Annotated in this window: 44 protein-coding genes and 7 tRNA genes; 16 read left to right on the forward strand and 35 right to left on the reverse strand. The window is 72.1% G+C overall.

Annotated features, from left to right (window positions below; translation table 11 throughout):
* Window positions 1–72: 72 nt before the first annotated feature.
* The 7 genes from AB0K36_RS28205 to pgsA form a co-directional block, all read right to left on the reverse strand.
* Entirely contained in the window at window positions 73–825 is a 753-nt protein-coding gene (locus AB0K36_RS28205; RefSeq protein ID WP_189473591.1) for a YebC/PmpR family DNA-binding transcriptional regulator, read from the reverse strand.
* Window positions 826–887: 62 nt separating this feature from the next.
* Entirely contained in the window at window positions 888–1,478 is a 591-nt protein-coding gene (gene pdxT, locus AB0K36_RS28210) for a pyridoxal 5'-phosphate synthase glutaminase subunit PdxT (RefSeq protein WP_364599727.1), read from the reverse strand.
* Complete coding sequence (gene pdxS / locus AB0K36_RS28215; protein ID WP_005319758.1) at window positions 1,478–2,395, reverse strand: pyridoxal 5'-phosphate synthase lyase subunit PdxS; 918 nt, start codon at window positions 2,393–2,395, stop codon at window positions 1,478–1,480. Before pdxS ends, pdxT begins: the two co-directional genes overlap by 1 nt.
* Window positions 2,396–2,499: 104 nt before the next feature.
* On the reverse strand, window positions 2,500–2,994 hold the full coding sequence (locus AB0K36_RS28220; RefSeq protein WP_364599780.1) for a hypothetical protein: 495 nt from the start codon (window positions 2,992–2,994) through the stop codon (window positions 2,500–2,502).
* Between the two features lie 1,085 nt (window positions 2,995–4,079).
* Window positions 4,080–5,243 carry a glycosyltransferase family 4 protein gene (locus tag AB0K36_RS28225; protein ID WP_364599729.1) on the reverse strand — a complete coding sequence of 388 codons (1,164 nt, stop codon included), beginning with the start codon at window positions 5,241–5,243 and terminating at the stop codon, window positions 4,080–4,082.
* Window positions 5,240–6,136, reverse strand: coding sequence for a phosphatidylinositol mannoside acyltransferase (locus tag AB0K36_RS28230; RefSeq protein ID WP_364599731.1), 897 nt, complete (start codon window positions 6,134–6,136; stop codon window positions 5,240–5,242). The genes AB0K36_RS28225 and AB0K36_RS28230 overlap by 4 nt, the downstream gene beginning before the upstream one ends.
* A gap of 2 nt (window positions 6,137–6,138) precedes the next feature.
* Window positions 6,139–6,801, reverse strand: coding sequence for a phosphatidylinositol phosphate synthase (pgsA, locus tag AB0K36_RS28235; protein WP_364599733.1), 663 nt, complete (start codon window positions 6,799–6,801; stop codon window positions 6,139–6,141).
* Between the two features lie 277 nt (window positions 6,802–7,078).
* Between pgsA and AB0K36_RS28240 the strand changes: the two genes are divergently transcribed.
* Together AB0K36_RS28240 and AB0K36_RS28245 are read left to right on the forward strand one after the other, a co-directional pair.
* Window positions 7,079–9,286, forward strand: a complete 2,208-nt coding sequence (locus AB0K36_RS28240) for an elongation factor G-like protein EF-G2 (RefSeq protein ID WP_364599782.1) — start codon at window positions 7,079–7,081, stop codon at window positions 9,284–9,286.
* Window positions 9,287–9,489: 203 nt separating this feature from the next.
* Window positions 9,490–11,145: an AbeC-like domain-containing protein gene (locus AB0K36_RS28245; protein ID WP_364599734.1), complete on the forward strand. Its 1,656-nt coding sequence runs from the start codon at window positions 9,490–9,492 to the stop codon at window positions 11,143–11,145.
* A gap of 3 nt (window positions 11,146–11,148) precedes the next feature.
* Here AB0K36_RS28245 and AB0K36_RS28250 read toward each other — a convergent pair whose 3' ends face one another.
* The 4 genes from AB0K36_RS28250 to AB0K36_RS28265 form a co-directional block, all read right to left on the reverse strand.
* Window positions 11,149–11,712 carry an HIT family protein gene (locus AB0K36_RS28250; protein WP_364599735.1) on the reverse strand — a complete coding sequence of 188 codons (564 nt, stop codon included), beginning with the start codon at window positions 11,710–11,712 and terminating at the stop codon, window positions 11,149–11,151.
* Between the two features lie 66 nt (window positions 11,713–11,778).
* On the reverse strand, window positions 11,779–13,752 hold the full coding sequence (thrS, locus tag AB0K36_RS28255) for a threonine--tRNA ligase (protein WP_364599736.1): 1,974 nt from the start codon (window positions 13,750–13,752) through the stop codon (window positions 11,779–11,781).
* A 93-nt stretch (window positions 13,753–13,845) separates the two neighbouring features.
* Window positions 13,846–15,090: a hypothetical protein gene (locus tag AB0K36_RS28260; protein ID WP_364599738.1), complete on the reverse strand. Its 1,245-nt coding sequence runs from the start codon at window positions 15,088–15,090 to the stop codon at window positions 13,846–13,848.
* A complete protein-coding gene (locus AB0K36_RS28265) occupies window positions 15,090–15,680 on the reverse strand; it encodes a DUF4365 domain-containing protein (RefSeq protein ID WP_364599740.1) in 591 nt (196 codons plus the stop codon). Before AB0K36_RS28265 ends, AB0K36_RS28260 begins: the two co-directional genes overlap by 1 nt.
* Window positions 15,681–15,801: 121 nt before the next feature.
* Here AB0K36_RS28265 and AB0K36_RS28270 point away from each other — a divergent pair, with 121 nt between their 5' ends.
* Entirely contained in the window at window positions 15,802–16,527 is a 726-nt protein-coding gene (locus AB0K36_RS28270) for a 3'-5' exonuclease (protein ID WP_189473582.1), read from the forward strand.
* 50 nt (window positions 16,528–16,577) lie between these two features.
* On the opposite strand, the gene AB0K36_RS28275 is transcribed toward AB0K36_RS28270, so the two are convergent.
* A tRNA-Val gene (locus AB0K36_RS28275) sits at window positions 16,578–16,649 on the reverse strand.
* Window positions 16,650–16,688: 39 nt separating this feature from the next.
* Window positions 16,689–17,135, reverse strand: coding sequence for an SRPBCC family protein (locus AB0K36_RS28280; RefSeq protein WP_364599784.1), 447 nt, complete (start codon window positions 17,133–17,135; stop codon window positions 16,689–16,691).
* Between the two features lie 93 nt (window positions 17,136–17,228).
* On the opposite strand from AB0K36_RS28280, the gene AB0K36_RS28285 reads away from it, so the two are divergent.
* Window positions 17,229–19,730 carry an SCO7613 C-terminal domain-containing membrane protein gene (locus AB0K36_RS28285; RefSeq protein ID WP_364599742.1) on the forward strand — a complete coding sequence of 834 codons (2,502 nt, stop codon included), beginning with the start codon at window positions 17,229–17,231 and terminating at the stop codon, window positions 19,728–19,730.
* Window positions 19,731–19,789: 59 nt separating this feature from the next.
* Here AB0K36_RS28285 and AB0K36_RS28290 read toward each other — a convergent pair.
* Together AB0K36_RS28290 and AB0K36_RS28295 are read right to left on the reverse strand one after the other, a co-directional pair.
* Window positions 19,790–19,861: transfer RNA gene (locus tag AB0K36_RS28290), tRNA-Val, on the reverse strand.
* A 54-nt stretch (window positions 19,862–19,915) separates the two neighbouring features.
* Entirely contained in the window at window positions 19,916–20,404 is a 489-nt protein-coding gene (locus AB0K36_RS28295; protein WP_364599744.1) for a TIGR02611 family protein, read from the reverse strand.
* Between the two features lie 190 nt (window positions 20,405–20,594).
* Between AB0K36_RS28295 and AB0K36_RS28300 the strand changes: the two genes are divergently transcribed.
* Window positions 20,595–21,008 carry an SsgA family sporulation/cell division regulator gene (locus AB0K36_RS28300; RefSeq protein WP_003959770.1) on the forward strand — a complete coding sequence of 138 codons (414 nt, stop codon included), beginning with the start codon at window positions 20,595–20,597 and terminating at the stop codon, window positions 21,006–21,008.
* 202 nt (window positions 21,009–21,210) lie between these two features.
* A complete protein-coding gene (locus AB0K36_RS28305; RefSeq protein ID WP_364599746.1) occupies window positions 21,211–21,768 on the forward strand; it encodes a CGNR zinc finger domain-containing protein in 558 nt (185 codons plus the stop codon).
* A 27-nt stretch (window positions 21,769–21,795) separates the two neighbouring features.
* On the opposite strand, the gene AB0K36_RS28310 is transcribed toward AB0K36_RS28305, so the two are convergent.
* Both AB0K36_RS28310 and AB0K36_RS28315 read right to left on the reverse strand, forming a co-directional pair.
* Window positions 21,796–21,948, reverse strand: a complete 153-nt coding sequence (locus tag AB0K36_RS28310) for a hypothetical protein (protein WP_005319706.1) — start codon at window positions 21,946–21,948, stop codon at window positions 21,796–21,798.
* 722 nt (window positions 21,949–22,670) lie between these two features.
* Window positions 22,671–23,120 carry a hypothetical protein gene (locus tag AB0K36_RS28315; RefSeq protein ID WP_364599748.1) on the reverse strand — a complete coding sequence of 150 codons (450 nt, stop codon included), beginning with the start codon at window positions 23,118–23,120 and terminating at the stop codon, window positions 22,671–22,673.
* A 176-nt stretch (window positions 23,121–23,296) separates the two neighbouring features.
* Here AB0K36_RS28315 and AB0K36_RS28320 point away from each other — a divergent pair, with 176 nt between their 5' ends.
* A complete protein-coding gene (locus tag AB0K36_RS28320) occupies window positions 23,297–23,809 on the forward strand; it encodes a DsbA family protein (protein WP_364599750.1) in 513 nt (170 codons plus the stop codon).
* Between the two features lie 15 nt (window positions 23,810–23,824).
* On the opposite strand, the gene AB0K36_RS28325 is transcribed toward AB0K36_RS28320, so the two are convergent.
* From AB0K36_RS28325 to AB0K36_RS28335, 3 genes are all read right to left on the reverse strand, one after another.
* Window positions 23,825–24,664 carry a GNAT family N-acetyltransferase gene (locus AB0K36_RS28325; protein WP_364599752.1) on the reverse strand — a complete coding sequence of 280 codons (840 nt, stop codon included), beginning with the start codon at window positions 24,662–24,664 and terminating at the stop codon, window positions 23,825–23,827.
* Between the two features lie 62 nt (window positions 24,665–24,726).
* Window positions 24,727–25,557 (reverse strand): aminotransferase class IV, encoded by an 831-nt coding sequence (locus AB0K36_RS28330; protein ID WP_364599754.1) that lies wholly within the window; start codon window positions 25,555–25,557, stop codon window positions 24,727–24,729.
* Window positions 25,554–26,603: a chorismate-binding protein gene (locus tag AB0K36_RS28335; protein ID WP_364599756.1), complete on the reverse strand. Its 1,050-nt coding sequence runs from the start codon at window positions 26,601–26,603 to the stop codon at window positions 25,554–25,556. The genes AB0K36_RS28330 and AB0K36_RS28335 overlap by 4 nt, the downstream gene beginning before the upstream one ends.
* A gap of 256 nt (window positions 26,604–26,859) precedes the next feature.
* Between AB0K36_RS28335 and AB0K36_RS28340 the strand changes: the two genes are divergently transcribed.
* The 5 genes from AB0K36_RS28340 to AB0K36_RS28360 all read left to right on the forward strand — a co-directional run bounded on the left by AB0K36_RS28340 (window position 26,860) and on the right by AB0K36_RS28360 (window position 27,310).
* Window positions 26,860–26,932: transfer RNA gene (locus AB0K36_RS28340), tRNA-Gly, on the forward strand.
* Between the two features lie 39 nt (window positions 26,933–26,971).
* Window positions 26,972–27,045 (forward strand) — tRNA-Cys (locus tag AB0K36_RS28345).
* Between the two features lies 1 nt (window position 27,046).
* Window positions 27,047–27,118: transfer RNA gene (locus tag AB0K36_RS28350), tRNA-Val, on the forward strand.
* A gap of 20 nt (window positions 27,119–27,138) precedes the next feature.
* Window positions 27,139–27,210, forward strand: a tRNA-Val gene (locus tag AB0K36_RS28355).
* A gap of 28 nt (window positions 27,211–27,238) precedes the next feature.
* Window positions 27,239–27,310 (forward strand) — tRNA-Val (locus AB0K36_RS28360).
* Window positions 27,311–27,458: 148 nt separating this feature from the next.
* Here the strand turns inward: AB0K36_RS28360 and AB0K36_RS28365 are convergent.
* From AB0K36_RS28365 to AB0K36_RS28380, 4 genes are all read right to left on the reverse strand, one after another.
* Window positions 27,459–27,749: a TFIIB-type zinc ribbon-containing protein gene (locus tag AB0K36_RS28365; protein ID WP_159693781.1), complete on the reverse strand. Its 291-nt coding sequence runs from the start codon at window positions 27,747–27,749 to the stop codon at window positions 27,459–27,461.
* Window positions 27,750–27,847: 98 nt separating this feature from the next.
* Window positions 27,848–28,819, reverse strand: coding sequence for a phosphotransferase family protein (locus AB0K36_RS28370; protein WP_364599786.1), 972 nt, complete (start codon window positions 28,817–28,819; stop codon window positions 27,848–27,850).
* A 367-nt stretch (window positions 28,820–29,186) separates the two neighbouring features.
* Window positions 29,187–29,390 (reverse strand): hypothetical protein, encoded by a 204-nt coding sequence (locus AB0K36_RS28375; RefSeq protein WP_189475062.1) that lies wholly within the window; start codon window positions 29,388–29,390, stop codon window positions 29,187–29,189.
* Window positions 29,391–29,612: 222 nt separating this feature from the next.
* Window positions 29,613–29,843, reverse strand: a complete 231-nt coding sequence (locus AB0K36_RS28380; protein ID WP_189475064.1) for a DUF8836 family protein — start codon at window positions 29,841–29,843, stop codon at window positions 29,613–29,615.
* 232 nt (window positions 29,844–30,075) lie between these two features.
* Between AB0K36_RS28380 and AB0K36_RS28385 the strand changes: the two genes are divergently transcribed.
* Complete coding sequence (locus AB0K36_RS28385) at window positions 30,076–31,245, forward strand: serine/threonine-protein kinase (protein ID WP_364599758.1); 1,170 nt, start codon at window positions 30,076–30,078, stop codon at window positions 31,243–31,245.
* Window positions 31,246–31,264: 19 nt separating this feature from the next.
* Here AB0K36_RS28385 and AB0K36_RS28390 read toward each other — a convergent pair whose 3' ends face one another.
* From AB0K36_RS28390 to AB0K36_RS28425, 8 genes are all read right to left on the reverse strand, one after another.
* On the reverse strand, window positions 31,265–32,083 hold the full coding sequence (locus tag AB0K36_RS28390; RefSeq protein WP_364599760.1) for a TrmH family RNA methyltransferase: 819 nt from the start codon (window positions 32,081–32,083) through the stop codon (window positions 31,265–31,267).
* Between the two features lie 64 nt (window positions 32,084–32,147).
* On the reverse strand, window positions 32,148–33,380 hold the full coding sequence (cobA, locus tag AB0K36_RS28395; protein ID WP_364599762.1) for a uroporphyrinogen-III C-methyltransferase: 1,233 nt from the start codon (window positions 33,378–33,380) through the stop codon (window positions 32,148–32,150).
* Window positions 33,381–33,597: 217 nt separating this feature from the next.
* On the reverse strand, window positions 33,598–37,302 hold the full coding sequence (gene cobT / locus AB0K36_RS28400; protein WP_364599764.1) for a nicotinate-nucleotide--dimethylbenzimidazole phosphoribosyltransferase: 3,705 nt from the start codon (window positions 37,300–37,302) through the stop codon (window positions 33,598–33,600).
* A 308-nt stretch (window positions 37,303–37,610) separates the two neighbouring features.
* On the reverse strand, window positions 37,611–38,864 hold the full coding sequence (gene cbiE, locus AB0K36_RS28405; protein WP_364599766.1) for a precorrin-6y C5,15-methyltransferase (decarboxylating) subunit CbiE: 1,254 nt from the start codon (window positions 38,862–38,864) through the stop codon (window positions 37,611–37,613).
* A gap of 123 nt (window positions 38,865–38,987) precedes the next feature.
* Window positions 38,988–39,695 (reverse strand): GNAT family N-acetyltransferase, encoded by a 708-nt coding sequence (locus tag AB0K36_RS28410; RefSeq protein ID WP_435877950.1) that lies wholly within the window; start codon window positions 39,693–39,695, stop codon window positions 38,988–38,990.
* 125 nt (window positions 39,696–39,820) lie between these two features.
* Window positions 39,821–40,675, reverse strand: coding sequence for a MetQ/NlpA family ABC transporter substrate-binding protein (locus AB0K36_RS28415; protein ID WP_364599768.1), 855 nt, complete (start codon window positions 40,673–40,675; stop codon window positions 39,821–39,823).
* A 78-nt stretch (window positions 40,676–40,753) separates the two neighbouring features.
* Window positions 40,754–41,425 (reverse strand): methionine ABC transporter permease, encoded by a 672-nt coding sequence (locus AB0K36_RS28420; RefSeq protein ID WP_005319667.1) that lies wholly within the window; start codon window positions 41,423–41,425, stop codon window positions 40,754–40,756.
* Window positions 41,422–42,486 (reverse strand): methionine ABC transporter ATP-binding protein, encoded by a 1,065-nt coding sequence (locus tag AB0K36_RS28425; RefSeq protein ID WP_364599770.1) that lies wholly within the window; start codon window positions 42,484–42,486, stop codon window positions 41,422–41,424. Before AB0K36_RS28425 ends, AB0K36_RS28420 begins: the two co-directional genes overlap by 4 nt.
* Window positions 42,487–43,120: 634 nt before the next feature.
* On the opposite strand from AB0K36_RS28425, the gene AB0K36_RS28430 reads away from it, so the two are divergent.
* Window positions 43,121–43,480, forward strand: coding sequence for a hypothetical protein (locus tag AB0K36_RS28430; RefSeq protein ID WP_189475087.1), 360 nt, complete (start codon window positions 43,121–43,123; stop codon window positions 43,478–43,480).
* 2 nt (window positions 43,481–43,482) lie between these two features.
* Complete coding sequence (locus tag AB0K36_RS28435) at window positions 43,483–43,899, forward strand: hypothetical protein (protein ID WP_364599772.1); 417 nt, start codon at window positions 43,483–43,485, stop codon at window positions 43,897–43,899.
* Between the two features lie 36 nt (window positions 43,900–43,935).
* On the opposite strand, the gene AB0K36_RS28440 is transcribed toward AB0K36_RS28435, so the two are convergent.
* From AB0K36_RS28440 to AB0K36_RS28450, 3 genes are all read right to left on the reverse strand, one after another.
* Window positions 43,936–44,439, reverse strand: a complete 504-nt coding sequence (locus AB0K36_RS28440) for a GNAT family N-acetyltransferase (RefSeq protein ID WP_364599774.1) — start codon at window positions 44,437–44,439, stop codon at window positions 43,936–43,938.
* A gap of 38 nt (window positions 44,440–44,477) precedes the next feature.
* Window positions 44,478–45,017 (reverse strand): sigma-70 RNA polymerase sigma factor region 4 domain-containing protein, encoded by a 540-nt coding sequence (locus AB0K36_RS28445; protein WP_364599776.1) that lies wholly within the window; start codon window positions 45,015–45,017, stop codon window positions 44,478–44,480.
* 162 nt (window positions 45,018–45,179) lie between these two features.
* Window positions 45,180–46,337 (reverse strand): glycerophosphodiester phosphodiesterase, encoded by a 1,158-nt coding sequence (locus AB0K36_RS28450; RefSeq protein WP_364599778.1) that lies wholly within the window; start codon window positions 46,335–46,337, stop codon window positions 45,180–45,182.
* Between the two features lie 222 nt (window positions 46,338–46,559).
* On the opposite strand from AB0K36_RS28450, the gene AB0K36_RS28455 reads away from it, so the two are divergent.
* Window positions 46,560–47,249 (forward strand): lysophospholipid acyltransferase family protein, encoded by a 690-nt coding sequence (locus tag AB0K36_RS28455; protein WP_208545507.1) that lies wholly within the window; start codon window positions 46,560–46,562, stop codon window positions 47,247–47,249.
* Window positions 47,250–47,451 lie beyond the last annotated feature (202 nt).

Raw genomic sequence — 47,451 nt, forward strand, 5'->3', positions numbered from 1 at the left:
ACCGACAGAGCACGGACGGGCCGACGGGAGCGTGTCCCGTCGGCCCGTCCGTATGCGCCGTATGACTGTGCGTCAGGCGTCGACCTTCTCCATGACCTCGTCGGAGACGTCGAAGTTGGCGAAGACGTTCTGCACGTCGTCGCTGTCCTCGAGCGCGTCGATGAGCTTGAAGATCTTCCGCGCGCCCTCTTCGTCCAGCTCGACCTGCATGGTCGGGACGAAGTTGGCCTCGGCGGAGTCGTAGTCGATGCCGTTCTCCTGGAGGGCGGTGCGGACCGCGACCAGGTCGGTGGCCTCGCTGAGCACCTCGAAGGACTCACCGAGGTCGTTGACCTCTTCCGCGCCGGCGTCGAGCACCGCTCCGAGGACGTCGTCCTCGGACAGTTCGCCCTTGGGGACGATCACGACGCCCTTGCGGTTGAACAGGTACGACACCGAGCCGGGGTCGGCCATGGAACCGCCGTTGCGGGTCATGGCGACACGGACGTCGGAGGCGGCGCGGTTGCGGTTGTCGGTGAGGCACTCGATGAGCACCGCGACACCGTTCGGGCCGTAACCCTCGTACATGATCGTCTCGTAGTCGACGCCGCCGGCCTCGAGACCGCCGCCGCGCTTGACCGCGGAGTCGATGTTCTTGTTGGGCACGGAGCTCTTCTTGGCCTTCTGGATGGCGTCGAAGAGCGTCGGGTTGCCGTCGATGTCGGCGCCGCCGGTACGGGCCGCCACCTCGATGTTCTTGATCAGCTTCGCGAAGAGCTTGCCGCGCTTGGCATCGATCACGGCCTTCTTGTGCTTCGTCGTAGCCCATTTAGAGTGGCCGGACATCTGCCTGTCTCCTTCGCGTAACCCTTTACTGAACGAACCCCAGAGATCCTACCGGGATCCCGTCAGGCGTTATCGCGCACCATGTCCACGAAAAGCGCGTGCACCCGGTGGTCGCCCGTCAGTTCGGGGTGGAAGGACGTCGCCAGCGCGTTGCCCTGGCGTACGGCGACGATGTGTCCGTCGTGCTCCGCGAGCACCTCGACCTCCGCGCCGACCGACTCGACCCAGGGGGCGCGGATGAAGACACCCTCGACCGGGTCGCCGTCCACACCCTTGAGTGCGACGGCCGCCTCGAAGGACTCGTTCTGCCGCCCGAAGGCGTTACGGCGGACGATCATGTCGATGCCGCCGAACGTCTCCTGGCCCGACCTCGGATCGAGGATCTTGTCGGCGAGCATGATCAGACCGGCGCAGGTGCCGTACACGGGCATCCCCGCCCGCAGCCGCTCGCGCAGCGGATCCATGACACCGAACAGCACGGCCAGCTTGGAGATGGTGGTGGACTCGCCGCCCGGGATCACCAGGGCGTCGATCTCCGCCAGTTCCTCGGGGCGCCGGACCGGCCTGGCCACGGCATCGGCCGCGGCCAGGGCGATCAGGTGCTCCCGTACGTCGCCCTGGAGCGCCAGGACACCGATCACGGGAGTGGTCATCACCAGCCCCGGTTGGCGTAGCGCTCGGTCTCGGGCAGGGTGTCGCAGTTGATGCCGACCATGGCCTCGCCCAGGTTGCGGGAGGCGTCCGCGATGATCTTCGGGTCGTCGTAGAAGGTGGTGGCCTTCACGATGGCCGCGGCGCGCTTGGCCGGGTCGCCCGACTTGAAGATGCCCGAGCCGACGAAGACGCCCTCGGCGCCGAGCTGGCGCATCAGCGCCGCGTCCGCGGGGGTGGCCACACCGCCGGCCGAGAACAGCACGACCGGCAGCTTGCCGAGCTCGGAGACCTCCTTGACCAGCTCGTACGGGGCGCGGAGCTCCTTGGCGGCGGCGTACAGCTCGTTGTTGTCGAAGCCGCGCAGCTTGGCGATCTCGTTCTTGATCTGGCGCAGGTGGCGGACGGCCTCCACGACGTTGCCGGTGCCGGCCTCGCCCTTGGAGCGGATCATGGCCGCGCCCTCGGCGATGCGGCGCAGGGCCTCACCGAGGTTGGTGGCGCCGCACACGAACGGCGTGGTGAACGCCCACTTGTCGCTGTGGTTGACCTCGTCGGCCGGGGTCAGCACCTCGGACTCGTCGATGTAGTCGACACCGAGCGACTGGAGGACCTGGGCCTCGACGAAGTGGCCGATACGGGACTTGGCCATGACCGGGATGGAGACCGCGTCGATGATCTCCTCGATCATGTTCGGGTCGGACATCCGGGCCACGCCACCGTCCTTGCGGATGTCGGCGGGCACGCGCTCCAGGGCCATGACGGCGACGGCGCCGGCATCCTCGGCGATCTTCGCCTGCTCGGCGTTGACCACGTCCATGATCACGCCGCCCTTGAGCTGCTCGGCCATGCCGCGCTTGACGCGAGAGGTGCCGATCGCCGAAGAGTCAGCAGTCTGCGGGAGGGGGCTGGTGGACACGGGGACCTCACTCGATGACGACGTTGCGATGCGTCACCGATGGAACATCCGCCGACCAGTCCACTGCAAGGGCCAATGGAAAGCCGGTGGATCGTTTTCGCCGGTCAGGTGGGCCGGTCCGCCAGCGCTGCGGGCGGTTCGTCGTCCATTTCGAAGGCCAGCGGGAACGGGGCGTGGCCCGCCAGCCGGAACCAGCGGACCGTCCGGTGCCGCCGCAGCGCACGCGCCGCGCGCACGGAGTCGTTGTGGAAACGACGCGCCATCGGCACGCGGCGCACCGCCTGCGCGAGCTCCCCGGCGGCTTCCTCGCCGCCCGGCACCTGACGCACCGCCTCGACCTGCTCCCGCGCGCCGAACACGGCACGCAGCGCGGCGCTCAACTCGCTCTCGGCGACCTCGCGGTGCTCCTCCTCGGCCTGACGGGCCTCGTGGGCGGCCTCGTAGAGCACGATCGACGCGGCGGGATCGAGTACGCCGGAGGTCGCGAGCTCCTGGGCGACGGAGGCCCGCCGCAGGAGTTGGGCATCGAGCGCGGCACGGGCCGCGTCGATCCGCGCGTGCAGCCGGTCGAGCCGCCCGGCGGTCCAGCTGAGGTACATGCCGACGGCGACGAGGGCCACGACGATCCAGATCAGGGTGCTCACGGGCGGCAAGGCTACCGGGCCCTCGGCGGGCGGCCGCGCGACGCCCTGCCCCGCCCCTTTCCGAACGGGGGCAAGCCCCGGGCCCCGTGGGCGCCGACGTCCCGGCGCCGCCCTCCCTGCTGGCGGAGGGACTGTGAGGGCTTCCGCCCTCGCACCCTGCGCGACCCTCCCCACACCGCTGCGCGGAGCCGCTCCCCGACCCCACCCCTTCCCGGTACCGGGCCGGCCACGGGGGCTGACGCTCCCTGTCCCCTCGCGGAGAGAGGGAGAGGTTTGGTGGGTGCTGGCGCCCGCACCCCGAACCCCTTGCGCGGCCCGGCCTTGACCCCGGCCCGGTGCCGCTGCGCGGGGCGTCTCCCCCACCCCGCCCCTTCCCAAAACCGGGGCAAGCCCCGGGCCCCACGGGGGGCTGGCGCCCCACATCCCCCTCCCGGGGAGGAGGGAGGCTCGGTGGGGGCCGGTGCCCCCACATCCCCGACGGCAGCTTCCCGCCGCGAGACGCCCGACCGGCGCCTGGCACCAGCGCTCGGACGCCACCGTCCCGGGGCCCGGGACTGCCCCCGCACGCAACCCGACGACCACCGGCCGGGACGGGCTGCACCGGACGTGAGGGGGCGGGGTCGTAGGAGGGGGTGTCCGGAAGTGAAGCGTCGCAACTCGCGCGCAGCGCGGTGAGGACAGCCATTCCGGACACCCCCTCCGGAGGCCCCGCCCCGGCACCCACCACAACGCCGGCGCCCCGCAAGGGCAACGCACCCACACCCGGGCCTCGCGTGCACCGGGCGCAACGCACCCGCACGGCACGGCCGCACCGGGCCACGCCCGCAAGGGCGGCAGCCACCACCGGCGCAGCCACGCCCCGCACGGAGCTACACACCCCACAGGCCACGCCCGCAGGGGCGCAACGCAACAGGACCGGGCCACTCCCCCAATGGCGCAACGCACCCACACCGGGCCACGCGTGCACCGGGCGCAACGCACCCGCACGGCACGGCCGCACCGGGCCACGCCCGGACCCGTGGTGCCCGGGTGTGGGGCGATCAGTCGCGGGCCGCCAGGCCGAAGCGTGCCCGGAGCCCCGTGCGTTCGTCCGTCGCCACCGATGCCGCGCCGTCCGTCACGGTCTCGTACACCGCGAGGATGTCCGCTCCGACCGTCGACCAGTCGAACCGCCGCACGTGCGCGCTGCCCCGCGCACGGAGCTCCGCCCGGCGCTCGGGGTCACGCAGCAGCGCGACCGCCGCGGCGGCCAGCGCGTCCGCGTCCTCGTTGGCGAAGAGTTGGCCGGCGGCGCCCTGGTCCAGTACCTGCGCGAACGCGTCGAGGTCGGCGGCGAGCACCGGCGCGCCCGCCGACATCGCCTCGACGAGGATGATCCCGAAGCTCTCGCCGCCGGTGTTGGGCGCCACGTACACGTCGACGCTGCGCAGCAGCCGCGCCTTGTCCTCGTCGCTGACCATGCCGAGGAACTCGACCTGGGACCGCATGGCGGCCGGCAGCGTCGCGACGGCCTCGTCCTCGTCGCCGCGTCCGGCGACCAACAGCCGTGTGTCGGGGCACTGTTCGAGGATCGCGGGGAGGGCCTTCATCAGGACCGGCAGCCCCTTGCGGGGTTCGTCGATGCGGCCGATGAAGCCGATCGTGTTCCCCTGCCATTCCTTCTTCGGCTCGGCCTTCTCGAAGAAGCCGACGTCGACGCCGTTCGGGATGACGACGGCGTCGCCGCCGAGGTGCTCGACGAGCGTCCGCCGCGCGTACTCGCTGACGGCGATGCGCGCGCTGATCTTCTCCAGCGCCGGCTGGAGGATCGGATACGCGGCGATCATGGCGCGGGAGCGCGGGTTCGAGGTGTGGAACGTGGCCACGATGGGGCCTTGGGCCGCCCAGCACGAGAGCAGCCCCAGCGAGGGCGACGCGGGCTCGTGGATGTGGATCACGTCGAAGGTGCCGTCGTGCAGCCAGCGTCGTACCCGGGCCGCGGAGAGGAACCCGAAGTTCAGCCGCGCCACGGAGCCGTTGTACGGGACGGGCACGGCCCGTCCGGCCGAGACGACGTACGGCGGCAGCGGCGTCTCGTCGTCGGCGGGGGCGAGCACGGACACGTCGTGGCCGAGCCGGATCAGATGCTCGGCGAGGTCGCGGATGTGGAACTGCACACCGCCGGGTACGTCCCACGAGTACGGGCAGACGATGCCGATCTTCACGCCCGGCGCTCCTCGAGGTCCACGAGCCACAGCCGTTGCAACATGTGCCAGTCCTCCGGGTGTTCGGCGATGCCGGTGGCGTAGGCATCGGCCAGCGCCTGTGTCATGGAGGACGTCTTCTCGGCGCGCGTACCTGTCTCGGGTACGTCGACGGGAGCGTGGACCCGCCCGTGCATGACGGGCTCCTCGCCGTACCAGAGGGTCACGGGCAGCAGCAGCGCGCCGGTCTGCTGCGCGAGCAGCGCGGGTCCGGCCGGCATGCGGGCCGTCTCGCCGAAGTACTTGACCTCGACCCCGGACGCCGACAGGTCGCGATCGGCGACCAGGCACACCAGGCCGCCGGCGCGCAGCCGGCGCGCGAGGGTGCCGAAGGCAGCGCCGCCCGAGTGCGGGAGGACCTCCATGCCGAGGCTCTCGCGGTAGGCGACGAACCTGTCGTACAGGGACTCGGGCCGCAGACGTTCGGCGACCGTGGTGAACGGCACGCCGAGGGCCCTGGTCACCCACACTCCGGCGAGGTCCCAGTTGGCCAGGTGCGGCAGTGCGAGGATCACGCCCCGGCCGGAGGCGAGGCCGTCGGTCAGGTGGTGCACGTCCTGGATCGCGACATCGCGTTCGACGCGTTCCCTGCTCCAGGTCGGCAGACGGAACGACTCCATCCAGTAGCGCATGTACGAGCGCATGCCGGCCTTGGACAGCTCCATGAGCCGCTCGGGGGTGGCGTCGGGCACGACCCTCGCGAGGTTGGACTCGAGCCGCAGCACGCCCTTGCCGCGCCGCTTCCACGCGGTGTCCGCGATGGTGCGGCCGAGGCGGGCGGCCATCGGTTCCGGCATCTTCTTGACGGCGCTCCAGCCGAGCCCGTAGAGGGCGTCCGTCAGCTTGTCCCGCATCGTCACGCCTCCGCCCCGCTTCCCTGCGCCGCTGCCGCGTCGGCCTCGGCCGACTCGCGCCGCACGGTGACGACCCGCTGCCCGAGCGTCACGAGGCTGCCCACGGCGACGATCCACAACGCGATCGGCAGCAGGATGTCGATGCCGGGGACGCCGAAGCCGTGCAGGCCCGCGAGGCCCGCCGCGACCAGTGAGATCACCAGTCGCTCCGCGCGCTCCACGAGCCCGTTGACGGCCACCGGGAGGCCGATCGATTCTCCGCGTGCCTTGGTGTACGAGACCACCTGACCGCTGGCGAGGCAGAAGATGGCAACCGCGCACAGCACGTTGTCGTCGCCGAGGCCGGCGTACCAGAGCGCGAAGCCGCCGAAGATCGCCCCGTCGGCGACCCGGTCCAGCGTCGAGTCGAGGAAGGCGCCCCACCGGCTCGAAATCCCCGCCTGGCGTGCCATGTTGCCGTCGACCAGGTCGGAGAAGACGAACAGCGTGATGACGATCGTGCCCCAGAAGAATTCTCCGCGGGGGAAGAAGACCAGTGCTCCCGCCATCACTCCGGCCGTGCCGATGAGAGTCACCGCGTCGGGGCTGACCCCACGGCGGAGCAGAAACGCGGCGAACGGTGTGAGGACACGCGTGAAGAATGCACGCGCGTACTTGTTCAGCATGGCCTTCCCGAGGGTTCGGTGGGCCGCGTGGCCCCTACGGCCACCGGCTGGCCCATCGTAGCCACGACCGTCCGGGCGCAGCGCCGCGCACCCGTCCCGGGAGGCGGCGTCCGACGTATGGACGCACAGTGACGGGAGTGGAAAGCTCGAAAGACCACCGCGGGCAACGCCGGAGCTGCCCCGGACGCCCTTCGGGACGCCTTCATGGCTCCCCCGCCGCCCGCGGCTTCCTTCCCTCGCCGTGCAATCGAGCGTGAATCGATCGGGAGGCAAGATCATGGGCGACAAGGCGCACGCACACCACCCCGGGGCCGCCGGCAGAGCAGTAACGGCCGACCGCCCCGCATCCGTACGGAATGTGGTGCTGGTCGGCCACAGCGGATCAGGCAAGACGACCCTCGTGGAGGCGCTGGCGCAGACCGCGGGAGCGGTCAACCGGGCCGGCCGGGTCGAGGACGGCACGACCGTCTCCGACCACGACGAGATCGAACACCGCCAGCAACGCTCCGTACAGCTCTCGCTCGTCCCCCTCGAATGGGGCGGGTGCAAGATCAACCTGCTGGACACCCCCGGATACGCCGACTTCGTCGGTGAGCTGCGGGCCGGTCTGCGAGCCGCGGACGCGGCCCTCTTCGTCGTCTCGGCCGCGCAGGAGGCGGACGCCGTGGCCGGCGCCACCCGCATGGTCTGGGAGGAGTGCGCCGCGGTCGGCATGCCACGCGCGATCGTCGTGACACACCTGGAGACCGCGCGCACCGGCTTCGACGAGCTCACCGCCGTCTGCGCCGGCATCTTCGGCGGCGACGACCCCGACGCCGTACTGCCGCTGTACCTGCCGCAGTACGGAACCCAGCACGCGGACGGGCACGCGCCCGTCACCGGCCTGGTCGGCCTGCTCACCCAGAAGATCTTCGACTACTCGTCCGGCGAGCGGAAGGAGAACCCGCCGGACGCCGAGCAGACGCCGATGATCGAGGAGGCCCGCGGCCGCCTGATCGAAGGGATCATCGCCGAGAGCGAGGACGAGACCCTCATGGACCGCTACCTCGGCGGCGAGGAGATCGACCTCAAGACGCTCATCGACGACCTGGAGAAGGCCGTCGCACGCGGCACCTTCCATCCGGTCCTCGCCGCCGCACCCGCCGTCAACGGTGCCAAGCAGGGCCTCGGCACCGTCGAACTGCTGGACCTGATCACCGGCGGCTTCCCCACACCCCTCGAACCCGAACCGCCGACGGTCACCACCCCCGACGGCGCACCGGGCCCGCGGATCACCTGCGATCCGAACGGCCCGCTCGTCGCCGAGGTCGTCAAGACCGCGTCCGACCCCTACGTGGGCCGGATATCGCTCGTCCGCGTCTTCTCCGGCACGCTGCGGCCCGACGACACGGTCCATGTGTCGGGGCACGGGCTCGCCGACCGGGGTCACGAGGACCACGACGTCGACGAACGCGTCGGCGCCCTGTCCGCCCCCTTCGGAAAGCAGCAGCGCCCCCTCCCCCACGCCATCGCCGGGGACATGGCCTGCGTCGCGAAACTGTCCCGCGCGGAGACCGGGGACACCCTCTCCGCCAAGGACCGGCCGCTCCTCATGGAGCCGTGGGCCATGCCCGACCCCCTGCTCCCCCTGGCCATCCAGGCCCACAGCAAGGCGGACGAGGACAAACTCTCCCACGGGCTCTCGCGCCTCGTCGCGGAGGATCCGACGATGCGGCTCGAGCAGAACCAGGACACCCACCAGGTCGTCCTGTGGTGCCTCGGCGAGGCGCACGCGGACGTCGCCCTGGAACGGCTCCGCAACCGCTACGGCGTGCAGGTCGACACCGTCCCGTACAAGGTGTCGCTCCGGGAGACGTTCAGCGACAGTTCCGCGGGCCGGGGCCGCCACGTCAAGCAGTCCGGCGGACACGGCCAGTACGCGATCTGCGAGATCGACGTCGATCCGCTGCCCCCGGGCTCCGGGATCGAGTTCGTCGACAAGGTCGTCGGCGGCGCGGTGCCGCGGCAGTTCATCCCCTCCGTGGAGAAGGGCGTACGCACCCAGGCCGCCCGCGGCGTCGCCGCCGGCTACCCCCTGGTCGACGTGCGGATCACGCTGCGCGACGGCAAGGCGCACTCCGTCGACTCCTCCGACGCCGCCTTCCAGACGGCCGGAGCCCTCGCCCTGCGCGAGGCCGCCGCCGACACCCGCATCAACCTGCTCGAACCGGTCGCCGAGCTGCAGGTCCTCGTCTCCGACGAATTCGTCGGACCGGTCATGAGCGACCTGTCCGGCCGCCGCGGCAGAGTCATCGGCACGGAACAGACCCCCGGCTCCCGCACCCTCGTACGCGCGGAGGTGCCGGAACTCGAGATCGGCCGATACGCCGTGGACCTGCGCTCCATCTCCCACGGCACCGGCCGGTTCAGCCGCCGTTACGCCCGGCACGAACCGATGCCCCAGCAGGTCGCCGACAAGGTGCGCCAACAGACGAACGGCGCCTGACGCCCCACCTGTTCGCTCCGCCGCCCGTCCCCGGCAGGCCTCGCCCGCCGAGGGGCGGGCGGACGGCCGAACGCCCCCTTAACCGAGGGCCGCACCCTCGATAGGCTGACCGCACCGACTGGGCTGCCCAGCTCAGAAGGTGTGCGGGGCACGGTAGTTGGGAACAGGCCGCAGTGCGGAAGCACGCGGCGATGGGGGCGGTAGTGGCCAACGACGTATTCGATTTCACGCCCGGGGCACAGGTCCCGCTCATGGGGGCGGCCGGACAGACCGCGGCGACGCACGCCCTCGCATCGGCCGCCTACCGGGACACGGAGCTGAAGGAGATCCTCAAGGCCAACAGCGAGTGGCACAAGTCCGAGGTGAAACCGGGAAAGATCTCGCTCTTCGAACCCAACCTCGGAGAGGCCTTCTCCCGGGCCGTCCAGCTCCGGATGCTCGGCGGCGCCCGCAAGGCCCTCATCCAGTCCTTCGGCACCGAACCCCAGTCCGTCGTCGAACACTGCCTGGCCGCCAACCGGCTGCGCCGGGAACGCGACAGCAGACTCACCGCCGTGATGGCCGTGTGCGGGCTGCTCTTCCTGCCCGGCCTCCTCCTGTGGCTGGGCGTCTTCCAGCTCCGCCGTACCCTCGCCGGCTCCCAGAACAAACGCGCGGGCGCCCTCGGCAGCCTGCTGCTGGCGGCGATCGGCATCCTCGCCGTGATCTTCCTCGTCCGGCTCCCCTTCGGCGGCTTCTGGGCGTACTACATCCGCGCGATGCTCGTCGCACCGGTCCTCGGCTGGTTCCTCGCCAAACGCATCTGCGAGGCGTCCGCCAAGGACATGCGCGCCCGCTGGGACGCCCTTCTCTCCGGCGGCGGCATCGGCGCCAAGGTGCCCGAAGCCGTACCGGGCAATCCCGGCGACGCCGCCCGTGAGCAGCTCCGCCAGGGGCTGGAGAAGCTCACCGCCGAGCAGCAGTCCAACGTCGTCTTCTACGCCGGCCCCAAGGGCATACTCGGCATGGGGACCCGGTGGGGCAGCTGGCAGATGGCGGAGGAGCTCGTCTCCCAGGACCCCGCCAAGGAGATCAACCAGTTCCGCAGCTGGGACGTCATACGGGCCATCCACGACAAGCTCAAGCTGCTGGAGCGCGGCCCGCTGAACTCGGGCGGCTTCCCGCCGCCCTCGGTCAAGCACTGGATCGTCTCCCCCGTCGGCGAGAACGCCGCCGCCGTCGCCCGGCCGGAGGGACAGGAGGTCGAGACCTTCCAGATCAAGGGCCACGAGATACAGCGCATCTGCAACCACCAGCAGTTCGGCAGCGGCAACCGCCACTACCTGGGCGTGCAGTTCACCCTCTGGGACGGCCAGCTGGTCATCACCATGATGATCACCGTCACCGTGCTCCACGAGACGCTGCGCGTCGAGGTCACCGGCCACGCGCTCGGCCCCGTGCACTCGCTGTTCACGACGAAGCCGGAGCCCAAGACGGTCACCGTCAGCAAGACCGTCCGGTTCTGGGAGACCGTGGACCGGGTCCTGCCCCTGGTGGACGCCAAGGAGGTCGTCCGCCTCGCCGTGCGGGCCCCCTTCACCTGGTACCCGCCGCTGCTCGACTTCCTCGGCGGCAAACTGGTGCTCCCCGAGCCCTTCGGCCTGCGGCACGCCTGGGCCGAGAAGCCGTGGCGCCACCGGTTCATGGCCGACGACGCGATGCGCGCCGCCGCACCCGTGCTGCGTGTGGCGCACACGGCCGCGCTGAAGGTTCTCGAGGACAACGGCGTCGACACCTCGAAGTTCGGCAACCGCGCCACCGTCGTCAGCGGCTTCGTCCAGGACCCGACACCCGGCAAGGCGGACGTCTACGACGCGTGAGCGTCAGCCCTTCGGCCAGTGCTCGGCGAGCATCCTGCGGGTGTCGCCGAGCAGCTGGGGCAGCACCTTGGTGTTGCCGATGACCGGCATGAAGTTGGTGTCGCCGCCCCAGCGCGGCACGATGTGCTGATGCAGGTGGGCGGCGATACCGGCGCCCGCCGCGGAGCCCTGGTTCAGGCCGATGTTGAACCCGTGCGCGCCGGACGCCGCGCGCAGCGCGGTCATCGCCTGCTTGGTCAGCACGGCGAGCTCGGCGGTCTCGGCGTCGTCCAGGTCCGTGTAGTCGGCGACATGACGGAACGGGACGATCATCAGGTGCCCGCCGTTGTACGGGTAGAGGTTGAGCACGGCGTAGACGCGTTCCCCGCGGGCGATGACCAGGCCGTCCTCGTCGCTCTTGGCGGGGATCGAGCAGAACGGGCAGCCGTCCCCGGAACCGGGACCCGTGGGCTTGTTCTCGCCCTGGATGTACGCCATCCGATGGGGCGTCCACAGTCGCTGGAACGCGTCAGGCGTCCCGACTCCGATCTGCTGCTCCGGCTGCTCTGTCGTCATGCGGGCCAGCATATTCGGCGCTGCACGCGGCATGCGGCGAGGGGCGGCCCCGTAAGGGACCGCCCCTCGTCGCCGGACTCAGACCTGGACGCGGCGCTCCACCACGTCGGCGATCTTCGCCAGGGCGTCCTCACGCGGGATGCCGTTCTCCTGCGAGCCGTCGCGGTAGCGGAAGGAGACCGTGCCGGCGTTCATGTCGTCGTCACCGACGATGATCATGAAGGGGACCTTGAGCTTCTGGTGGTTACGGATCTTCTTCTGCATCCGGTCCGAGGAGGAGTCCACCTCGACCCGCAGGCCCTTCTTCTTGGCGTCCGCCGCGAAGGCCTGCAGATACTCGACGTGCGCGTCGCCGATCGGGATGCCGACCGCCTGCACCGGCGCCAGCCACGGCGGCATCGCGCCCGCGTAGTGCTCCAGCAGAACGGCGAAGAACCGCTCGATCGAACCGAACAGCGCGCGGTGGATCATCACCGGACGCTGCTTGGTGCCGTCCGGGCCGGTGTACTCCAGGTCGAAGCGCTCCGGCAGGTTGAAGTCGAGCTGCACCGTCGACATCTGCCAGGTCCGGCCGATGGCGTCCTTCGCCTGGACGGAGATCTTCGGCCCGTAGAACGCGGCGCCGCCCGGGTCCGGGACCAGCGGGAGGCCCTGCTTCTCGGCCACCTGCCGCAGCGTCTCGGTGGCCTCCTCCCAGACCTCGTCGGAGCCGACGAACTTCTCCGGGTCCTTGGTGGAGAGCTCCAGGTAGAAGTCGGTCAGACCGTAGTCGCGCAGCAGGTTCAGCACGAAGGTCAGCGTCGAGTCGAGCTCGTCCGCCATCTGCTCCTTGGTGCAGTAGATGTGCGCGTCGTCCTGCGTGAAACCGCGGGCACGGGTGAGGCCGTGCACGACGCCCGACTTCTCGTACCGGTACACGGTCCCGAACTCGAAGAGGCGCAGCGGCAGTTCACGGTACGAACGCCCGCGCGCGTCGAAGATCAGGTTGTGCATCGGGCAGTTCATGGGCTTGAGGTAGTAGTCCACGCCCTCGTCGAGCTGCATGGGCGGGTACATGCCGTCGGCGTACCAGTCCAGGTGGCCCGAGGTCTCGAAGAGCTTCCCCTTGGTGGCGTGGGGGGTGTAGACGAACTCGTAGCCCTCCTCCTCGTGCCGCTTCCGGCTGTAGTCCTCCATGACCCGGCGGATGATGCCGCCCTTGGGGTGGAAGACCGCGAGGCCGGAACCGATCTGCTCCGGGACGGAGAAGAGGTCGAGCTCGTTGCCCAGCTTGCGGTGGTCGCGCTTCTCCGCCTCCGCGAGGAACTCGAGGTGCGCCTTGAGCTCTTCCTTCGACGGCCAGGCGGTGCCGTAGATGCGCTGGAGCATCGGGTTCTTCTCGCTGCCGCGCCAGTACGCGGCGGCGTTGCGCATCAGCTTGAACGCCGGGATGTTCCGGGTCGTGGGCAGGTGCGGACCACGGCAGAGGTCCTTCCAGCACAGCTCGCCGGTCTTGGCGTCCAGGTTGTCGTAGATCGTCAGCTCGCCCGCGCCGACCTCCACGTCCGCGCCGTCGTCCGAGGACGCGGAGCCCTTGAGGCCGATGAGCTCCAGCTTGTACGGCTCGTCCGCGAGCTCCTCGCGTGCCGCCTCGTCGGTGACGACACGGCGCGAGAAGCGCTGGCCGCGCTTCTGGATCTCCTGCATCTTCTTCTCGATGGCCTTGAGGTCATCGGGGTGGAAGGGCTTCTCGACGTCGAAGTCGTAGTAGAAGCCGTCCTTGACCGGCGGGCCGATGCCGAGCTTCGCCTCGGGGAAGAGCTCCTGCACGGCCTGGGCCATGACGTGCGCGGTGGAGTGGCGCAGGATGTTGAGGCCGTCCTCCGAGGAGATCTCGACGGGCTCGACCTCCTCGCCGTCCTTCGGCTCGTACGCGAGGTCCTTCAGCTCCCCGCCCACGCGGGCGGCGACGACGGTGCGCTCGGGGAAGAGGTCGGCGGCCGTAGTGCCCGTCGTCACCACGCGCTCTTCCCGCTCGGAATCGCGTTGGATGATCACACGGACGTCTGACACCGGTCTCTCCTGACTGAAGGCGGGCGCGTACCCGATTCGTATTGCGTACGCACTCGGAATCGTACCGAGCCGGAGGGACCGCTCGCGAAACGGTTATGGCGGCGTCCCCTCGCCCCCCTGCTCGCCCGCCTCCTCGAAGAAGTCCGGATTCTCCTGGAGCGACTTCATCAGCCGGTCGCGCTCCGCCTCGTCGACCGGCACGGGCGCCACCCCTGACGCGTCGCTCAGCCGGCGGAAACCGCCCCGGCTCTCCAGCCGTCCCGCCACCCGGATCGGCAGTCCCATCAGGTGGGCCTGGCCGGCCGTGCGGTAGTCGTCCTCGTCGAGCGCCACGCGCACGTGCGGAACGTCGGCGCCCGCCAGCACCCGCAGTCTTACGGTGCCGGCGCCGCGCGGTCCCGAGCGCCGCATCCGCACCACCGTGCCGGTGATCCGCACCGGCACGGACGGCTCGTCCTGGAGGTAGCGGGCACCGGCCGCGCGCAGTACGGGCAGGTCGCCCGGTGAGAACTCGACCGGTTCCATGCGGGCGGCGCAGCCCTGCGGGACCCCGGCGGCCGGTGACCATTCGACGGCGACGCGGGCCCCTTCGGAGCCGCGCACGAGCGCGATGACCGCTTCGGTGAGTTCGCGGCTCACCCCGGCACTGACCGCCGCGTCGAACGCCTCGGTGCCGCCCGTCGCCCGCTGGTAGTCGATGGCCTCCCTGGTGGCCTGCACGGCGTGGCAGAGCCGTACGGCCAGTGCCCGCCCGGAGTCGACGGGCACGAAGGCGGTCAGGGAACGGCCGCCCGGCGCCGGTCCGACGAGGACGCCGTCGAGCAGTGCCTGCGCCTGCCTGCGGTGGCGCCCGCCGTAGTAGCCGGCGCGCTCGCGGGCGGCGAGCGCGCCGGCGAGCAGCATCTGCCGGGCGGCGGAACGGAGCTGTTCCTGGACGGTCCATGAGGCGGTGCCCGAGGGGCCGCCCGCGGGGGTGTCGCGCCACCAGCGGATCTCGTCGCTGGGGACGGTGAGTCCGACGAGGACGTCCTTGGCGGAGGGCGCGGCGCTGCGGACGAGCGCGGTGATGGCCTCGCCGAGCAGGTCCTCGCAGTCGGGGAAGGCCTTGCTCTCCGGCACGAGCAGGCTGGTGCCGCCGGTCGACGGCCCGGGCGGGGTCCAGCGGGTGTAGCGGCCCGCGGCGCCACCGCGGCGGCGCCAGCCGTGCCGGTCCAGGAGCGCGCCGAGGACGACGGGGTCGACGTCCGCGGGGTCGGGTTCCGCCGCCCCGCGCCAGGGGCCCGGGGGCTCCGCGGCGCTCGGGTGGGGACGCACATGGTCGTCGAAGGGCCGGTGCATCAGGGTCTCCCTCCCGCCCCGACGCGCGTCATGATCTCGCAGAGCGCCCGGTCGTCGAAGATCCGCGAGGTCGGGATGCGCACGGTGGTCCGGTGCCTGCCGGTCACCGCGTGGCCGGCCAGGTTGGTCCAGTAGCAGCAGTGCCTCAGGTCGAGCCGGTCGTGGCTGGCCCGCAGCCATTCGTCCTGGGTCCTCGGGACGAGCATCACGACCAGGATCTTGTGCACCGAGACGGGGGTGCGGGCCAGCTTCACCAGGTGGTCGTTGTCGAGGGTGAAGGAGAACGCGGGCCCCGGCGGGTGCGGTGGGATCTGGTAGGTGCACTTGAGCTGCACCTTGATGGTCACTTCGTCGTCGACCGTGTGTCCGGCCGAACTGTGGCTGAGGTGCCAGTCGATCCCGTTGTCGGGGAACGGCTGGGAGAGCGAGCACCCCGCCGCGGCCGCGACGGCGTGCAGATAGCCCACCTGGAGCGTCTCCATGCAGGCGGTGGTGGCGAGTGCTCCGCGCAGCGGGGGCGTCCGCTGGGGCGGGGGGCACCTCCCGCTTGCGGGGGACAGCCCTCCCGGCTCGGGCTGGGCGAGCGCCATGGCAATTTCCTTCCCCGTCACCTGTGTTGTCACCGGCCTGCGTACGGTGCAAACAGCCCGGGTATCACCGATTCGGGCAGGGGTTGTCGCCATCTGCCGGGTACGTGCGAGGAGTTCGCGGATGACGCACTGGTATGACGGCCCTCTGGCCGCATTTGACACAGAGACAACCGGAGTGGACGTCGAGGAGGACCGCATCGTGTCCGCGGCGGTCGTGGTCCAGGATTCGCCCGGTGGGCGGCCACGGATCACACGCTGGCTGGTGAATCCCGGTGTGCCCGTGCCGCCGGGCGCGATCGAGGTGCACGGCCTCACCGACGACCACCTTCAGCGCAACGGCCGTTGGCCCGCGCCGGTGATGGAGGAGATAGCCAGGTCGCTGGCCGAGCAGTGCGCGGCGGGCCGGCCGCTGGTGGTGATGAACGCGCCGTTCGATCTGACGCTGCTGGACCGGGAGTTGAAGAGGCATCGGGCGTCGTCGCTGAGCCGCTACCTGGACCGTTCACCGCTGTGCGTGCTGGATCCCCGGGTGCTGGACAAGCATCTGGACCGCTACCGCAAGGGGCGGCGGACGCTCACGGACCTGTGCGCGCAGTACGAGGTGGTGCTCGACGGGGCGCACGACGCGGCGGCCGACGCGCTGGCGGCGCTGGAGGTCGTACGGGCGGTGGGGCGGCGGTTCAACGCGCGTCTGGAGCGGCTGTCGCCGGCGGAACTGCACACGCTCCAGGCGGTGTGGCACGCGGCTCAGGCCCGCGGTCTCCAGGCGTGGTTCGCCCGCAGCGGTACGCCGGAGACGGTCGATCCCGCGTGGCCGCTGCGGCCGGGGCTGGCGGCCGCGGCCTGACGGTGGAACAAGTGAGGCCGGTCCGTCGACGACGGACCGGCCTCTCCCGGTGGGCGATACTGGGTTCGAACCAGTGACCTCTTCGGTGTGAACGAAGCGCTCTCCCACTGAGCTAATCGCCCGGGAACGGACTGAACAATACAGGGCACCGCGGGCTGGGTTCAAACTCCTTCCAGGTAGGCCTCCAGGCCCCGCCTCCCGCTGCGCATCATGAACGCGTGATTGGCCCGGAACACGGGGCGGCACGGGATGGAGAGCCGTCTCATCAGGGGCCTTCGCACGACGACCTCCTGCTCGTACAGCGCGCGGGTACCCCTGCCGCCGGCCCGCACGGTCCATCGCGACCAGCCGTCGAGGTCCCCCGCCATCCCTACCTCCAGGACACCGTCCACCGGATCGCTGCGCCGCGTGCGGCCCGTGACGCGCAGGTCGTACGGAAGGAACGAGCGGAACCGGGCGGTGCCGACCCCTTCCTCGACCTCCGTCACCTCGCGCACCTGCGGCCACCACCGGGGATAGTCCTCCACCCGTGACAGCGCCTCGTAGACGTCGCCGGGCGCGGCGGGCAGGTCCCAGACGCTGCGGAAGCGGTAACGGCACCAGTCCATGGGGCCAGTCTGCGCCACCTGCCGGTCGGTACTCACCGGAAATTGAGTATCCGCACCCATGCCGCCGACTGTGGCCGGGGCCACACTTCGGCCATGGAGAACGTGCCACCACCGGCCGAGGAACTGGCGACCCTCGACCGTGAGCTGCGCCAACTGGAAGCGCGGCGCGCGCAGTTGCTGGCCCGCAGGGCCTGGCTGCTCGCCGCGCTGCGGCCCGCCGCCCCCTTCGCCGCCCCGCCGCCCGCCGGTTCCGGCCGGCCCTTCGCCGCGCCCGCCCCGGCCGAGACGTCGCCGCCCGGCGTGCAGAATCTGCTGCTGACGCTCGGCGGGCTGCTGCTGGCGATCGCGGCGATCGCGTTCACCCTCGTCAGCTGGGGCGAGATGGGCATCGGCGGCCGTTCGGCGGTGCTCGGCGCCGTGACGGTCGCCGCTCTCGGCACGCCGGTGGTCCTGCTGCGCAAGGGTCTCTCCGCCACGGCCGAGTCCGTGGGCGTGCTCGGGCTGGTGCTGACGGTGCTCGACGCGTACGCCCTGCACCGGGTTGGTCTGCCGGAGACGGACGGGCTCGGATACTCGGCCCTGGCGTCCGCGGCGCTCGCGACTGTGTGGTCGTCGTACGGCCTCGCGCTGCCCCGGCTGCGGACCCCGCTGCCGGCAGCCGTCGTGGCCGCGCAGCTCCCGCTGCCGCTCTGGGCGCTGACCGCGGACGCTGCCGCGCCGCCGATCGAGTGGGCGCTGCTGCTGACCGCCGCGCTGGACGTCGCCGTCGTGCTGTGGACGCGTCCGGCCGCCGTGAAGGTGGTCGCCTGGACGGCGGCCGCGACGACGGGCGGCGGGGCGTTGCTGACCGGCGTGCTCAGGTCGCTGACGGCGGACGATGCCGCGGCCGCCGCCGGCCCGGCGGTGCTGCTGACCGTGGCGGCGGCCGTCGCCCTCCTCGCGGCGTGGCGCACCTCCGCCGCCTGGGTCTCCGCCGTTGCGGGCCTGGCCCTGGTGGCGGGCGTCGGCGGCGTGGTCCGCACCGCGGTACCGGGTGGCTGGGCGGTGCTCGGGTACCTGCTCTGCGCGGTGGTTCTGCTGGGCGCCGTGCGGACCCCGCTGCCGCGGCGGCTCCTTCCCGGCCTCGCCGGTGCCGCGGCGGCGGTGCACGCGGCGGCGCTCCTCGCGGCGCTTCCGCTGACGGCGCTGGCGCTGGCGGGTCCGGCGACGACGCTGACCGGCATCTGGTCCGGTGGGTCCGGCCTGCCGGACCTGAACGCCACGACGACGACCTTGCTCCCGGCTCCGCTGACGCTCCTGACCGTCGCGGCGGTCCTGGCCGTCGTGGCCCGCTACCGGGACGACGCCTCCGACCGGCGCCCGGACGAGGCCGGGCAGGACTCCCCCGTCCCGCCCGCTGCCGCCGGCCCCGGCACCGCGGCCTGGCTGCCCAGGACCCCGTGGTCTCCCGCGGCGGTCCGACGCGCGCACGGCGACCGGATACGGGCGGCCGCCCGGTGCGGTGCCGTGGCGACGGCCTGGGCCGCCGCGGTCACGGTGCCGGTCGTGTCCGGCACCGGTCACTCCGCGGCCGTCGCCTGGCAGCTGATCGTCACCCTGGGGGTCCTCGCCCTCTCCACCACCGTGCGGCTCCGGGACGTCTCGGTCACCGCGCTGGTGTGCGGACTCGGCGGATCGGTGAGCGTGGCACTGCTGTCGCTCGCGACGCGGCCGGCGACCTTCGTCGTCCTCGGCGTACTCGTCGGGACCCTCGCCCTCGCGTCCCTGCGGACCAAGGGTCCGGTACAGGCGCTGCTCGCCTGCACGGCGACCTTCTACGCGGCCGTCCTCGCCGGAGCCGGCGCCGCGGCGCTCGGCCTCCCGGCCCACCACGCCGCCCTGGTGCTGCTGACCGTGCCGGCGGCCACCGCGGTGCTCGGCGCGGTGCTGCGCCGCCACCCCGCCGCACTGCCCGTGGAGATCACCGGCGCCGCTGCCGCCCTGGTCGCGCTGCCGCTCGCGTCGGGCGACGCGCCGACGCTGGCCCTGGTCCTCGCGCTGTGCGGTGTCGTCGCCGCCGGTACGGCCGTGCGGGAGGAGCGACGCCCGGTGGCCGGCCACCTGGCCGCGGTGTGCTTCGTGGCGGCCACCTGGGTCCGGCTGGCGGCCTCCGACGTGACGTCCCCGGAGGCGTACACCCTGCCCGTCACCGCCGCGGCGCTGGCCCTCGGAGTGCTGCGCCGCCGCAAGGACCCGCAGGCCTCCTCCTGGACGGCGTACGGTCCCGGCCTGGCCGCGACCCTGGTGCCGAGCCTCGTCGCCGCCTGGGGCGACGAGCACTGGCTCCGCCCGCTGCTGCTGGGGCTCGCGGCCCTGGCGGTGACCCTGGCCGGCGCCCGGCTGAAGCTGCAGGCGCTGCTCGTCCTCAGCGGCGCGGTGCTGGCCCTGGACGCGCTGCACGAGCTCGCCCCGTACGTCGCACAGGTCGTCGGAGCGCTGCCCCGCTGGCTGCCGCCCGCGCTCGTGGGCCTGCTCCTGCTCGGGGTGGGCGCGACGTACGAGCAGCGGCTACGGGACGCCCGCAGGCTGCGGGAGAGCCTGAGCCGCATGCGGTGACGGTGGGGAAACGACGGATGCCCCGGAGACCGTCAAGTCTCCGGGGCATCCGTTCCGGGTGGGCGATACTGGGTTCGAACCAGTGACCTCTTCGGTGTGAACGAAGCGCTCTCCCACTGAGCTAATCGCCCGGGCGCACGGCAAACATTACCCCATGTCAGCCGGTGCCCCGGACCACTTGGCGGTCACTCGTCGATGTTCCACGGCAGGGCGAGCCCGAACTTCCAGAGATAGATACCGCAGAGCGCCGCGATGATGACGAGACCGATCGTCGTGAGAATGATGTTGCGCCGCCGGACCTTCGGGTCGAGCGCCCGCTGGGCCGCCTCCGTGACCTTGCGCTTGGTCCAGCGCAGCACGAGCTGGGCCCAGACGAACTCGGTCGCCCAGATCGCCATGCCGCCGAAGATCACGACCCAGCCGGGTCCGGGCAGCACGAGCATGGACACACCCGCGCCGACGACGGCCAGGCCGACGATGAAGACGCCGACCTGCCAGCTCACGTGCAGTGTTCTGGATCGTTTGATGAAGTGCGGCGCCCTCGAACCGAGCGCCGGTTCCTCCTTGGCAGCCTCCGGGAGCGGCTGCGCCGCACCGTCCGTCACGTCCCCCGTGGCGGGGGCGGCCGTCGTCGCCGCGACGGCCTCGTCCCGCTCGTCACTCTGCGCGTTCATAAATCCAAACGTACCGGATTGAACTCCGTCACCGGAATGGCCGTATAACGCAAAGTAATGCACCGCCGTACGAGCGACCTGAAGGACCCCAAAACGGTCAGAGGGGTTTACAACGGCACCGTAGGTGGCATGTCGATTTCGCCGACGTGCGAATCCCCGAGCGCACACTGAGCGAAAGGCCCTGGCGCTTATGAACACCACGGTCAGCTGCGAGCTGCACCTGCGCCTCGTTGTATCGAGCGAGTCCTCACTGCCTGTACCCGCGGGCCTGCGGTATGACACGGCCGATCCCTATGCCGTGCACGCCACCTTCCACACCGGAGCCGAAGAGACGGTCGAGTGGGTCTTCGCCCGCGACCTTCTCGCCGAGGGCCTGCACCGGCCCACCGGCACGGGCGACGTACGGGTCTGGCCCTCACGCAGCCATGGCCAGGGCGTCGTCTGCATCGCGCTGAGCTCCCCGGAGGGCGAAGCCCTGCTGGAGGCCCCGGCGCGGGCCCTGGAATCGTTCCTCAAGCGGACGGACGCAGCGGTGCCGCCAGGCACCGAGCACCGGCACTTCGATCTCGACACGGAGTTGTCGCACATTCTGGCCGAGAGCTGAACCCAGTCCGGCCGGCGGAAAACCGCACGGCGCCGTCCGTCTCGGGGAGACGGCGCCGCGCGGACAACCTCATACGGAACAACACCGGCGCCGTCGTCGCGGAATCCACCGCGGCGACGGCGCCGGTGCGCTCTCGGCACGAACCGCTAGAGTCAGCGCAATTCGGCGGGCACCGGCCCGCATCCGGCCAGGGAGCGAATTCGTGCTGATCCCACACGACACCCGTATCGCCCTCGACACCGTCGTCGATCTGGTGAACACCGCACCGGAGAGCGGGCAGGACGACAGGCTGACGGACGTCGCGGCGCTGTACGACTTCGTGCGCGGCCACCAGGTCAGCGGGGTGGGGGAGCTGACCCAGCGGGACATCAAGGCCGTGCAGTCGATCCGGACGCTGTTCGCCCAGGTGTTCGCGGCGCCGGACAGCAGGACGGCCGCGGAGGTCATCAACCGCCTGGTGGCGGCGGCGGGCACGACCCCGCAGCTGACGGACCACGACGGCTACGACTGGCATGTGCACTACTTCGCACCGGGGGCGTCGGTCGCCGACCATCTCGCGGCCGACTGCGGGATGGCGCTGGCGTTCATCGTCGTCGCGGGCGAGCAGGAGCGGCTGCGGCGCTGCGAGGCGCCGGACTGCGGGCGCGCGTTCGTGGACCTGTCGCGCAACCGGTCGCGCCGCTACTGCGACAGCCGCACATGCGGCAACCGACTGCACGTCGCCGCCTACCGGGCGCGCCGCAAGGAGGCCGCGGGCTGAGCGGACCGTGGTGTGCCACCGCGTCCCTCACAGCCAGAAGAGGTCGTGCACGGCGGCCATCAGCAACAGGACGCCGATCACTCCGAGGAAGATCATCAGGGGCGGCTGGGAGAGCGCGAAAAGACATCCGCGCGGCTCCTGGGTCGGTACGGGGGCCTGGCCCCGCGAGGTATCGAGCATCTCGGGGTGATCATGGCGTAGCCCGGCCGGGGATGATCGTCCAACACGCCCTGCGGCAAAGGTGGTTCATCACATCCTGTGGCCCGGCCCGTCGGCCGAAGAAGGCACTGGACGCGGCGGCGTGGGCCGCGCGCAGCGTCGGGTGCGGGCAGCCATGGGCACGGCGGCGTCCGCCCACCGGCAGCGGTGGGCATGGGCGGCGTCGGCCGCGGACAGCCATGGCACGACGGCAACCGCCCGCGGACAGCAGTGGCGGCATCGGCCGCGGAAGGCACCGGACGGCCGCGGCATCAGCCGCGAGCACGGCGGCATCAGCCCCACCAGCGGTGGACACGGCGGCGTCCGCCCGCAGCAGCGGTGAGCACGACGGCGTCGGCTGCGGGGAGCGGTGGCGGCATCGGCCGCGGAAGGCACCGGACGGCTGCGGCATCAGCCGCGTCCAGCCGTGAGCACGGCGGCATCAGCCCCCGGCAGCGGTGGACACGGCGGCGTCGGCCGCGGGCAGCCGGGGCAGCCGGGGCAGCCGGGGCAGCCGGGGCAGCCGGGGCAGCCGGGGCAGCCGGGGCACAACGGCGTCCGGCCGCGGAAGGCACTGGGCGGCTGCGGCATCAGCCGCGTCCAGCCCGTGAGCACGGCGGCGTCCGCCACGGACAGCGGTGAGCACGGTACAGCGGGCCGGAAAGGACGGTGGGCGTGGCCCCGGCGGGGAGCCGCGAGGAGGGTCAGATGCCGTGCTTCTTGAGGATCGCCTCGATGTCGCTGAAGTCGTCGTCCCCGCGGGACGCCTTCGGTTTGGCCGACGGCGCCGGGTCCGCCGCCGGGGCGGACCGGCCGAGGGAGGGCCGGGAGGCGGCCGGTTCGGCGGCCTCGCGGCGGGCGGCCGCGGCGGCGGCCTTGCGTTCCTTGCGGGTGCCGCCCGCCCGGCGCTCCACCGCCCTGGTCGTCAGGAAGAGCAGCCAGGCGGCACCGAGGAGGCCGAAGCCGACCCAGGCGGTCAGGCTGAAGGCGGTGCCGACGGCCCACTCGACCGCCCCGGTGAGGACGAGGCCGAGCGGCAGCAGCGAGTAGGCCGCGATACGTGCCGCGGACAGGAAGCGCCTGCGGTACGCCGTGATCGCGGCGATGCCCAGGCCCGCCGCGGACACCGCGGAACAAATGGTCTCGGCAAGCATCCGGTCCTCCAGGCGTTGGCGGCTTGAGCGGTTGCGTCCCCTCCATCCTGCACCGCCCCGGCCGGTCCGGGCCACGGTGCGAGGCGGGCGTGCGCATATCTGGGGGAGATCTCCGGGACGCTCTCCTCCCCAGGTCCCGGTTGGGGCACGGGGCACAGGGCTGGGAGACTGGCCGCATGAGTGACTCCCCGACCGGCTCCCCCGCCGTCCTCGACGTGTGGTGCGAGCTCCAGTGCACCGACTGCCGCACCGCGCTGGAGGACCTGCGGGCCCTTCGCGACCGCTACGGCGACCGGCTCGAGCTGCGGCTGCGGCACTTCCCCCTCGACAAGCACAAGCACGCCTTCGCCGCCGCGCAGGCCGCCGAGGAGGCCATGGCACAGGGCAAGGCCTGGCCGTACGCGGAGGCCGTGCTGGCGCGCGCCGAGGAGCTCGCGGCCAAGGGTGAGCCGTTCCTCCTGGAGGTCGCCGGCGAACTGGGCCTGGACGTGGAGGAGTTCGACACCGCGCTCATCGACGGCCGGCACATCCTGATCGTCGACGCCGACCAGGCCGAGGGCAAGGCGATCGGGGTGACCGGTACGCCCACGTACGTCATCGGCGGCGAGCGGCTCGACGGCGGCAAGAGCCAGGAAGGGCTGCGGGCGCGTATCGAGGAGATCGCCGACCGGCTCCTGGCCGGGCAGTGACCCGGCCGGGCCCGGCTACAGGAGGCGCTTGACGAAGTTGCGGTGGGTGGTGCGGTAGCCGAGAGACTCGTAGAGCGCGAGCGCGGGACGGTTGCCCTCGAAGACGTGCAGGGCGATCAACGGCCGGCCGGCCTCCCCCGCGATGCGCTCCGCGAGCAGCATCAGGGACCTTCCGTGACCCCTGCCCCGGTAGGCCTCCGCCACCTCGACGTCGAAGACGTACGCACCGTCCTCGCCGGGGCGTACCTCGCACTCCGAGACCCAGACGTGCCCCACGGCAGTGCCCTCGGCGAGCAGGCGGTGGACGTGGGCGCCGGGGGTCGCGCGGCCCTCGGGGAGCAGGCGGGCGTGGACGGCCTCGGAGCGGGCGAGTGCCTCGTCCTCCGGTACACCGCGCGAGACCCAGTCCTGGGCGAAGTGACGTACGGCGTGCGACAGCCAGCGGCCGAACTCGTCCTCGTCCATCGGGTGGCTCTCGACGCCTTCGGGCAGCACGGGCAGCGGCCGGGACGTCTCCTTGATCATGTTGCGGCCGCGTTCGGTGTAGCCGAGCGCGGTGACCAGGCGCAGGGCGGGGCCGGCGTCGGCCGGGACGGCCACGCGGACCTCGGTGCAGTCCCAGCCGCGCAGCACTTCCTCCGCGGCGAGGGCCGCGACGGTGCCGCGGCCCCGTCTGCGGTCGGCCTCTTCGATGTGCAGCGACCTTATGGAGCCGACCGGACGGCCGCCGCCGGTGTCCGTGGCGAGTTCGACCGTCCCGACGGGCCGGCCGTTCACGCAGACGTCGTAGCCGCGGGAGGCGGCGCCGTCGGCGTCGTACTGGATCGGCCCCGTGGGCCGCAGGGTTGTGGTCATCGAGGAGTTTCTACCTGCCCCGCGACCGTCCGACACCAGGTTTTCTCCGGCTCCCGGGCCGGTTACACGGACTTCGGGTCGGGGTCGGCCGCCGCGCGCTCCTCGAAGACGCGCATCGCCTTCGTGGTCACGGGCCCCGGGGCGGTGCTGACGTCGCGGCCGTCGACGCGTGCGACCGACTGGACGTCGCGGAGCGTGGACGTCAGGAAGATCTCCTCCGCGCTGCCGAGGACGTCCATGGGCAGGTCCGTCTCCTTGGCGCCCGTCCACTCGACGGTCAGGGCGCGGGTGATGCCGGCGAGGCACCCGGAGGAGACGGGCGGGGTGTGCAGTTCGCCGTCGAGGACGACGAAGACGTTCGAGCCGGTGCCTTCGCAGAGCCGCCCGACGGTGTTCGCGAACAGGGCCTCGGAGGCGCCCTGCTGGTGGGCCCGGGCGAGCGCGATGACGTTCTCGGCGTACGAGGTGGTCTTCAGCCCGGTCAGCGCGCCGCGTTCGTTGCGGGTCCAGGGGACGGTGATCACCGATGTGGTGTCGGGACGACGGGTGGTCGAGCCGAGCGCGACGACCAGCGTCGGACCGTCGGTCCCCCGGTCGGAGCCGAGCGGGGACAGCCCGCCGGTGTAGGTGATGCGCAGCCTGCCGAGCGGCATGGGGTTCGCGGCCAGTACGGCGGCGCAGGCGTGCCCGACCTCGTCGAGGTCCGGTTCCGGCAGTCCGAGACCGTCGGCGGAGCGGGCCAGCCGTTCCAGGTGGCGGGTGAGGGCGAAGGGCTGACCATGCACCGCCTTGACGGTCTCGAAGACGCCGTCGCCGACGGTCATGCCGTGGTCGAGCACGGACACCCGGGCGTCCTCGATCTCCGAGAGCGCGCCGTTGACCCAAACCTTCATCGAGCTGTCCTTCCGATTGCCGCGTACGCGCCCGACGCTACCGCCAGCAGTCGCGATGCCTTCAGTTCCGTCTCCGCCCATTCACGTTCCGGGTCGGAGCCCCAGGTGATGCCGGCGCCGGTGCCGAACCGCAGGACGTCGGCCGCGCGGTCGATCCAGAAGGTCCGTATGCCGACGGCGAGCTGCGCGGTGCGCCGGTCGGCGTCGACCCAGCCGACACCGCCGCAGTACGGGCCGCGCGGGGCGGTCTCGAGTGCGTCGATGATCGTCAGCGCGCTGGACTTGGGGGCGCCGGTGACCGAGCCCGGCGGGAAGGTTGCGGCAAGCAGCTCGCCCCAGCCCGCTCCGGGTGCCAGCTCTCCGCGGACGGTGGAGACCAGGTGCACGAGGCCGGGGTGGGGCTCGACCGCGCAGAGCGCGGGCACGGTGACACTGCCGGTGGTGCAGACCCGGCCCAGGTCGTTGCGGACCAGATCCACGATCATGACGTTCTCCGCGTGGTCCTTCTCGAGGAGATCGTCCGCCGTCCTGCCCGTGCCCTTGATGGGGCCGGACTCGACCGTGCGTCCGTCGCGGCTCAGATACAGCTCGGGGGACGCGGTCGCGATCTCCACGCCGTGCGCGGGCAGGCGGATCGTTCCTGCGTACGGCGCCGGGTTGCCCCGCGCCAGCAGCGCGGTCAACTCGTCGACATCGGCCGCGGCCGGGTCCGGCAGCGGCGCCGACAGCACCCGGCACAGATTGGCCTGATAGACCTCACCGGCCGCGATGTGCTCGCGGATGCGCCGTACACCGGCGGTGTAGGCGGCCCGGTCCAGGGACGACGTCCACTCCTCCGCGGCCGGTCCCCGCCAGCGGCCCGGGACGGGCTCGGGAACCGGTTCACTGCGGACATCGCCGAAACGGGCGCAGGTGAGACCGCCCTCGAAGTCGGCGACGACGGCCCAGAAACCGGTGGAGTCGAGGGCTGCGGGGTCGCTTGTGACGTCCCGGAGGTCGGTGGCGACGAGGGGGCCGAAGCGGGCCAGAGGAGCGAGGTCGTGCACGTCTGTGAGTGTATGACCGGCGAGGACGGGGTGCGGACGGGCGGCCGGTGGGACGTCGGCGGGCCGCCCGGCGGGGCGGCGGTGAGCTGCCGATCGGCTGCCGTCGAGTCGCCGGTGAGCCGCAGGTGAGCCGCAGGTGAGCTGCTGCGAAGCGAACACACGGCGGCAAGCTGCACAAACGCGTTTTTGTACTGGCCCAGGAATCCGCTAGAGTTCAACACGTCGCCGGGACGCGCAAGCGGAACGGAAACGACAAGCGGACGTGGCTCAGTTGGTAGAGCATCACCTTGCCAAGGTGAGGGTCGCGAGTTCGAATCTCGTCGTCCGCTCGAGAAAGTGGGGGATCTTCCCGAACCCCCTGCACTCCGGGTGGAGTGGCCGAGAGGCGAGGCAACGGCCTGCAAAGCCGTCTACACGGGTTCAAATCCCGTCTCCACCTCCAAGGACGATTAGCTCAGCGGGAGAGCGCTTCCCTGACACGGAAGAGGTCACTGGTTCAATCCCAGTATCGTCCACTGGGTCCGCGAGGATCCGAGCGCGATTAGCTCAGCGGGAGAGCGCTTCCCTGACACGGAAGAGGTCACTGGTTCAATCCCAGTATCGCGCACGCAGTACGCAGTAACGCAGGTCACCCCGCGCGATTAGCTCAGCGGGAGAGCGCTTCCCTGACACGGAAGAGGTCACTGGTTCAATCCCAGTATCGCGCACAGCCCGGAGCCCCTGGCCGTCTCGACGGCCGGGGGCTTCGTCGTGTGCCCGCGGTCGCGGGGTGCCGGAAGGGCCGGAAGGGCCGGCCGGGCCAGTGGCCCGGCCGCCGCACCCGCCGGCACTCCGGTCGCTCAGGTCCCAGGTCGCTCAGGAAGAGAACAGCATCCGGCCGAAGCTCCGCTGACGGTGATGCCCGTGGTGACCACCATGGTGCGGCGCGCCCCACGCCGGAGCCGGGGGCGCGGCGGGGTAGGCCTGCGGGGCATGCGGCGCCGGCGGCACGGGCGGGGCCTGCTGGGTCCACTGCGACTCCAGCCGGGTCAGCGACTCCAGCTCGCCGTAGTCGAGAAATATGCCCCGGCAGCCGCTGCACTGCTCGATCTGAACACCATTGCGGTTGTACGTGTGCATCGCTGCATGGCACTTGGGACACTGCATCGTCTGGTCAGCTCCTCGCCGTTCGGTCGACGTCGCCCGGATGCATGCCCGGCGACGGTGACTTCACCCTACGACGGAGGATCGAACTCCAACTCGGGTCACAGTGTCCCGATTCGGGTACAGGCGTCCAGCACGGCCGACTCGACCTCGTCCGGTCGGCGCCCCTCCCGAGCCGCCTTCGCCAGAGCCAGCGCCGCGGTCTGCACGGTCAGCGCCCGTGCGGGCACATCCAGTTGGGGCCACGGATCACCGGCGGAGGGAACGGCGCCGCCTTCCGCGGCGGTGTACGCGCCGAGGAACCGCTGCCAGATCTCCGGCGCCAGCAGGCCGGTCGCGAACCAGGCAGCGGGACGGGCCAGGTCCCAGGCCGGGTCGCCCAGCCCCATGTCGTCCACGTCGATCAGCAACCACGGGCCGTCCGGGGCGGGGTGGCGCACGAGCTGGCCGAGGTGCAGGTCGCCGTGGCACACCGCGTCCCCGCGCGGGGAAGGCGCCTCACCCCTCGCCCAGGCCGGCAGGCGCTCCCAGGCTCGTCGTACGTCCGGCGCGGCCGGGTGGTCCGGTGCGGCCGCCTCCATGCGGGCCACGGCGGCGGCGGCCTTGGCGGGGCCGCGCATGGGTGGGAGCGGGGCCGGGCCGGTGCCGGTGCCGGCTGCTGTGGCCGGGCGGGCCGCGGTGGCCGGGCGGGCCGCGGTGCCGGTGCCGGTTGCGGTGCCGGTGCCGGTGCCGGCTGCTGTGGCCGGGGCGGCCGCGGTGGCGGTGCGCGTGCCTGAGTCCGGCAGCCGGGCCGGCGCGACGCGGTGCAGACGCGCGAGCAGGACCGCGGCCTCCTCCCAGGGCGCGGCGTCCGGGTCCGCGGGGTCGACGGGCACGCCGTAGGGCCAGGTCGTGACGGGGCGGGGGTCGTTCGGGAGCCGGCCTGCTCCCGTGCGGAGGCCGGCGGGGAGGGGAGGCAGCAGGATCCCCGCCAGCGCGGGGTGGGCCGCCAGGGCGACACGTACCTCGTGCGCCGCCCGGTCGGTGTCGGCAGCGTGGGCCTTCGCGACGGCCGCGCCGTGGCGCACGACGATGCCGTCAGGGCGGTCGGCGAGCGTCTGCGTCCCGGCGTCGTGGGCGCCGCAGGCACGGCACGAGCCGCGTGGTGCGGCCCGGTGCGCGGCGTCGCGGGCGACGGCGGCGAGGGCGCGTACGACTGAGGCGGTCACGGGTGGAGCGTATCGGGGTGCGTCGGGCCGGTCGGGACGGGCCGGGTCGGGCCGGTCGGGTCGGGCAAGGCGGGTGCGGCCCCCGGCGCGCCGTCGGGGGCGGGAATGCGCGACGGCCGGTCAGCTCCCCAGCTGACCGGCCGATCGCTGCCGTCCGCCGCACCCCCGTCCCCACGGGGTTGTTGGCCGGATGTCCCCGGCCCGGACCGCTCTTCCGGGCCCGGGGCGCCGTTCAGCGCCCCAGCATCACGCCTACGGACGACGCCTGTGTGACCACTGCGTCCCAGCCGCCGAAGACGACCACCAGCAGTGCCGCGAGGGGAAGGACCATCGCCGTCGCCACCAAGGGGTGGCGCGTGCCGGACTGGCGGCCGCCGAACGCGGCGGATGCCTTGCGTCCCTGCGTGCGGATCATCCGCGTTGCCGTGTCCGCCATGGTCCTTCTCCTGTCGTGGTTGGCAGCGGCGAGTGTCTGACCTCGGGGGACGAGTGCTGCACCCGCCGCTTGACATCAACATTAGGGAAACCGAGGGCCCCGGACGTCATGCCCTCGTACCGATTACCGGGCCTCCCGGAGGATGAGCCGTCACCCCCCGGCGTACTCCCCTGGGTGGAGAGAGGCGGCGGGGAGTTGGGGTCTTCCCGGAGGGGTCGTGCGTCACTCCGCGGCGTCGACCCGCGGGACGGGCTGCTCCACCAGGGCCAGCACCCGGGTGGCCATGAATCGGGCCGTCCGGACGACGGACCCGGATCGGGTGACTTCGCTCACTTCGACCACCCCTCTGCGCACCGCCGTCTCGACCCTGCGGCCCGCCCGGCTTGCCACCACTTCATACGTACGGGTCGTGTCTCCCGCGTCCACGACTATCTCCACGCGGTCACCCTTCATCGATCCAATCCCCCTTCTGCGACTGACCGTTGAGATCACGCACGGGTCAGGGAAGATGGATCCGCCCTTCGCTGACCACTGGTCAATTCTCCCACCTGGCACTGACAAACGATCCGGACGGGAGGGCGCGGCCTATGAGCGCACCGGCGCGGGGGTACGTAAGCTGTGCCACGTCAAAAGCGGACGACCGGGCAGCGGGGTGGGGCCTCCCCACCGTAGGTAGGGGACGGACATGGCGATGATGCGGCTCCGGCGCGAGGACCCGCGTGTCGTCGGCTCGTTCAGGCTGCACCGGCGGCTGGGCGCGGGCGGCATGGGCGTCGTCTATCTGGGGTCGGACCGCAGGGGGCAGCGCGTCGCGCTGAAGGTGATCAGGCCGGATCTCGCCGAGGACCAGGAGTTCCGTTCGCGTTTCGCGCGCGAGGTGTCGGCGGCGCGGCGTATCCGCGGGGGCTGCACGGCGCGGCTGGTCGCGGCGGACCTGGAGGCGGACCGGCCGTGGTTCGCCACCCAGTACGTACCGGGCCCGTCGCTGCACGACAAGGTGGTCGAGGAGGGTCCGCTGCGGGCCGCCGACGTGGCCGCGGTGGGTGCCGCGCTCTCCGAGGGGCTGGTGGCGGTCCACGAGGCCGGTGTGGTGCACCGTGACCTGAAGCCGTCCAACATTCTGCTGTCGCCCAAGGGGCCGCGGATCATCGACTTCGGTATCGCCTGGGCCACCGGCGCGAGCACGCTGACGCATGTGGGCACGGCCGTGGGGTCGCCCGGTTTCCTCGCGCCCGAGCAGGTGCGGGGCGCGGCGGTGACGCCCGCGACCGACGTGTTCGCGCTGGGGGCGACCCTCGCGTACGCGGCGATGGGCGACTCGCCCTTCGGGCACGGCAGTTCCGAGGTGATGCTGTACCGGGTCGTGCACGAGGAGCCGCAGTTGCACGGGGTGCACGACGCGCTTGCGCCGCTGGTCTCCGCGTGCCTCGCGAAGGACCCGGAGGAGCGGCCGAGCACGCTGCAACTGTCCATGCGGCTCAAGGAGATCGCGGCCAGGGAGGCCCAGGGCCTGCACGACGCCCGGCCGCCCGTGCAGCGGGAGCGGGTCGAGCTCAACCGGCCGACGGCGCGCTATCCGGAGCGTACGGAACGCACCGAGCGCATGGAGCGCCGTACGGGCGGGTCGTTGGCGCCCCGGCCGCAGACGCCGTCCCGTACCGGCGGCGGGTCCCGGCCCCAGCAGCCGCGCGGCACGGCCCGTACGAACGGCCGGCCGGGCACCAGGCCCGGGGTGCGGACGACCTCGACGGGCCGGCGGCCGGCCAATCCTCGGCTGCTGCGTCAGCGGATCACCGTCTTCTTCGTGGTGACGCTGATCGTGGCGCTGGGCATCGCGGCCGCCCAGAAGCTGTGACGGGTCAGGCTCTGACGGGTCAGGCTCCGGGGCGGCCGGTGGCGACCGCGTAGAACGCGACCGCGGCCGCCGCGCCCACGTTGAGCGAGTCGACGCCGTGGGACATGGGGATACGCACCCACTCGTCCGCGGCCATGAGGGCCTTGGTGGACAGCCCGTCCCCTTCGGCGCCCAGCATCAGCGCCACCCGCTCCAGGCGGTGCGGGGCCGCCTCGTCGATCGAGGTGGCCTTCTCGTCGGGGGTGAGGGCGAGCAGGCGGAAGCCCGCTTCACGGACCGCTTCGAGGCCCTTCGGCCAGGCGTCGAGTCGTGCGTACGGCACGGAGAAGACCGCTCCCATGGAGACCTTCACGGAACGGCGGTACAGCGGGTCGGCGCAGTCCGGTGAGAGCAGCACGGCGTCCATGCCGAGGGCGGCGGCGCTGCGGAAGATCGCACCGATGTTGGTGTGGTCGTTGACGGACTCCATGACGACCACCCGGCGGGCCGTGCCGAGCAGTTCCGCCGCGTCCGGCAGCGGCTTGCGCTGCATGGAGGCGAGCGCGCCGCGGTGCACGTGGTAGCCGGTGACACGTTCGGCGAGGGCCGGGTCGACCGCGTAGACGGGCGCGGGGACCTCGTCGATGACGTCGCGCATCACGTCGATCCACTTGGCGGAGAGCAGCATGGAGCGCATCTCGTAGCCGGTCTGTCTCGCCCGGCGGATGACCTTCTCGCCCTCCGCGATGAACAGGCCCTCCTCCGGTTCCCGTCGGCGGCGCAGTTCGACGTCGGTCAGGCCCGTGTAGTCCCGCAGGCGGGGGTCGTCGGGGTCGTCGATGGTGATGAGATCGGCCACAGGGTGATACTGCCTTCTTGGATGTGCGGTGCCAACGGTTCCCGCAAGGTCGGGTTACCGGCGGTTACTTGCGCGGGCCGACGGCGACGACGTCCCCGATGACGATGACGGCCGGCGGGCGCACGTCCTCGGCCCTGACCGTCTCCGCGACGGTGGCGAGGGTGGCGTCCACCCGGCGCTGTGCGGCGGTCGTTCCCTCCTGGACGAGGGCGAGCGGCGTCCCGGGGGCCTTGCCGTGCGCGATGAGGGCCTCGGCGATCGCGCCGATCTTGTCGACGCCCATGAGGATCACCAGCGTGCCGCGCAGCCGGGCGAGGGACTTCCAGTCGACGAGCGAACGCGGGTCGTCGGGCGCGACATGGCCGCTGACGACGGTGAACTCGTGGGCGACGCCCCGGTGGGTCACGGGGATGCCCGCGGCGGAGGGAACGGAGATGGAGCTGGAGATGCCGGGCACGACCGTGTACGGGATGCCGGCCTCCGCGAGCGCCTGCGCCTCCTCCATGCCGCGGCCGAAGACGTACGGGTCGCCGCCCTTGAGACGGACGACGGCCTTGCCGGCCTTCGCGTGCTCGATGAGCGCGTTGTTGATGGCCTCCTGGGCCATGAACCGCCCGTAGGGGATCTTGGCGGCGTCGATGACCTCCACGTGCGGCGGGAGTTCGTCGAGGAGGTCGCGCGGGCCGAGCCGGTCGGCGATGACGACGTCCGCCTCCGCGAGCAGCCGGCGGCCGCGGACGGTGATCAGGTCCGGGTCGCCGGGGCCGCCGCCGACGAGGGCGACGAACGGGGCGCGGCTGCGGTGGTGGGGCGCGGCGAGGGTGCCGTCGCGCAGGCCCTCGACGATCGCGTCGCGCACCGCGGCAGAGCGTCGCGGGTCACGGCCGGTCAGGACGGCGACGGTCACACCGTCGCTGCGGCCCGTCGCCGGGGTCCACGCGGTGGCGGCGTCGGCGTCGTCGCTGCGGACGCACCACGTCTTGGTGCGCTCGGCCTCCGCGGAGGCGCGGGCGTTGGCGTCGGCGTCGCCGGTGGCCACCAGGGCGTACCAGGCGTCGGCGATGTCGCCGTCCTCGTAGCGGCGGCGGGTCCAGGTGATCTCGCCGGACTCGGCCATGGCCTCCACGGACGGCGTCGCGGAAGGGGAGATCAGGGTGACATCGGCACCGGCCGCGACCAGCGCGGGAAGCCTTCGCTGGGCGACCTGCCCACCGCCGATGACGACGACGCGGCGCCCGGCGAGTCGGAGGCCGACGGGGTAGGCGGGGTGCTCGGCGTGCGGGACGTGCTCGGCCATGACGGTGCGGCTCCTCGGGCGGTGCGGTGCGGGAGTGAGGCCGCTGCGACGGTGAAGCGGCTGGTGGGAACGGGTGAGGGTCCTGGCGAACACGATACGGCCCCGGTACGGGGAGCGGGCCGGACCGTTGCGGAACGGTTGCCTCCGGCGCCTGCGGCCCCCGCGCATCCGGCCTGTTGCGGACCGGATGCGCGGAGCCGGACGCGCCGGCCCCGGACTACTTCTCCGTGACGCCTGCCGAGTCGAAGGTCGCCACCTCGTGCATCGCCCGGGCGGCGCTCTGGACCACCGGGAGCGCCAGCAGGGCGCCCGTGCCCTCGCCGAGGCGGAGGTCCAGGTCGACCAGCGGGCGCAGACCCAGCTTGTTGAGGGCGGCCACATGGCCGGGCTCCGCACTGCGGTGGCCCGCGATGCAGGCGGCCAGCGCCTCGGGTGCGACGGCGCGCGCGACCAGGGCCGCCGCGCCCGTGCTGACACCGTCGAGGATGACCGGGGTCCGCAGGGAGGCGCCGCCGAGGATCAGTCCGACGAGCGCGCAGTGCTCGAGGCCGCCGACGGCCGCCAGGACACCGATCGGGTCCGCCGGGTCGGGCTGGTGGAGCTCGAGGGCACGGCGGACGACGTCGACCTTGCGGGCGTGCATCTCGTCGTTGATGCCCGTGCCGCGCCCGGTGATCTCCGACGGGTCGGCGCCCGTGTAGACGGAGATGAGGGCCGCGGACGCGGTGGTGTTGGCGATGCCCATCTCACCGGTCAGGAGCGCCTTGTTGCCGGCGGCCACCAGGTCGCGGGCGGTCTCGATGCCGACCTCGATCGCGGAGAGGACCTCCTCGCGGGTCAGGGCGGGACCGGTGGTGAAGTCGGCGGTGCCGGGCCGCACCTTGCGGGGCAGCAGACCGGGGGTGGCCGGCAGGTCGGAGGCCACGCCGACGTCGATGACGCAGACCTCGGCGCCGACCTGGTTCGCGAAGGCGTTGCAGACCGCCCCGCCGCCGAGGAAGTTGGCCACCATCTGCCCCGTGACCTCCTGCGGCCAGGCCGTGACGCCCTGGGCGTGCACACCGTGGTCGCCGGCGAAGATCGCGACGGCAGCGGGCTCGGGGATCGGCGGCGGGCACATCCGGGAGAGGCCGGAGAGCTGCGCGGAGATGATCTCCAGCATGCCGAGGGCACCGGAGGGCTTGGTCATCCGCTTCTGGCGTTCCCATGCCTCGCCGAGCGCCTTGGCGTCGAGCGGGCGGATGTTGGTGACGGTCTCCTGCAGCAGGTCGTGCGGCTCCTCCCCGGGCAGCGCACGGCGGCCGTAGGTCTCCTCGTGCACGACCCAGGACAGGGGACGGCGCTTGGACCAGCCCGCCTGCATCAGCTCGGGCTCCTCCGGGAACTCGTCGACGTACCCCACGCAGAGGTAGGCGACGACCTCGAGGTGCTCGGGCAGGCCGAGCGTGCGCACCATCTCGCGCTCGTCGAAGAAGGAGACCCAGCCGACGCCGAGGCCCTCGGCGCGGGCCGCGAGCCACAGGTTCTCCACGGCCAGGGCGGACGAGTAGGGCGCCATCTGCGGCTGGGTGTGCCGGCCGAGGGTGTGACGGCCGCCGCGGGTGGGGTCGGCGGTGACGACGATGTTCACCGGGGTGTCGAGGATGGCCTCGATCTTCAGTTCCTTGAACTGCTTGGCCCGGCCCTTGGGCAGCGACTTGGCGTACGCCTCACGCTGACGCTGCGCCAGTTCGTGCATGGTGCGGCGGGTCTCAGCGGAGCGGATGACGACGAAGTCCCAGGGCTGGGAGTGGCCGACGCTGGGCGCGGTGTGCGCCGCTTCGAGGACCCTGAGGAGGACCTCGTGCGGGATGGGGTCGCTGCGGAAGCCGTTGCGGATGTCGCGGCGTTCGCGCATCACGCGCAGGACGGCCTCGCGTTCGGCGTCGTCGTAGCCGGGTGCGGGTGCCGTCGGGGCGGCGGGCTGCGGCTCGGGCGACTCACCCTCGTCGGGCGCCTCCGCGGCGGCCGGGGCGGCGTCGTCCGCGGCGGACCCCGCCGACGGGCCGGGGGCCGCGTTCACGTCGTCCTGCGGGGCGTCCTCGTGCGGGGCCTCGGGCTCAGGGGCGTGGGCCTGCGGAGCTTCGTCCTGCGGGACTTCGGCCTCGGGGGCTTCGGTCTGCGGGACTTCGGTCCGAGGAGCTTCGGGGGCCGGTGCGGTGGCCGCTTCTTCGGACGGGGCGGCCGGGGCGGACCCGTCGCCGGGTTCCGGTGCTTCCACGGCCGCGGTCGTGACGTCCGCCGAGGGCTCGTCCGTCTCCGCGGCGGCCTCGACGGCCTCGACGGTCTCGGACGCGACGGCCACCGGCTCGGGCTCGGGCACGACTGCGGGAGCCGGGGCCTGCGGGGCCTCCGGCGCGCCGCCCGCCGCCTCCGGAGCCGGGACCTGCGCGGTGGCCGCGGGCTCGACGGCAGGCTGTTCGGCGGCCGGCTCGGTCACGGCTTCCTGCACGGCGGCCTCGGGCGCGGCGGCCTCGGGCGCGGCGGGCTCGACGGCCTCGGGCGCGGGCTCCTGCACGACGGCCTGGTTCGCGACGTCGGCCTCGGCCTCGGGCTGCGGCTGCGGCTGCGGCTCGGCGGGCTCGGGCGCCACGGCCGGCTCCGCCTCCGCGGCGGGCTGCTGCTCGGAGTCGCCGGTCCGGGGCGCGGGCACGGTGGCTTCCGCGTTCGCCGGTTCGGCAGCCGCGTCCGACGGGACGACCGTTTCTGCGGGCGCCGCCTGCGCGGCGACGGGCGGCTGGTTCTGCGGCGGCTGCGGGTCCCACGGGGCCCCGGCCTGCGGAGGGATCTCACCGAGCTGCGGTCCGGGCAGCTCGGCGGCGGGCTCCTCACGCGGCACGTCGAGGTACTCCACGCCGGTGGCGGCGGACTGCGCCGCGGCCGGGCGGACAACCATCGGGTGCGGTGGCGTACCGGCCGGGCCGCGGTCGGCGAGCGACCGGACCACGCCGCTCGAGGTGTCGGGCACGGGCGGACCCATGTGGAGCGGCCGGCGCGCGGGCGTCGGCATGGCGGAGGTGGCGGCGGCGGGAGTCCGTACGGCGCCGAGGTCGACGGCCCCGGAATCACGGCCGCCCGCCTCGTGGGCACCGCGCTCCTGCGCAGCGGCGATCTGTTCCTGCTGTGCGGCGGGCGCCTCCTGCGCGACGGGGGCCGCGTGCCCGGCGACGGAGCCCGCCTCTGCCGCGACGGCCTCCGGACCTGCCGGCGCCACGCCGGGGACGACGGACATGGTGCCCTGCACCTGCGCCAACGGCTCCTGCGCGGCGGCTTCCTGCGCCTGCACCCCGGCCTGCGCCTGAGCCATCGCCTGTCCCTGGACCTGCTGGGGGTCGTGCGGCTGGAAGCCCTGTTCCTGCGGCTCCGGGGAACGGACCTCGTGGAACTGCGGCTCCTGCGGCGGCGTTGCGTCGGCCGCCTGGGCCGCCGGGGTCACCTCGACGAACGCCGGCGCGGGCGCCGCGGCGTTCTGCACCGCCGGCTGCTCCGCGTACGCCGCGCCGGCCGGGGCGGGCGCGGCCTGCTCGACTCCGTGCACGGCCGGGGCGGCCGCGTAGTCCTGTGCCTGGTAACCGGCGGCGGCGTAGTCCACCTGGTACTCGCCGCTGTGGTGCTGCGTCGTCGCGTCCTGGTGCGCCGTCACCGGTGCGGGCGCGGCCGCGTACTGGTCGGCGACGGGCGCCGCCTGGGCCGTGGGCGCGTGCTGATGGGAATCGCTCCACGCACCCTGTGCGCCGGGCATCAGCAGAAGGTCGTCCTCTTCCGGGCTGTTCTCGGAGGGTTCGAGGAAGGTGTACGTGCCGGGAGCGGGGACGCCCGGCTGCTCCACCATGCCTGCGTCCTCCGGCAGCCCCTCGCCCGGGATCTGGCCGGTGTCAGTCATGCGCGTACCCCTCGCCCATCGGTTGCTCCTTCGCCCTTCGCCCGGGGCGTCCGACAGCGGCACACCTGACGCCCTTGAACAAGAACGAGCGTGTGCGCCGCGCGGCACGATCGACCCACGGACCAAAGCATTGTCGCGGTCGTTCGCCACTGCGGCAGCAAGATCCGCCGCGGTTCGCTGTGGGCTGCGCCACGTCGCGCGACCCCCCGGTATCGACGTACCACATACGGGAACCAAAGTGGCTCCCTTTTCCGGACATTGACGAACGAAGCGACGAACGTCCGGCTGCGGTACAACAATCGGCCAGCCTACCCCGGACCGTCCGTCGAGGGGGGCCGGGGGCGAGGGTCGGGCTGCCTTCCGCACAGCAGGAAGACCACGCAGCGTTCCCGTTCCGACCAGTCGGACGTGTCCAGCTCGACGGACTGGAGGAGGGCGCATTCGACGCTGTATCCGCCGGCGGCGAGCGCCGCGCCGATCGCCTCCGCCTCGTCCCGGGTGGAAGCGTGGGTGACGATGCGCTGCGGCCTGCGGTCGGCGACGGCCGTGACGACCGGTACTCCCCCGCCGCCGATCCGTACGACATCGGGCTCGGGCAGCCGTTCGAGAACATGCGGCGCCCGCCCCTGCACCACCTGGAGCTGGACGCCGAGGCGCCTGGCCGCCGCCTCGGTGCGGCGGCAGGCCTCGGGGTCGTTGTCGACGGCGATCACCGCCGCGCCGAACCGCCCCGCCTCCGCGGCGAGTGCGCCGCTGCCGGAGCCGATGTCCCACACGAGGTCGCCGGTGCGGGGCCCGAGCCGGGCCAACTGTGCGGCCCGTAGTCCCGCGAACTCGCCTTCGCCGCGTGTGGGCGCCTCGGTGGTGGGCGGCAGGGCCCAGCCGCGGACGGCCGGGGGGTAGCCGGGATCCCGTCCGGCGATCCAGCCGCCGGTCCCGGTGAGGGGGGCGGGGCCGGCGGGGCCGCCGATGACGATGACGACATTGGGGTCGCGCCACATGTGGTCGGCGACCTTGTCGGAGGTGAGGACGGTGACCTGTTCGCGGTCCGTGCCCAGTTCCTCGCAGATGACGAAGGTGCGGTGGATGCCGTCGAGCAGCAGCGCGAGTTCGGCGGGGCCGGCGCCCGGGGAGGTGAGGACCGCGACCTTGGGGTACGCGCGGCACACATTGACGGCCCGGCGCAGCGTACGGCGGTGTGCGACGACGATCTGGGCGTCGTCCCACGGCATGCCGGCCCTGGCGAAGGCGGCCGCCACGGAGGAGACGGCGGGGACGACCTCCACCTCGAGGCCGTACTCGGGCGCGCGCAGGGTGCGTACGACGCCGAAGAGGCCGGGGTCGCCGTCGGCGAGGACGACGGGGCTGCCGCGGTGTCCGGCGATCCGCCGGGCGGCGAGGCCGACGCTGCCGAGGCGGATGCGCTCGGCGCCGGGCGGTACCTCGGGCAGCGCGAGATGATGGGCGGCGCCGGCGACCAGGGTGGCCGCGGAGAGGGCGGACCTGGCCGCTCGGGTGAGTGGCGAACCGTCCCAGCCGATCACCGTGACCCGGTCGGCCATCGTCGTCAGTCTCCTGGGGTTGTCGCAGGTCGGAGCAGTTCCGCGGGTACGTGTCGCACGTGAGGGTACCTGGCGGACCTGTCGGGCGGCCCTCGGGAGGGGCGTCGTTCCCGCCCGGGAGGGTCAGTTCCAGTCGGTGTAGGAGGCGTAGCCCGCCTCCGCGAGGCGGTCGGCCTCGAGGTCCTCCGGGAGGAGGCTCCAGACGATGAGGTCGGTGCGGATGTCCACCCAGGCGCCGGAGCCGTCGTCGGGCCGGGTGCGCGCTATCCAGGCGTTGCGCAGGACGCCTTCGCTGATGCAGCCGATCTTCTGCGCCACCTGCTGGGAGGCGGTGTTGTCGGCGGCGGTGCGCAGTTCCATGCGCTCGAACTTCTGGTTGCGGAACAGCCACTGGGCCACGGCGAGCACGGACTCGGTCGCGTAGCCCTCGCCGCGCGCCCAGGGAGCCGTGACGTAGGAGACCTCGGTGGAGAGGGTGCGCCAGTTGGTGTTCTGCAGGTGCACGACGCCGACGAGCCGCTGGGTGAGGAACTCGGTGACGGCGAGCACGATGCCGCGGCCTTCCGTGCGCTCCGCAGGAGCGATCCTGCGCACCCAGGCCTCGGAGTCGGCCGCCGTGTAGGGGTGGGGCACGGAGGTCCAGGCGGTGACCATCTCGTCGTTCATCATCTCGGTGTGGGCCGCGATGTCGGCGTCCTCGTAGGGGCGCAGCACCAACCGCTCCGTGCTGATGGACACGTCCGGGAAGGTGGTAGTCATGCGCAGCTCCATGCCGAAGACTGTCGTGTACGGGTCGAACCTGACGGCGTATTGGCCGTAAAGGCACAGCATGCAACATCGGGTGCGGGCCGTGCATGGCCGGGTGTCCGTACGAGGCGGCCCCGCGCACCTTGGTAGGTGCACGGGGCCGGAGTCAAGTGGCTGCTCTTGAGCGTCACTTGACGGTGCGTGGGGTCTCAGCCCTCGGCGCCGAAGGCGGCGACGACGGAACCGTCGTACTTGTCCTCGATGTACTTCTTCACCTCGGGCGAGTTGAGGAGCTTCGCGAGCTTCTGCACGCGGGCGTCGTCCTCGTTGCCCTCCTTGACGGCGAGGAAGTTGGCGTACGGGTTGCCTTCGGCCTTCTCGAGGGCCAGGGAGTCCTGGGCGGGCTTGAGGTCGGCCTCGATGGCGTAGTTGCCGTTGATGACGGCGGCGTCGACGTCGTTCAGGGCGCGGGGCAGCGTCGCCGCCTCGAGCTCCTTGAACTTCAGGCCCTTGGCGTCGGCGATGTCGGAGAGCTTGGCGTCGGTGCCGGCGCCGTCCTTGAGGGTGATCAGGCCGTTGTCGGCGAGCAGCGCCAGCGCGCGGCCTTCGTTGGTGGTGTCGTTGGGGACGGCGATCGTCTGGCCGGCCTTGATGTCCTTGAGGTCCTTGACCTTCTTGGAGTAGAGGCCGAGGGGCTCGAGGTGGACATCGACGACCGGCACGATGGTCGTCTTGTTCTTCTTGTTGAAGTCGTCCAGGTACGGCTTGTGCTGGAAGAAGTTGGCGTCGACCTGGCCCTGCTGGGTGGCGGTGTTCGGCAGGACGTAGTCCGTGAACTCCTTGACCTCGAGGGTGAGGCCTTCCTTCTTCGCCAGCTTGTCCTTCACGTAGTTCAGGATGTCGGCGTGCGGCGTCGGGGACGCCGCGACGACGAGCGCCTTGGACTCGTCGGCCTTGCCGCCGGAGTCGGCCTTGGCTCCCGGGTCGGAGGCCGTGCCGCAGGCGGTGAGGCCGAGGGCGGCGGTGGCGGCGGCGGCCGCGGTGAGCTTGATGTTCTTACGCACGAAGAGTGCCTCTTTCTGGTGGTGGAACAACGCCCGGACAAGGAGTGCGGGCTGTGTGGGGAGAAAGGTTCAGGGGGTTCAGCCCGCGGCGCGGCCCCGTCGGGCCAGCAGCCGTACGGCTCCGTCGCCGATGAGCTGGACGACGGTGACGATGGCGATGAGGATCACGACCGTGATGAGCATGAACTGCGTCTCGAAGCGCTGGAATCCATAGGTGACGGCCTTGGATCCGAGGCCTTCGCCGCCGACCGCGCCGGCCATCGCGGAGTAACCGACGAGGACGATCACGGTGGTGGTGACGGCGGAGACGAGCGAGGGCAGGGCCTGCGGGAGCAGCACCTTGCGCACGATGGTGGGAATGGAGCCGCCCATGGACTGGACCGCCTCGACGAGCCCGTGGTCGACCTCGCGGATCGCCGTCTCGACGAGGCGCGCGAAGAAGGGGATGGCGCCGACGGCGAGCGGCACGATCATCGCGGTGGGGCCGATGAAGGTGCCGACGACGAGGGTGGTGAAGGGGATCAGGGCGATCAGCAGGATGATGAACGGCAGCGAGCGGCCGATGTTCACGATCACGCCGACGACCTTGTTCACCGGGGTGTTCTGCAGCAGTCCGCCCTTGTCGGTGAGGACGAGGAGCACGCCGAGCGGCAGGCCCCCGGCGACAGTGACGAGGGTGGACCAGAGCACCATGTAGAGGGTGTCGAAGGTGCCCTGGCTGAGCAGGGGCTGCATCTCGGACCAGGTCACTTCGCGACCTCCTTGACCGGCTCGGGGGCGTGCTGCGCCGGGACGTGCGCGGGTCCGGGGCCGACGACCTCGACCTGGAGCCCCTGCTCGCGCAGGAAGCCGACGGGGACGACGTTCTCCTCGTAGCGGCCGGGGAGTTCGATGCGCATGCGGCCGATCTGCTTGCCGCCGACGGTGTCCATCGCCGCGCCGAGGATCGAGATGTCGATGTTGTACGTGCGCGAGAGCTGGGAGATGACCGGCTGGGTGGCGGCCTCGCCGTGGAAGGTGACGTCGATGACGGTGCGGCCGGGGCCCGAGGCGTCGCCGCCCACCGGGAAGAGCTCGCGGGCGAGCTCGGAGCCTGGGGTGGCGAGCAGTTCGCTCACCGTTCCGGATTCGATGATCTTCCCCTTCTTCATCAGCGCGGCCGAGTCGCAGATCGTCTTGACGACGTCCATCTCGTGCGTGATCAGCAGCACGGTGAGGCCGAGCTGCCGGTTGAGGTCGCGCAGCAGCTGGAGGATCGAGCGGGTGGTCTCGGGGTCGAGGGCGCTGGTCGCCTCGTCGGAGAGCAGCACCTTGGGGTCGCCGGCGAGGGCACGGGCGATACCGACGCGCTGCTTCTGACCTCCGGAGAGCTGAGCCGGGTAGGCCTTGGCCTTGTCGGCGAGACCCACCAGGTCGAGCAGTTCCAGGGCCTTGCGGGAGCGCTGGGCGCCGGGGACGCCGAGGATCTCCAGGGGCAGTTCGACGTTGTCCTTGACGGTGCGCGAGGACAGCAGGTTGAAGTGCTGGAAGACCATGCCGATGCGGCTGCGCGCCTCGCGCAGTTCCTTGGAGGCACGCCGCCCGCGGCCGGCGAGGGCGGTGAGATCCGTTCCGGCGACCGTCACGGTGCCGGAGGTGGGGCGCTCGAGGAGATTGACGCAGCGGATCAGCGAGGACTTGCCGGCGCCGCTCTGGCCGATGACGCCGAAGACCTCGCCTTCACGGACGTGCAGGTCGACGCCGTCCAGAGCGGTGACCTCGCGGCCGCCTCGCGACTGGTAGACCTTGGTAAGGCCCGTAGTGGTGATCACAGGGGTATCCGTCACTGTCGAGTGCACGGCGAGGTGTCCGCCGGGCACGGGGCATTTCGGTTCCGACGCGGCACGGCTGGTTCGGCTGGTGGCCGGGGCAACGCGTGCGCGGGGCAGGCTCGGTCCGAGGCGTTCCTGATCTCCGGGGACGTTCGGACGCGGCGCGGCTGTCGGTCTCGCTTCGGGGCGCGAGGCTCAGGCAGGGGCCCTCAGATGGCGCACATTCGACACATGCGGCGAGCACCGGGCGTCGTGTTCGCCTCGGTCGCAAGGATGCGGCTGCTCGTCGTGGTCATGGCTGCAAGTAAAACAGACGGGCAGGCGCCCGGCCCGGGACTGTCCGTATAGCGGACACCCTGGTTGCACTATGTGGACGCCCCGATCCGCCGCGGTGATCTCCGCGCCCGGTCCCGGCGAGGCCGGCTTCCCGGGCCGTGACCTGCACGGACACGGTGCCCGTGCCCGTGGTCCGCACGTCGGAAGAGGGGCCGTGGGGGTCCTCGGCTGTGGTCAAGACCACGGCCGGGGGCGCCGGCCGCACGCCCGTGAGCGGGCCACCGCCGGCGGGTGCCCTGCCGGCCGCCGCCGGGGGCCGGGCGCATCGCGGCCTTCGGCCCGTAATACCCTCGAGCCCATGCTCGACGCCCTGACGGTCGTGGTCGGTGTGACCGCGCTCGCCCTCGCCGCCTGGTGCGGTTTCGCCGCCTACAAGGACCAGCCCACCAAGGACTGGCACTTCATCGGCATGGCCGTGGTGACGGTGCTGGCGTTGGCACAGCTCGTCGTGGGAATCGTCCGGCTGGCGCAGGGCGACGAGGCCTCGGAGGGCACCGCGATCTTCGTGTCGTACCTGATCGGTTCGGCCCTCGCGGTACCGGCGGCCGGTTTTCTCTCGCTGGCGGAGCGGACCCGCTGGGGCTCCGCGACGGTGGCGGCCGGCGCGGTGGTGCTGGCGGTGCTCGAGGTGCGGCTCCACGACATCTGGGGAGGCTGACGATGGCCGAGCCCACCACGGACGTGAACCGGCCGGCGAAGCTGGTCGCGGGCCCGGGACTGCTGCTGGTCTGGCTCTACGGCGTGATGTCCGTCGGCGCCGTGTCCCGCTCCGTCTACCAGATCCTCACCGACTTCGGCAGCGCACCGCTCGCCCATGTGCTCTCGGCCGTCGCCGCCGTCGTGTACGCGTTCATCACCTACACGCTGGTCCGGGGCGGCGAGACGGCCCGCAAGGCGGCGCTGGTGTGTTGCGCCGCCGAGCTGGCGGGCGTCCTGATCGTCGGGACGTGGACGGTCCTCGACCCGTCGGCGTTCCCCGACTCGACCGTGTGGTCCGAGTACGGGATGGGCTACGTCTTCATCCCGGTGCTGCTTCCGGTCACCGGGATGCTCTGGCTGCGCCGCGCACGCGGCTGACGTACGGCGGGACGGAGCGGAGCGGTCCGGAGGGCGTCAGGCGCTGGCGACGTACGCGCCGGCGGAGGTCTCCTTCTCCAGGGTGACCAACGTCAGCCGCGGGCCGACCTCCTCGCGGGAGACCGGGACGTATCCCCTGCTGCGGTACAGCCGCAGATTGCTCTCGCTGCGGTGGCCGGTGAACAGCTGGAACCGCTTGGCGGCCGGGTCCCCGGCGAAGCGCGCCTCGATCGCGTCGAGCAGCCTGCCGCCCAGACCGTGGCGCTGCATCCGCGGGTGGACGATGAGCTTGGTGATCCGGGCCGTCCCCGTGGCGTCGATGCTCGCGCGCACGGAGGCGACGACCTCGTCACCGAGCCTGGCCACGAGCGCCGGCCCCTGGGTGATCTCGGCGCGGAGGTCGGCGAGCGACTGGGTCAGGGGCTCGATGCCGTAGTCGCCGTAGAGCTCGGCCTCGGTCTGATAGCACAGATACTGCAGCTTGAGGATGTGCTCCGCGTCGGTCTCCGCCGCCGCCGAGATGGTCACGCTCATGCCCATGTGCGCACGCCTCCCGCTCACCTGTCACCGCCGGTTGTCTACCGCTCCTTTCCCCGATGTTCAGGAGCTGCAACCTCTGCCGCGAGCATTCTGCGCAGACATCCCAGGCAACGGGAACGCATCGGCCCCAGACTTCCTTGTGAGATACCCAACGTCCCTGCGATTTCCCGGTAGGTGGGGTCGTGCGGCGACAACATCGCAGTCAGCAGACGGGGGCAGTTCCCGGGGGTGCGGGCGACGGCGGCCCGCAGCACCCGGCGCCGTTCGCCCAGCAGCGCGGCGCGCTCGGGGCCGCCCGTGGGGTCGGTGGAGGGCTCGTGGCGGTAGGGGAGTTCGCGTGCGGCCGTCCGGCGGGCGCGGCGGGCCTCCGCCCGTACGGCCGCCCTGACCCAGCGGGCCGCGTCGGGCGGCGGACCGCCGTCGCCGAGGCGCTCCAGGAGCCGTACCCACACGGCCTGTTCGAGGTCGCCGGCTTCCATGGCGGCGCCGGGCGCTTCCGCCGTCGCCTCCGCGCTCACCAGCGCCTTGAGCGCGCCGACGACCTGTCCGGAGGTGGGGGTCTCTTCGAGAACGGTCATGCCGGGCGGGACGGCCCGGGGCCCGGCCGTGGTTGCCCGGCCCGGGCGCGATCACCCGTACGGGGAGCCGTCGGCACCCCTGTGCCGTGCCGCGCCCGTGACGGGGCGTCAACCTCCGGGGACCCGCAGGCCCCCGGAGGTTGACGCCCTGGACGGCCGGTGTCAGGCGGTGAAGTCCGACGCCGCCAGCAGGCCGGTGTCCGGGTTGTCGGTGAAGATGCCGTCGATTCCGGTCGCGAAGTACGCCTTGTACGCCCCGAAGACGTCGCCGTACGCGTTCGGATCGGTGCCGCGCCGGAAGTCGGCGGGCAGGAAGGTGTTCTCGTTGCGCATCGTGTACGGGTGCAGGACCAGGCCCCGCGCGTGGGCGTCCCGCACCAGCGTCGTGGGCTCGGTGAGCCGGCCGTTCGCGTCCTTGGGGATGACGAGGTCCAGCAGCGGGCCGACCCCCTGGGCGAAACCCGCGATCCAGTCCAGGCCGTCCGGCTTCACCAGATCGGCCACCGTGCGCGGGTCGCCCGACTCGCGGAAGTCCCACGGGCGGTCGTCCGGGGTCCAGAGCAGGACGACTCGCGGAGTGCCCACCAGGCGGGCCATGCGCTCCATGCTCGTCGGCTCGAAGGACTGGAGGAACGTCGGGGAGTTCGCGCGGTGCCGCCCGTACCGGCGCAGCAGCTTCGCCAGCCGCTCCTCCAGCCCGAGACCGATGCTCCGGAAATAGGTGGGGTGCTTGGTCTCGACGTAGAGCCACACGGGGCGGCCGCGGCGGCGGCCCTCCTTCTCGGCCCACTGCAGCACCTCCTCGAAGGTGGGCACCGTCCAGCGGCCGTCGTAGAGGGTGTTCTCCTGGCGGGTGCCCGGGATCCGCTCCTTGGCGCGCAGCGTCTTCAGCTCGGCCAGCGTGAAGTCCTCGGTGAACCAGCCGGTGAGGCTGACGCCGTCGACCGACTTGGTGGTCCGGCGAGAGGCGAACTCGGGGTGCGCGGCGACATCGGTCGTGCCCGTGATGTCGTTCTCATGACGGCATACAAGGTGCCCGTCCTTCGTGGGCACCAGGTCCTGCTCGATGACGTGCGCGCCCATGTCGAGGGCGAACTGGTACGCGCCGAGGGTGTGCTCCGGCCGGTATCCGCTGGCGCCGCGGTGCGCGATCACGGTGGGGACGGGCAGGCCGCCCCGGTCCCCGCCGGACGGGCGGACACCGCCGGTGCGCTCACCCGCCTGCGCCGCGCCCGCGCCGATCCCGAGGGCCGCGGTGGTGAGGACCGCGGCTCCCAGCACGCTCCGACGCGCCGGACTGCTGCTCGCGCCATGTGTCATGAAACGTTCCTCCATGTGATGTACCGCGTGTGATGTCCCGCACCTGCCAAGCGACGCCCGATGGTAGGCAGTTACCTCTTACCTGCGGCAGACCCTGCACGAACACGGCGGAAACACACGTCAACACTGCGTATCTCCTCGGTGAACCCGATGTGCGAGGGAGGGTGACCCGCGAGTATCGTCCTCACCTGCAAAGACTTCACGGTCATAACCGCCCGTCCCATGACACCGGAGGACCCGTTGTCCCGCTTGACGCTCATCAAGGCAGTGCTCGGGCCGATCCTGCGCCTGATGTTCCGCCCGCGTGTGGAAGGGGCGGAGAACATCCCCGGGACAGGGGCCGTGATTCTCGCCGGGAACCATCTCACCTTCATCGACTCCATGATCCTGCCGCTGGTCTGCGACCGCCCGGTGTACTTCATCGGCAAGGACGAGTACGTCACGGGCAAGGGCATCAAGGGCCGCGCCATGGCCTGGTTCTTCACCGGCTGCGGCATGATCCCGGTCGACCGCGACGGCGCGAACGGCGGCGTGGCCGCACTGATGACGGGCCGCCGGGTGCTGGAGGAGGGCAAGATCTTCGGTATCTACCCCGAGGGCACCCGCTCCCCCGACGGCCGCCTCTACCGCGGCCGTACCGGCATCGCACGCCTCACCCTGATGACCGGCGCGCCGGTGGTCCCGTTCGCCGTCATCGGCACCGACAAGCTCCAGCCCGGCGGCGCGGGCCTGCCCCGGCCCGGCCGGGTCACCCTCCGCTTCGGCGAGCCGATGGAGTTCTCGCGCTACGAGGGGATGGACCGTGACCGCTATGTGCTGCGGGCGGTGACGGACTCGGTCATGTCGGAGGTCATGCGGCTGTCGGGGCAGGAGTACGTGGACATGTACGCGACCAAGGCGAAGGCGGCGTAGCCGCTGCGCGGGGCTGTTTCCCGGCCCTCCCCCTACGGCCTGGCGGCCGTGGGGAACCCCCTTCCCGAACCGGGGCAGGCCCCGAGTCCCGTGCCGCTCTGCGGGCCCCGTGCCGCCCTGCGGGCGGCGCCCTCAATCTCCCCCTACGGCCTGGCGGCCGTGGGAGGTGCCCCCAGGCGGGCTGACTTTGTCAGCCCCGCCG

It is taken from the genome of Streptomyces kurssanovii (genome assembly GCF_040677245.1).
GTDB lineage: Bacteria > Actinomycetota > Actinomycetes > Streptomycetales > Streptomycetaceae > Streptomyces > Streptomyces kurssanovii.

Excerpts from the sequence above, each read along its gene's own strand:
- AB0K36_RS28205 (WP_189473591.1), bottom strand. The coding sequence starts at position 825 with ATGTCCGGCCACTCTAAATGGGCTACGACGAAGCACAAGAAGGCCGTG.
- pdxT (WP_364599727.1), bottom strand. The coding sequence starts at position 1,478 with ATGACCACTCCCGTGATCGGTGTCCTGGCGCTCCAGGGCGACGTACGG.
- AB0K36_RS28220 (WP_364599780.1), bottom strand. The coding sequence starts at position 2,994 with ATGTACCTCAGCTGGACCGCCGGGCGGCTCGACCGGCTGCACGCGCGG.
- AB0K36_RS28230 (WP_364599731.1), bottom strand. The coding sequence starts at position 6,136 with ATGCGGGACAAGCTGACGGACGCCCTCTACGGGCTCGGCTGGAGCGCC.
- pgsA (WP_364599733.1), bottom strand. The coding sequence starts at position 6,801 with ATGCTGAACAAGTACGCGCGTGCATTCTTCACGCGTGTCCTCACACCG.
- AB0K36_RS28240 (WP_364599782.1), top strand. The coding sequence starts at position 7,079 with ATGGGCGACAAGGCGCACGCACACCACCCCGGGGCCGCCGGCAGAGCA.
- AB0K36_RS28250 (WP_364599735.1), bottom strand. The coding sequence starts at position 11,712 with ATGCTGGCCCGCATGACGACAGAGCAGCCGGAGCAGCAGATCGGAGTC.
- AB0K36_RS28260 (WP_364599738.1), bottom strand. The coding sequence starts at position 15,090 with ATGCACCGGCCCTTCGACGACCATGTGCGTCCCCACCCGAGCGCCGCG.
- AB0K36_RS28265 (WP_364599740.1), bottom strand. The coding sequence starts at position 15,680 with ATGGCGCTCGCCCAGCCCGAGCCGGGAGGGCTGTCCCCCGCAAGCGGG.
- AB0K36_RS28270 (WP_189473582.1), top strand. The coding sequence starts at position 15,802 with ATGACGCACTGGTATGACGGCCCTCTGGCCGCATTTGACACAGAGACA.
- AB0K36_RS28280 (WP_364599784.1), bottom strand. The coding sequence starts at position 17,135 with ATGGACTGGTGCCGTTACCGCTTCCGCAGCGTCTGGGACCTGCCCGCC.
- AB0K36_RS28285 (WP_364599742.1), top strand. The coding sequence starts at position 17,229 with ATGGAGAACGTGCCACCACCGGCCGAGGAACTGGCGACCCTCGACCGT.
- AB0K36_RS28295 (WP_364599744.1), bottom strand. The coding sequence starts at position 20,404 with ATGAACGCGCAGAGTGACGAGCGGGACGAGGCCGTCGCGGCGACGACG.
- AB0K36_RS28300 (WP_003959770.1), top strand. The coding sequence starts at position 20,595 with ATGAACACCACGGTCAGCTGCGAGCTGCACCTGCGCCTCGTTGTATCG.
- AB0K36_RS28310 (WP_005319706.1), bottom strand. The coding sequence starts at position 21,948 with ATGCTCGATACCTCGCGGGGCCAGGCCCCCGTACCGACCCAGGAGCCG.
- AB0K36_RS28315 (WP_364599748.1), bottom strand. The coding sequence starts at position 23,120 with ATGCTTGCCGAGACCATTTGTTCCGCGGTGTCCGCGGCGGGCCTGGGC.
- AB0K36_RS28320 (WP_364599750.1), top strand. The coding sequence starts at position 23,297 with ATGAGTGACTCCCCGACCGGCTCCCCCGCCGTCCTCGACGTGTGGTGC.
- AB0K36_RS28325 (WP_364599752.1), bottom strand. The coding sequence starts at position 24,664 with ATGACCACAACCCTGCGGCCCACGGGGCCGATCCAGTACGACGCCGAC.
- AB0K36_RS28330 (WP_364599754.1), bottom strand. The coding sequence starts at position 25,557 with ATGAAGGTTTGGGTCAACGGCGCGCTCTCGGAGATCGAGGACGCCCGG.
- AB0K36_RS28365 (WP_159693781.1), bottom strand. The coding sequence starts at position 27,749 with ATGCAGTGTCCCAAGTGCCATGCAGCGATGCACACGTACAACCGCAAT.
- AB0K36_RS28375 (WP_189475062.1), bottom strand. The coding sequence starts at position 29,390 with ATGGCGGACACGGCAACGCGGATGATCCGCACGCAGGGACGCAAGGCA.
- AB0K36_RS28380 (WP_189475064.1), bottom strand. The coding sequence starts at position 29,843 with ATGAAGGGTGACCGCGTGGAGATAGTCGTGGACGCGGGAGACACGACC.
- AB0K36_RS28385 (WP_364599758.1), top strand. The coding sequence starts at position 30,076 with ATGGCGATGATGCGGCTCCGGCGCGAGGACCCGCGTGTCGTCGGCTCG.
- cobA (WP_364599762.1), bottom strand. The coding sequence starts at position 33,380 with ATGGCCGAGCACGTCCCGCACGCCGAGCACCCCGCCTACCCCGTCGGC.
- cobT (WP_364599764.1), bottom strand. The coding sequence starts at position 37,302 with ATGACTGACACCGGCCAGATCCCGGGCGAGGGGCTGCCGGAGGACGCA.
- cbiE (WP_364599766.1), bottom strand. The coding sequence starts at position 38,864 with ATGGCCGACCGGGTCACGGTGATCGGCTGGGACGGTTCGCCACTCACC.
- AB0K36_RS28410 (WP_435877950.1), bottom strand. The coding sequence starts at position 39,695 with ATGCTGTGCCTTTACGGCCAATACGCCGTCAGGTTCGACCCGTACACG.
- AB0K36_RS28430 (WP_189475087.1), top strand. The coding sequence starts at position 43,121 with ATGCTCGACGCCCTGACGGTCGTGGTCGGTGTGACCGCGCTCGCCCTC.
- AB0K36_RS28435 (WP_364599772.1), top strand. The coding sequence starts at position 43,483 with ATGGCCGAGCCCACCACGGACGTGAACCGGCCGGCGAAGCTGGTCGCG.
- AB0K36_RS28440 (WP_364599774.1), bottom strand. The coding sequence starts at position 44,439 with ATGGGCATGAGCGTGACCATCTCGGCGGCGGCGGAGACCGACGCGGAG.
- AB0K36_RS28445 (WP_364599776.1), bottom strand. The coding sequence starts at position 45,017 with ATGACCGTTCTCGAAGAGACCCCCACCTCCGGACAGGTCGTCGGCGCG.
- AB0K36_RS28450 (WP_364599778.1), bottom strand. The coding sequence starts at position 46,337 with ATGACACATGGCGCGAGCAGCAGTCCGGCGCGTCGGAGCGTGCTGGGA.
- AB0K36_RS28455 (WP_208545507.1), top strand. The coding sequence starts at position 46,560 with ATGACACCGGAGGACCCGTTGTCCCGCTTGACGCTCATCAAGGCAGTG.